This is a genomic window from Bradyrhizobium daqingense (assembly GCF_021044685.1).
Classification (GTDB): Bacteria; Pseudomonadota; Alphaproteobacteria; order Rhizobiales; family Xanthobacteraceae; genus Bradyrhizobium; species Bradyrhizobium daqingense.
This window is the reverse complement of the sequence record NZ_CP088014.1, coordinates 1,922,584-1,965,000: the sequence shown is the minus strand read 5'-3', so window position 1 is coordinate 1,965,000 and position 42,417 is coordinate 1,922,584. Positions and strand designations below refer to the sequence as shown.

39 protein-coding genes, 2 tRNA genes, 2 rRNA genes and 1 riboswitch (2 of these 44 cut by a window edge) are annotated in these 42,417 nt (G+C 64.8%); of the genes, 15 read left to right on the top strand and 28 right to left on the bottom strand.

Going from position 1 to position 42,417, the window contains the following annotated elements; translation table 11 throughout:
* The 5 genes from LPJ38_RS09325 to LPJ38_RS09305 form a co-directional block, all read right to left on the bottom strand.
* Positions 1-47, bottom strand: a 23S ribosomal RNA gene (locus tag LPJ38_RS09325); it reaches 2,799 nt to the left of the window's first position.
* A 398-nt stretch (positions 48-445) separates the two neighbouring features.
* Positions 446-521, bottom strand: a tRNA-Ala gene (locus LPJ38_RS09320).
* A 33-nt stretch (positions 522-554) separates the two neighbouring features.
* Positions 555-631 (bottom strand) — tRNA-Ile (locus LPJ38_RS09315).
* A 220-nt stretch (positions 632-851) separates the two neighbouring features.
* Positions 852-2,340: ribosomal RNA gene (locus LPJ38_RS09310) — 16S ribosomal RNA — on the bottom strand.
* The 16S and 23S rRNA genes sit together here with 2 tRNA genes alongside, the layout of an rRNA operon.
* A 49-nt stretch (positions 2,341-2,389) precedes the next feature.
* Positions 2,390-2,695: a hypothetical protein gene (locus LPJ38_RS09305; RefSeq protein WP_208750702.1), complete on the bottom strand. Its 306-nt coding sequence runs from the start codon at positions 2,693-2,695 to the stop codon at positions 2,390-2,392.
* Positions 2,696-3,423: 728 nt separating this feature from the next.
* Between LPJ38_RS09305 and LPJ38_RS09300 the strand changes: the two genes are divergently transcribed.
* The 3 genes from LPJ38_RS09300 (at position 3,424) to LPJ38_RS09290 (ending at position 7,616) form a co-directional block, all read left to right on the top strand.
* Positions 3,424-5,487: a M23 family metallopeptidase gene (locus LPJ38_RS09300; RefSeq protein WP_145643126.1), complete on the top strand. Its 2,064-nt coding sequence runs from the start codon at positions 3,424-3,426 to the stop codon at positions 5,485-5,487.
* Positions 5,488-5,643: 156 nt separating this feature from the next.
* Positions 5,644-7,263, top strand: a complete 1,620-nt coding sequence (locus LPJ38_RS09295) for an NHL repeat-containing protein (protein WP_145643123.1) — start codon at positions 5,644-5,646, stop codon at positions 7,261-7,263.
* Positions 7,264-7,349: 86 nt separating this feature from the next.
* Complete coding sequence (locus tag LPJ38_RS09290) at positions 7,350-7,616, top strand: hypothetical protein (protein WP_145643121.1); 267 nt, start codon at positions 7,350-7,352, stop codon at positions 7,614-7,616.
* A gap of 67 nt (positions 7,617-7,683) precedes the next feature.
* Here the strand turns inward: LPJ38_RS09290 and LPJ38_RS09285 are convergent, their stop codons facing one another.
* Both LPJ38_RS09285 and clpB read right to left on the bottom strand, forming a co-directional pair.
* The gene (locus LPJ38_RS09285) at positions 7,684-9,030 is read right to left on the bottom strand and encodes an IS5-like element ISBj5_B family transposase (protein ID WP_011084757.1); all 1,347 of its coding nucleotides are present in this window, start codon (positions 9,028-9,030) and stop codon (positions 7,684-7,686) included.
* A gap of 198 nt (positions 9,031-9,228) precedes the next feature.
* The gene (gene clpB, locus LPJ38_RS09280) at positions 9,229-11,868 is read right to left on the bottom strand and encodes an ATP-dependent chaperone ClpB (protein WP_145641677.1); all 2,640 of its coding nucleotides are present in this window, start codon (positions 11,866-11,868) and stop codon (positions 9,229-9,231) included.
* 243 nt (positions 11,869-12,111) lie between these two features.
* On the opposite strand from clpB, the gene LPJ38_RS09275 reads away from it, so the two are divergent.
* Positions 12,112-12,900, top strand: a complete 789-nt coding sequence (locus LPJ38_RS09275; RefSeq protein WP_145641679.1) for an MOSC domain-containing protein — start codon at positions 12,112-12,114, stop codon at positions 12,898-12,900.
* A gap of 235 nt (positions 12,901-13,135) precedes the next feature.
* Here the strand turns inward: LPJ38_RS09275 and LPJ38_RS09270 are convergent, their stop codons facing one another.
* A complete protein-coding gene (locus tag LPJ38_RS09270; RefSeq protein ID WP_145641682.1) occupies positions 13,136-13,813 on the bottom strand; it encodes an NlpC/P60 family protein in 678 nt (225 codons plus the stop codon).
* Between the two features lie 220 nt (positions 13,814-14,033).
* Here LPJ38_RS09270 and LPJ38_RS09265 point away from each other — a divergent pair, with 220 nt between their 5' ends.
* Positions 14,034-14,897 carry an alpha/beta fold hydrolase gene (locus tag LPJ38_RS09265; protein WP_145641684.1) on the top strand — a complete coding sequence of 288 codons (864 nt, stop codon included), beginning with the start codon at positions 14,034-14,036 and terminating at the stop codon, positions 14,895-14,897.
* Between the two features lie 112 nt (positions 14,898-15,009).
* Here LPJ38_RS09265 and metW read toward each other — a convergent pair whose 3' ends face one another.
* Together metW and metX are read right to left on the bottom strand one after the other, a co-directional pair.
* Positions 15,010-15,672 carry a methionine biosynthesis protein MetW gene (metW, locus tag LPJ38_RS09260; protein ID WP_167520750.1) on the bottom strand — a complete coding sequence of 221 codons (663 nt, stop codon included), beginning with the start codon at positions 15,670-15,672 and terminating at the stop codon, positions 15,010-15,012.
* Position 15,673: 1 nt separating this feature from the next.
* Positions 15,674-16,870, bottom strand: a complete 1,197-nt coding sequence (gene metX, locus LPJ38_RS09255; RefSeq protein WP_145641689.1) for a homoserine O-acetyltransferase MetX — start codon at positions 16,868-16,870, stop codon at positions 15,674-15,676.
* A gap of 90 nt (positions 16,871-16,960) precedes the next feature.
* Positions 16,961-17,040: riboswitch (SAM riboswitch) on the bottom strand.
* Positions 17,041-17,243: 203 nt separating this feature from the next.
* On the opposite strand from metX, the gene LPJ38_RS09250 reads away from it, so the two are divergent.
* From LPJ38_RS09250 to LPJ38_RS09240, 3 genes are read left to right on the top strand one after another with little or no spacing between them, the layout of a single operon-like run.
* On the top strand, positions 17,244-18,092 hold the full coding sequence (locus LPJ38_RS09250; RefSeq protein ID WP_145641691.1) for a chorismate mutase: 849 nt from the start codon (positions 17,244-17,246) through the stop codon (positions 18,090-18,092).
* 33 nt (positions 18,093-18,125) lie between these two features.
* On the top strand, positions 18,126-19,220 hold the full coding sequence (hisC, locus tag LPJ38_RS09245; RefSeq protein WP_145641693.1) for a histidinol-phosphate transaminase: 1,095 nt from the start codon (positions 18,126-18,128) through the stop codon (positions 19,218-19,220).
* Positions 19,217-20,152 carry a prephenate/arogenate dehydrogenase family protein gene (locus LPJ38_RS09240; protein WP_145641695.1) on the top strand — a complete coding sequence of 312 codons (936 nt, stop codon included), beginning with the start codon at positions 19,217-19,219 and terminating at the stop codon, positions 20,150-20,152. The genes hisC and LPJ38_RS09240 overlap by 4 nt, the downstream gene beginning before the upstream one ends.
* A 108-nt stretch (positions 20,153-20,260) precedes the next feature.
* On the opposite strand, the gene LPJ38_RS09235 is transcribed toward LPJ38_RS09240, so the two are convergent.
* Positions 20,261-21,448, bottom strand: coding sequence for a DUF2125 domain-containing protein (locus LPJ38_RS09235; RefSeq protein WP_145641697.1), 1,188 nt, complete (start codon positions 21,446-21,448; stop codon positions 20,261-20,263).
* 110 nt (positions 21,449-21,558) lie between these two features.
* Between LPJ38_RS09235 and LPJ38_RS09230 the strand changes: the two genes are divergently transcribed.
* Positions 21,559-22,170 (top strand): gamma-glutamylcyclotransferase, encoded by a 612-nt coding sequence (locus LPJ38_RS09230; protein WP_167520751.1) that lies wholly within the window; start codon positions 21,559-21,561, stop codon positions 22,168-22,170.
* Here the strand turns inward: LPJ38_RS09230 and LPJ38_RS09225 are convergent.
* The 4 genes from LPJ38_RS09225 to ftsE all read right to left on the bottom strand — a co-directional run bounded on the left by LPJ38_RS09225 (position 22,167) and on the right by ftsE (position 25,387).
* Complete coding sequence (locus tag LPJ38_RS09225) at positions 22,167-22,940, bottom strand: lysophospholipid acyltransferase family protein (protein WP_145641701.1); 774 nt, start codon at positions 22,938-22,940, stop codon at positions 22,167-22,169. The genes LPJ38_RS09230 and LPJ38_RS09225 overlap by 4 nt on opposite strands.
* Positions 22,941-22,987: 47 nt before the next feature.
* On the bottom strand, positions 22,988-23,692 hold the full coding sequence (locus tag LPJ38_RS09220; protein WP_145641703.1) for a YdcF family protein: 705 nt from the start codon (positions 23,690-23,692) through the stop codon (positions 22,988-22,990).
* Between the two features lie 74 nt (positions 23,693-23,766).
* Positions 23,767-24,735 (bottom strand): cell division protein FtsX, encoded by a 969-nt coding sequence (locus tag LPJ38_RS09215; protein ID WP_145641705.1) that lies wholly within the window; start codon positions 24,733-24,735, stop codon positions 23,767-23,769.
* Positions 24,728-25,387 carry a cell division ATP-binding protein FtsE gene (ftsE, locus tag LPJ38_RS09210; RefSeq protein WP_020508614.1) on the bottom strand — a complete coding sequence of 220 codons (660 nt, stop codon included), beginning with the start codon at positions 25,385-25,387 and terminating at the stop codon, positions 24,728-24,730. The genes LPJ38_RS09215 and ftsE overlap by 8 nt, the downstream gene beginning before the upstream one ends.
* A 210-nt stretch (positions 25,388-25,597) precedes the next feature.
* Between ftsE and LPJ38_RS09205 the strand changes: the two genes are divergently transcribed.
* Together LPJ38_RS09205 and LPJ38_RS09200 are read left to right on the top strand one after the other, a co-directional pair.
* Positions 25,598-26,476 carry an MJ0042-type zinc finger domain-containing protein gene (locus LPJ38_RS09205; RefSeq protein WP_167520752.1) on the top strand — a complete coding sequence of 293 codons (879 nt, stop codon included), beginning with the start codon at positions 25,598-25,600 and terminating at the stop codon, positions 26,474-26,476.
* A 47-nt stretch (positions 26,477-26,523) separates the two neighbouring features.
* Positions 26,524-26,898, top strand: coding sequence for a response regulator (locus LPJ38_RS09200; protein ID WP_145641709.1), 375 nt, complete (start codon positions 26,524-26,526; stop codon positions 26,896-26,898).
* Between the two features lie 207 nt (positions 26,899-27,105).
* On the opposite strand, the gene LPJ38_RS09195 is transcribed toward LPJ38_RS09200, so the two are convergent.
* The gene (locus LPJ38_RS09195; protein WP_145641711.1) at positions 27,106-28,248 is read right to left on the bottom strand and encodes a DUF4175 family protein; all 1,143 of its coding nucleotides are present in this window, start codon (positions 28,246-28,248) and stop codon (positions 27,106-27,108) included.
* Entirely contained in the window at positions 28,236-30,188 is a 1,953-nt protein-coding gene (locus tag LPJ38_RS09190) for a TIGR02302 family protein (RefSeq protein WP_145641713.1), read from the bottom strand. The genes LPJ38_RS09195 and LPJ38_RS09190 overlap by 13 nt, the downstream gene beginning before the upstream one ends.
* 169 nt (positions 30,189-30,357) lie before the next feature.
* On the opposite strand from LPJ38_RS09190, the gene LPJ38_RS09185 reads away from it, so the two are divergent.
* Positions 30,358-30,741, top strand: a complete 384-nt coding sequence (locus LPJ38_RS09185; RefSeq protein WP_028134137.1) for a carboxymuconolactone decarboxylase family protein — start codon at positions 30,358-30,360, stop codon at positions 30,739-30,741.
* A 230-nt stretch (positions 30,742-30,971) separates the two neighbouring features.
* Complete coding sequence (locus LPJ38_RS09180) at positions 30,972-31,877, top strand: NAD(P)-dependent oxidoreductase (RefSeq protein WP_145641715.1); 906 nt, start codon at positions 30,972-30,974, stop codon at positions 31,875-31,877.
* A gap of 177 nt (positions 31,878-32,054) precedes the next feature.
* On the opposite strand, the gene lysA is transcribed toward LPJ38_RS09180, so the two are convergent.
* From lysA to argH, 3 genes are all read right to left on the bottom strand, one after another.
* A complete protein-coding gene (gene lysA, locus LPJ38_RS09175; protein ID WP_145641717.1) occupies positions 32,055-33,320 on the bottom strand; it encodes a diaminopimelate decarboxylase in 1,266 nt (421 codons plus the stop codon).
* A gap of 23 nt (positions 33,321-33,343) precedes the next feature.
* Positions 33,344-33,628, bottom strand: coding sequence for an LPS translocon maturation chaperone LptM (gene lptM, locus LPJ38_RS09170; RefSeq protein ID WP_145641719.1), 285 nt, complete (start codon positions 33,626-33,628; stop codon positions 33,344-33,346).
* A 93-nt stretch (positions 33,629-33,721) separates the two neighbouring features.
* A complete protein-coding gene (gene argH, locus LPJ38_RS09165) occupies positions 33,722-35,119 on the bottom strand; it encodes an argininosuccinate lyase (RefSeq protein WP_145641721.1) in 1,398 nt (465 codons plus the stop codon).
* 99 nt (positions 35,120-35,218) lie between these two features.
* Between argH and tlpA the strand changes: the two genes are divergently transcribed.
* On the top strand, positions 35,219-35,884 hold the full coding sequence (gene tlpA / locus LPJ38_RS09160; RefSeq protein WP_145641851.1) for a thiol:disulfide interchange protein TlpA: 666 nt from the start codon (positions 35,219-35,221) through the stop codon (positions 35,882-35,884).
* A 6-nt stretch (positions 35,885-35,890) separates the two neighbouring features.
* Here the strand turns inward: tlpA and LPJ38_RS09155 are convergent, their stop codons facing one another.
* The 6 genes from LPJ38_RS09155 to LPJ38_RS09130 all read right to left on the bottom strand — a co-directional run bounded on the left by LPJ38_RS09155 (position 35,891) and on the right by LPJ38_RS09130 (position 39,967).
* On the bottom strand, positions 35,891-36,085 hold the full coding sequence (locus LPJ38_RS09155) for a hypothetical protein (protein WP_145641723.1): 195 nt from the start codon (positions 36,083-36,085) through the stop codon (positions 35,891-35,893).
* Positions 36,086-36,309: 224 nt separating this feature from the next.
* Complete coding sequence (locus tag LPJ38_RS09150; protein WP_145641853.1) at positions 36,310-37,191, bottom strand: 3-hydroxybutyryl-CoA dehydrogenase; 882 nt, start codon at positions 37,189-37,191, stop codon at positions 36,310-36,312.
* 191 nt (positions 37,192-37,382) lie between these two features.
* Positions 37,383-38,327 (bottom strand): electron transfer flavoprotein subunit alpha/FixB family protein, encoded by a 945-nt coding sequence (locus LPJ38_RS09145; RefSeq protein ID WP_145641725.1) that lies wholly within the window; start codon positions 38,325-38,327, stop codon positions 37,383-37,385.
* Positions 38,327-39,076, bottom strand: a complete 750-nt coding sequence (locus LPJ38_RS09140; protein ID WP_028146409.1) for an electron transfer flavoprotein subunit beta/FixA family protein — start codon at positions 39,074-39,076, stop codon at positions 38,327-38,329. Before LPJ38_RS09140 ends, LPJ38_RS09145 begins: the two co-directional genes overlap by 1 nt.
* A 122-nt stretch (positions 39,077-39,198) precedes the next feature.
* On the bottom strand, positions 39,199-39,771 hold the full coding sequence (locus LPJ38_RS09135) for a cob(I)yrinic acid a,c-diamide adenosyltransferase (RefSeq protein WP_145641727.1): 573 nt from the start codon (positions 39,769-39,771) through the stop codon (positions 39,199-39,201).
* A gap of 1 nt (position 39,772) precedes the next feature.
* A complete protein-coding gene (locus tag LPJ38_RS09130) occupies positions 39,773-39,967 on the bottom strand; it encodes a twin transmembrane helix small protein (protein ID WP_008543342.1) in 195 nt (64 codons plus the stop codon).
* Between the two features lie 233 nt (positions 39,968-40,200).
* Between LPJ38_RS09130 and LPJ38_RS09125 the strand changes: the two genes are divergently transcribed.
* Positions 40,201-41,094, top strand: coding sequence for a YihY/virulence factor BrkB family protein (locus LPJ38_RS09125; RefSeq protein WP_145641729.1), 894 nt, complete (start codon positions 40,201-40,203; stop codon positions 41,092-41,094).
* Here LPJ38_RS09125 and LPJ38_RS09120 read toward each other — a convergent pair.
* Both LPJ38_RS09120 and gluQRS read right to left on the bottom strand, forming a co-directional pair.
* On the bottom strand, positions 41,021-42,286 hold the full coding sequence (locus LPJ38_RS09120) for an ATP-binding protein (RefSeq protein WP_145641731.1): 1,266 nt from the start codon (positions 42,284-42,286) through the stop codon (positions 41,021-41,023). The genes LPJ38_RS09125 and LPJ38_RS09120 overlap by 74 nt on opposite strands.
* A gap of 89 nt (positions 42,287-42,375) precedes the next feature.
* Positions 42,376-42,417: the end of a tRNA glutamyl-Q(34) synthetase GluQRS gene (gene gluQRS / locus LPJ38_RS09115; RefSeq protein ID WP_167520755.1), read on the bottom strand. 828 nt of this gene lie beyond the right edge of the window; only the last 42 of its 870 coding nucleotides appear in the window; its start codon lies off the right edge, out of view; the stop codon is at positions 42,376-42,378.

Genomic DNA, 42,417 nt, shown 5'->3' with positions numbered 1-42,417 from the left:
CCTCTCAGCGCCAAGGCATCCACCGAACACCCTTAAGGCACTTGATTGCTCTCATTATCAATGTCCACACACTCGGCAGAATGTTGTCTGTACGATTGCCAAGAAACCGAAGTCTCTAAGGCGCGCACCCTCGATGAATGCTACGTACAGCCGGACATTGACTAGAAAGACCAGCTTGCTTCGTAAGATCGTTCCGATAGCGAGGCGGTCAAGCTTCGCTAAAAGGATCATTTTACAACTCGCAGCCAACCTCGCGGTCAGCGTCGAGCGCCGAAAATGATCCGGAGATAATGAAGGCTCGCGCAACGATATGCTGCACGACCCAACTCGGATCGATCTCCTCTTTACGATGTCAGAAAACACGCAGTTCACTGTCTATCCAGACTAGTGAATGCGAAGTGATGTTTCGCGGACGACGGTACAAGATCTCGGTGATCAAGCCATCTGGTGGAGCCAGACGGGATCGAACCGACGACCTCATGCTTGCAAAGCACGCGCTCTCCCAGCTGAGCTATGGCCCCGTAACCAGAAGACGAATGCTCGCTCGATGAAAGTGGTGGGCCTGGGAAGACTTGAACTTCCGACCTCACGCTTATCAAGCGCGCGCTCTAACCAACTGAGCTACAAGCCCCTAACGCTATCCTCATCAGGACTAGGGTCTTGCGTGCAAGCAACCGCGACAAGCGCAGATGCAATCGCACAGCGCAGCCCCGGCGCGTGTTCGTCCGCGAAGAAAGAGAAACGTAGACGGCGAAATCCCGCCAATGCAGCTCAACGATCTGGCGATCTGTTGGCCACTGATGTTTCTAAAACGGTTCGATAGAAGCGAGCTTCTGAAGAACCATCCTTAGAAAGGAGGTGATCCAGCCGCAGGTTCCCCTACGGCTACCTTGTTACGACTTCACCCCAGTCGCTGACCCTACCGTGGCCGGCTGCCTCCATTGCTGGTTAGCGCACCGTCTTCAGGTAAAGCCAACTCCCATGGTGTGACGGGCGGTGTGTACAAGGCCCGGGAACGTATTCACCGTGGCGTGCTGATCCACGATTACTAGCGATTCCAACTTCATGGGCTCGAGTTGCAGAGCCCAATCCGAACTGAGACGGCTTTTTGAGATTTGCGAAGGGTCGCCCCTTAGCATCCCATTGTCACCGCCATTGTAGCACGTGTGTAGCCCAGCCCGTAAGGGCCATGAGGACTTGACGTCATCCCCACCTTCCTCGCGGCTTATCACCGGCAGTCTCCTTAGAGTGCTCAACTAAATGGTAGCAACTAAGGACGGGGGTTGCGCTCGTTGCGGGACTTAACCCAACATCTCACGACACGAGCTGACGACAGCCATGCAGCACCTGTGTTCCAGGCTCCGAAGAGAGGGTCACATCTCTGCGACCGGTCCTGGACATGTCAAGGGCTGGTAAGGTTCTGCGCGTTGCGTCGAATTAAACCACATGCTCCACCGCTTGTGCGGGCCCCCGTCAATTCCTTTGAGTTTTAATCTTGCGACCGTACTCCCCAGGCGGAATGCTTAAAGCGTTAGCTGCGCCACTAGTGAGTAAACCCACTAACGGCTGGCATTCATCGTTTACGGCGTGGACTACCAGGGTATCTAATCCTGTTTGCTCCCCACGCTTTCGTGCCTCAGCGTCAGTATCGGGCCAGTGAGCCGCCTTCGCCACTGGTGTTCTTGCGAATATCTACGAATTTCACCTCTACACTCGCAGTTCCACTCACCTCTCCCGAACTCAAGATCTTCAGTATCAAAGGCAGTTCTGGAGTTGAGCTCCAGGATTTCACCCCTGACTTAAAGACCCGCCTACGCACCCTTTACGCCCAGTGATTCCGAGCAACGCTAGCCCCCTTCGTATTACCGCGGCTGCTGGCACGAAGTTAGCCGGGGCTTATTCTTGCGGTACCGTCATTATCTTCCCGCACAAAAGAGCTTTACAACCCTAGGGCCTTCATCACTCACGCGGCATGGCTGGATCAGGGTTGCCCCCATTGTCCAATATTCCCCACTGCTGCCTCCCGTAGGAGTTTGGGCCGTGTCTCAGTCCCAATGTGGCTGATCATCCTCTCAGACCAGCTACTGATCGTCGCCTTGGTGAGCCGTTACCTCACCAACTAGCTAATCAGACGCGGGCCGATCTTTCGGCGATAAATCTTTCCCCGTAAGGGCTTATCCGGTATTAGCACAAGTTTCCCTGTGTTGTTCCGAACCAAAAGGTACGTTCCCACGCGTTACTCACCCGTCTGCCGCTGACGTATTGCTACGCCCGCTCGACTTGCATGTGTTAAGCCTGCCGCCAGCGTTCGCTCTGAGCCAGGATCAAACTCTCAAGTTGGACTTGAACTTTGAACCGGCTGATCACAACGTTTGACGAGGTCCCACCATTATCGACCGAAGTCGATGTGCTGCCTGCGATTCACATCGCTGGCAACGATGGTGTTTCCTTTGAAACGTGTACCGCCGAAGTCTTTCGTCCGGTCTCGATCAGAAAAGCCGAAGCTTTTCAGAAGCGAGACCCGCAAGGACTCCGCCGTCCACGTTTCTCTTTCTTCATCTTCACTTGTCAAACAGCCCGAAGCCGTGGAGGCCTCAACCTTCCTGGGAGGAAGGGTTCCGACACCCTTACCGACGATGAATGACTCCAACCGATTTGTGTCGGCTGTTGTGTCACTCAACAAGGTGAGGAGCATCAGTGGCGCGTTCGCTCGCCTTGGTCAGTGACCCGGCGGCGCCGCGCTCAGTGGTTGGGGTTATAGGCCCCGCCTTCCGGGCTGTCAACGCCAATCGTCAACAAATCGTCGCACAGCGGATCGTCGAAAAAATTCCAGCGATTCCAGTCAATTAGAGGCCTCGTGGAGCGGCGAACCGGGGCAGCGCGGTAAAAAATCTGAAAAAAAGTTTGGGCCCCAGCGGGCTCCGGAGGGGCTTCCAGGAGCCGCCTTGGGCTCTCCCTTCCAAGCGCGCCCTGTCCCCTCCACGGACGAAAGACCCGCCCTTACCGGGCTAGCCCCCTCCGCGCCCTCAAACCCAGCTGTCCCCCGCCAGTTGGACGGGCCGCCAAGCCCGGGCCGTTCAGGAAACTTTTCGATATTAGACGCCGTACTTGAGCCACAATCCCGCGGCGTTCTGATAAGAGACAAGCTTGAATCGCGGGTGATGCCAGTGGGGGCTGCCGGCGACTTTGATGGGGTCAGAGGAAGGCGATCTTGCAGATGACGCGGCCTTCCTTCGACCTTCGAGAGACTTCGAGAGACCTTTTTTCCGTTTAGCTGTTCGTAATTCCGGCCGGCCCTCATCGGGGCCTTCTGACCGCGAGCGCCTATGCGGCTTGCCTTTTTCCTGCGATACGCCTCGAAGAGGGCGACCGGGGACGAGGCTTGAAACCGGGCTTTTGGGTCGTTGAATTGGGGGACTTGGGTTGAACCACAGGACGTCACGCGGCGCTTACGGGCGTGAGACCGGGATCATCGATCTCGGCCACGAGCCGCCGCTGTCCGTCGATGGTTCTGAGGCCGCCGTCATCGATCGGCGCCGCGTCTCGGTGCAATGGTTCAGCGGGACAATTCTGACCGGACTCTGCGGCGCGGCCCTGATCGGCGGCGCCGTTTTCGCGTCGCTCGACGGCGAGATGACCTTCGCCAAAGTGCCGGAGCGGGTCGAAGGCGCGTTGCGCGGTGCCTTCGGCGCCGGCGATCGCGCCGCCACCCTGCACAAGAGCGACCGCCTGCCGCCGCCGAGCGAATCTACGGCTTCGCGCAACATCATGCGCGTCTCCACGGTCGCCCGCGTCGGTAACCGTGACGTGATGCGGGTGCGCCCCTTCGTCCGCATCGCCGGCAACCTGTCGATGACGACGAGCGATCTGTCGGCGAAGATCCCGCCGTTCAACGCGCAGCGCCTGCTCACCGACGTCGGCTCCGATCCAAAGACCGCCTCCGACGATCCCAACAATCCCGAGGCCGTCGAGCCCGACGCCGAAGTCTCCTTCGTCACCAAGGACCTGTCGCCGGTGCTGCCGAAGGCGAAGATTTCCGCCGTGGTGGCGCTTGACGACATCCTGATGCGGGTGCGCGATGCCGCCAATTGGCGCGGCAATGGCGGGGTGCGCTACGCCTCGCTCTCCAATGCCACCGCCGATGTTTCCGGCGCGACCGGCCCCTCCGACATCAGAAGCGCCTACGCGCCCGAATCCTCGTCGTCCGATCCCTATGCCGGCTTCGAGACGCGCGTGGTGCCCGAAAACGTCACGCTGCTGCCCAAGACCAAGGAGCAGATCACCGGCGGCAATCCCAACGGCGAACGCGTCCACATGGTCAAGAAGGGCGACACCGTCGCCGGCGTGCTGCGCGATCTTGGCGCCACCGCCGAGGAGATCAAGGCGATCACCGCGACGCTCGGCCCCCGCGGCCGCGACGGCGGCCTGAAGGAAGGCGAGAAGCTCCGCATCCTGATGGCGCCTGCGAGTCCCGGCGCGCGCCTGCAGCCCTATCGCGTGGTCGTCGCCAACGACACCATGGTCGAGGCGATCGCGGCGCTGTCCGATCTCGGCAAATACGTCGCGGTCGACGTCTCCAGCATGAACACCGTCGCCGACGCGGCAGCCAACGCCAGCAGCGATGACGATGATGATGATGACGGCTCCGGCGTCCGGCTCTACCAGAGCATCTACGAGACCGCGATGCGCAACAAAGTGCCGATGCCGGTCATCGAGGACATGATCAAGATCTATTCCTACGACGTCGATTTCCAGCGCAAGGTGCAGCCGGGCGACTCGTTCGACGTGTTCTATGCCGGCGAAGACGAGGGCGTGACGGCGACCGAGAAGAACGAGGTGCTGTTCGCCTCGCTCACCGTCGGCGGCGAGACCAAGAAATACTACCGCTACCAGAGCCCTGACGACGGCGTCGTCGACTATTACGACGAGACCGGCAAGAGCGCGAAGAAGTTCCTGGTCAGGAAGCCCGTCAACAACGCCATCATGCGCTCCGGCTTCGGCGGCCGCCGCCACCCGATCCTCGGCTACGTGAAGATGCATACCGGCGTCGACTGGGCCACCTCCTACGGCACGCCGATCTTCGCCTCCGGCAACGGCATGATCGAGAAGGCCGGCCCCGAGGGCGGCTACGGCAAGTACATCCGCATCAAGCATTCCAACGGCTACGAGACCGCCTACGGCCACATGTCGGCCTTCGCCAAGGGCATGGAAGTCGGCAAGAAGGTGCGGCAGGGCCAGGTGATCGGCTTCGTCGGCTCATCGGGCCTGTCGACCGGCCCGCACGTCCACTACGAGATCCTGGTCAACGGCCGCTTCGTCGACCCGATGCGCGTGAAGCTGCCGCGCGGGCGCTCGCTGGAAGGTCCGATGCTGGCAAGCTTCGAGAAGGAGCGCGACCGGCTCGACGGCATGATGAGCGGCCGCGGCGGCGCCATCGCCCGCATGTCGGATGCAACCGGCGGACCGTTGCAGGTCAGCAACCGCTGATAGAGGCCGGGCCGTAGCGGCCGGGCATTTTCAAACAGGATTTCCAACGGGAGACGCTGCGAGGCGAGGCCGCTTTGCTGCGTTTCAACGTCAAGTTTCGTTTGCCAAAGCGGAATGACGGGCGAATACTTTCCAAAAAAAATGGGAGGTCTCGCTATGAAGAACAGGCTCGCCTGCGCAGCGGTCGTCGCTGCGCTTTTCTCCACCACGAGCGTCTCGGCCGAAACCTGGGAGGTCACCAAGCTGGTCCCGGGCTCGGCATTCCATGGCGTGCACGGGCTCGGCATCGACGAGGCCGGCCGTCTGTTTGCCGGCAGCGTCGCGGGGGCGGCGCTCTACGAAGTCGACATCGCGGGTGGTGCCGCCAAGGTTGCAATCCCCGCCCCGGTCGGAATGGCCGACGACATCGCGTTCGCGCCTGATGGCACCATGGCCTGGACCGGCTTCCTCGCCGGCGATCTCTATGCGCGCAAGGGCGATGGCCCGATCAAGAAGCTCGCCTCCGGGCTTCCCGGCATCAACTCGCTCGCCTTCCGCAAGGACGGCAGGCTCTACGCCACCACCGTCTTCCTCGGCGATGCGCTCTATGAAATCGACATCGAGGGCGTCAAGCCGCCGCGCCAGATCATGGAGAAGATGGGCGGCCTCAACGGCTTCGAATTCGGCCCCGACGACAAGCTCTACGGTCCGCTTTGGTTCAAGGGACAGGTCGCAAAGGTCGACGTCGACAAGGCCGAGCTCACCGTCGTCGCCGACGGCTTCAAGGTGCCGGCCGCGGTGAATTTCGACTCCAAGGGCAACCTGTTCGTGGTCGACACCGCGCTCGGCCAGCTCGTCAGGGTTGATCCCAAATCGGGCGCCAAGACCATGATCGCGCAATTGAAACCGTCGCTGGACAATCTTGCGATCGATGGCAAGGACCGCATCTACGTCTCCAACATGGCCGACAACGGCATCCAGGAGATCGATCCCGCGACCGGGCAGGCCAAGCAGATCATCATCGGCAAGCTCGCTCTGCCCGGCGGCATCGGCGTCACCTCGGAGAACGGCAAGGATACGATCCACATCGCCGACGTGTTCGCCTATCGCACCGTGGACGGCGCGACCGGCGAGGTCACCGAGAAGGCGCGCATGCATGCCGCAGGCGTCACTCTCGAATATCCAATGAGTGCGACGGCGCGGGGCAACGACGTGATCCTGTCGAGCTGGTTCACCGGCACGGTGCAGGTGATCGACGGCAAGACCGGCGCCACGCGCGACATGCTGCACGGCTTCAAGGCGCCGCATGACGCGATTCTGCTTCCCGACGGCAGCATCCTGGTCGCCGAGCTCGGCACCAAGTCGCTGGTCAAGGTCGGCGGTGAGCACGGCAAGGATCGCACCGCGCTGATCGGTGGCCTCGAAGGACCTGTGGGTCTCGTTCGCGGCAAGGCTGACGAGGTCTACGTCACCGAGGCGTTTGCAGGCACCGTGTCCCGGATCGACAGCAACGGCGAAAAGACCGTGGTCGCCAAGGAGCTGAAGATGCCTGAAGGCATTGCGCGCACGGGCGACGGCAAGCTGGTCGTGGCGGAAGTCGGCGCCAGGCGGCTGATCGAGATCGCGCCGGACACCGGCAAGGTCACCGAGATCGTGGCCAATCTTCCGATCGGCCTCGTGGGCGCACCGGGCGGCCTGCCGACGCATGTTCCGACTGGAGTGGCGGTCGGGGCGAGCGGCGTGATCTACTTCTCGTCGGACGTGGAGAACGCGATCTACAAGGCTGTGAAGAAGTAGCTCCTCCGGACGAGCCCGACCGCGGAACTGCACGCAGGGCTCACGGTTAGACGCTGACGGAAGCCGACCAGCAGGAGGATCGCCCCATGACGCGCCTCTCACGTGACGACGTCGTCAAGTCCGTGGACCGGGCGGACGACGTCACCATTGCCCAGATCATCGGAACCGGCGCAACCGTCGAGGAACTCGCCGAAGCCCAGGCCTGGCTCGCCAATGACGAGCCGATGATCAACGATCTGCGGCCGCTCGCGCAGGGACGCGTGCGCGAGCTGGTGGATATTCTGTCGGAGCTGGAGGCGGACGACGAGGAGGAAGGCCCGACCGATCCCGGCTCCGCGTCTGCCATCGCTTGACGAACCTACCGGCACGACAAAACGCCCCGGAGAGATTGCGCTCCCCGGGGCGGTTTATCGTCGTCCGTTAAGAAGCCGGATTGATCGAGGCTGGCCGGGCGAGCGTGCGCCATAGCTGGGCCAGGAACAGGCACAAGAGATATCTCAGCCAGGCGAGGATGCGGCGGAAGTTGTGTCCGACGGCTGAGAGGACGACGTTGGCGGCATCGCCGGCGCGGCCTTTGAGGTAGCAGCGCCCGAGGTGGCCTTCCGCCTTCAGGTGTCCGATGATGGGCTCGATGGCGGAGCGGCGGCGCAGCTCGCGCTTGATGACACCGAAAACGCCGCGCTTCTGGCCGGAGATGAAGACGCGACGGGGATTTTGTGCGTCGTGGCCGCGGTATCCCTTGTCGACATAGGCCCGCTCGATCGGACAGCCGGTGAGTGTCTCGGTGCGGTCAATGACGTCCCGCAAGGTGTGACCGTCGTAGGGGTTGTCGGGCAGTGCGCTGGCGTGCAGCACGAACAGGCCACCGGGAGCCCGGCGGTTGTTGGTGACGATGGAGGCCTTCACGCCGAACTCGTAAGGCGCGCTGGCCTTGCCCTTGCCGATGCACTCCACTTCCGGGGCATGGAAGGAATAGAGCTTCCAGCCGCGCTGGCGCTGCTGCTGCGAGCGGATCTGCGTGGCCCGGCCGAGCGGGAGGGCGAACGCCTGCTCCAGTGCTGGCTGGCCTTCGATCTTGCGGCGGATGTCGCGGATGATCCGGCCCAGCCGGCTACGCAGGATACGCAACTGCCGCTGATGCCGCCTGAACTGTTTGGCATGGGCGTAGCGGCCGGCCATCATCGCGGCGGCCTTGGCGATGCGAGCATAGGATTGCCGCAGCCTGACGCCGTGCCTGATCGCCAGGCGGTTGAGCCCCTTGATGGCCGCATGCAGCAGCTTGGCATCGGTCGGAAAGGTGATGGCCTTCGGCTGCACCGTGGTGTCGACCGTAACCCGCTTGAGGTCCTGGCTGCGTAATGCACCGGCCTCGTGCGCTACCCGCAAGCTCTCGGCCAGCAGCAACTCCAGCTTGTCGCCAAGCCGCTTGCGCCAATGGCTCAGGTCCGAGCGCTCGTGCGGGAACGTGTGCTGAAAGAACTCTTCCCCGGTGAAGAACTGGAAGTATGGGTCATGGACCCAGCGCTCGCACACCTCCTCATCGGACAGCCCGTAAATGTGCTTGAGCAACAGCAGACCGATCATGAAGCGCGTCTCGATCCCGGGCCTGCCGTTCTCGCTGTAGAGCGGCGCGATCTCGCCGTCGATCCAGTCCCAATCGACCTTGCCGGCGAGCAGAACCAGCTCGTGCTTCATATTGATGATCTGGTCGAGCCGAGCCCGGAACAGATCGTTCGATCCCGTCGTCTTGTGCTTCTTCGGCCGCATCGTTCCCTCCGATGCAGACAAGGAATCATGCTTCCCGCTTCGAGGGAATCCACGAAAACCAAATCGCAAGGTTCTGACGCCCAAAGCATCAAAACCTTGCAATCTGGAAATGCCCCTTAGCCCAAATCGAGATTCCCGATCAGTGGCTTAGTCCTTCTTCACGGACGACTTTATCGTCTCAGCGTCAAGCGCCCACGCTCAGTTCAGCTTTCGCTTCGCCACCGGCGCTTCGAACTGGGCGATCTCCGCGGTCTGCGGTGCCTTGCCGTTGAAGGTCAGCACGTTGCCTTCGGACGAGATCGCGACATTGTCGCCGTCCCTGACGTCGCCGCCGAGGATCATCTCGGCGAGCGGGTCCTGGACGTAGCGCTGGATCACGCGCTTCAGCGGCCTGGCGCCGTAGGCGGGGTCCCAGCCCTTGGCAGCGAGCCAGTCGCGGCCGGCAGCATCGAGCGTCAGCACGATCTTGCGATCGGTGAGCAGCTTCTGTAGCCGCGCGAACTGGATCTCGACGATCCGGCCCATCTCGCTCCGCTGCAGGCGGTGGAACAGGATGATCTCGTCGACGCGGTTGAGGAATTCGGGGCGGAAGTGCGCCCGCACCATGCCCATCACCTGCTCGCGCACGGCCGAGGTGTCATCGCCCTCCGGCTGGTTCACCAGGTACTCCGAACCGAGATTCGAGGTCATGATGATCAGCGTGTTGCGGAAATCGACGGTGCGGCCCTGGCCATCGGTCAGGCGGCCGTCGTCGAGCACCTGCAACAGGACGTTGAAGACGTCGGGATGCGCCTTCTCGATCTCGTCGAACAGCACCACCTGGTAAGGACGGCGCCGCACCGCTTCGGTGAGCGCACCGCCCTCGTCATAGCCGACATAGCCCGGAGGCGCGCCGATCAGCCGCGAGACCGAGTGCTTCTCCATGTATTCAGACATGTCGAGGCGGACCATCGCGGTCTCGTCGTTGAACAGATACTCCGCCAGGGCTTTCGTCAGCTCGGTCTTGCCGACGCCGGTCGGCCCTAAGAACATGAACGAGCCGGTCGGCCGGTTCGGGTCCTGCAAGCCCGCGCGCGAGCGGCGCACGGCGGTCGCAACTGCACGCACGGCCTCGGCCTGGCCGACGACGCGCTTGCCGAGCTGCTCCTCCATCTTCAGGAGCTTCTCCTTCTCGCCTTCCAGCATCTTGTCGACGGGCACGCCGGTCCAGCGCGACACCACCTGCGCGATATGGTTGGCGGTCACCGCCTCCTCCATCATCTCGCCGGAGTTCTCTTTGGCTTCGATATCCGCGATCTTCTTCTCGAGCTCGGGTATCCGGCCATAGGCGAGCTCGCCAGCCTTCTGGAATTCGCCGCGCCGCTGGGCGTTGGCGAGCTCGACGCGCAGACCGTCGAGCTCCGCCTTCAGCTTCTGGGCGTCGGAGAGCTTGTTCTTCTCCGCGCTCCAGCGCGCCGTCAGGGCAGCAGACTTCTCCTCGAGATCGGCAAGGTCCTTCTCCAGGGTCTGGAGCCGGGACTTGGAGCCGACATCGCTTTCCTTCTTGAGCGCCTCCTGCTCGATCTTGAGCCGGATGATCTCGCGGTCGAGCGAGTCCAGCTCCTCCGGCTTGGAATCAACCTGCATCTTCAGCCGCGCCGCGGCCTCGTCCATGAGGTCGATCGCCTTGTCGGGCAGAAAGCGGTCGGTGATGTAGCGGTTGGACAGGGTCGTCGCGGCCACCAGTGCGGAATCGGTGATCCGCACGCCATGGTGCTGCTCATACTTGTCCTTCAGCCCGCGCAGGATCGAGATGGTGTCCTCGACCGAGGGTTCGCTGACGAAGATCGGCTGGAAGCGCCGCGCCAGCGCGGCGTCCTTCTCGACGTGCTTTTGATACTCGTCGAGCGTGGTCGCGCCGATGCAGTGCAGCTCGCCGCGGGCAAGCGCCGGCTTGAGCAGGTTGGAAGCGTCCATCGCGCCGTCGCCCTTGCCGGCTCCGATCAGCGTGTGCATCTCGTCGATGAACAGGATGAAGGTGCCCTCGCTCCCGGTCACTTCCTGGAGCACGGCCTTCAGCCGCTCCTCGAACTCGCCGCGGTATTTTGCACCCGCGATCAGCGCGCCCAGGTCGAGCGACAGCAGCTTCTTGTCCTTGAGGCTCTCGGGCACGTCGCCGTTGACGATGCGCAGCGCAAGCCCTTCCGCGATCGCGGTCTTGCCGACGCCGGGCTCGCCGATCAGCACGGGATTGTTCTTGGTCCGGCGCGACAGCACCTGGATGGTGCGGCGGATCTCCTCGTCGCGGCCGATGACCGGATCGAGCTTGCCGTCGCGCGCCGCCTGAGTGAGGTCGCGGGCATATTTCTTCAGCGCGTCGTAGGCGTTCTCGGCCGTGGCGGAGTCCGCCGTGCGGCCCTTGCGCAGGGCCTCGATGGCCGCGTTGAGGTTCTGCGGGGTGACACCGCCCTTGTTGAGGATGGTGCCGGCCTCGCTGGTCTTCTCCAGCGTCAGGCCGAGCAGCAGCCGCTCGACGGTGACGAAGCTGTCGCCGGCCTTCTCGCCGGCCTTCTCAGCCGCGTCGAAGGTGCGGGCGAGCTCGGGTGCCAGATAGATCTGACCGGCGCCGCCGCCGGAGACCTTCGGCACCTTGCCGAGGGCGTCCTCGGTCGCCTTGAGAATTGCACGGGAGTTGCCGCCGGCACGGTCGATCAGACCGGCAGCGAGCCCTTCATTGTCGTCCAGCAGCACTTTCAGCAGGTGCAGGGTGGAGAATTGCTGGTGCCCCTCGCGCATCGCTAGCGACTGCGCGGACTGGATGAAGCCCCTGGAGCGTTCGGTGTATTTGTCGATATTCATCTTTTTCTGTCCCTCGGCCTGCCCTCAGGGCCCTCTAAGGCACCCCGAACGGCATCTTCATTGGGTTTCCGCCTGATGCGTTGACGTTCCTCAACGCAGCAAGCAGTCGTTTATCAGGCGGCCCTGGCGCCGGCCTGACCCAGATGTGGGAAGCGTGTCCTCGGATCGGTAGAGGCGAGTTCACAATTTCGTGCGCTGATCCGCCCGCTTGGCGCCGGGCGGTCGAATCCCCTAAGTAGCGGCATGACAGCCAGCCACACCGCCGAGATCACCGGCCTTTACCGCTACCCTATCAAGGGCCTGACGCCCGAGGCGCTGCCCCACGTGACCTTGCGGCGGGGAGAGACCCTGCCCGCCGACCGCCGCTATGCCATCGAGAACGGGCCGAGCGGCTTCGATCCCGAAGCGCCTAGCTGGAAGCCGAAAATCCAGTTTCTGATGCTGGCGCGCAATGAGCGGCTGGCGTCGCTCGACAGCCGGTTCGACGATGCGACCAACGTCTTGACCATCCGCAAGAACGGCCAGATCGTCGCCACCGGCGACCTGGAGACCGCGGACGGGCGCGCTGCCATCGAGGCTTATTTCAGCGAGAACTTTCAGCCGGAGCTGAAGGGCCCGCCAAAGGTGCTGTCGGGCCGCAACCACAGCTTTTCCGACGTCGCCCGCAAGGTCGTGTCCATCATCAATCTCGACAGCGTCCGCGCCATCGAGGCCATGCTGGGCGGCGCCGCTGTGCATCCCCTGCGCTTCCGGGCCAATCTCTACGTCAAAGGTTGGCCGGCTTGGTCGGAACTCGACCTCGTCGACCAGACGCTCGCGATCGGTGAGGCCCGGCTGAAAGTGATCAAGCGCATCGTCCGCTGCCCGGCCACCAATGTCGACCCCGCCACCGCCAAGCGCGATCTCGAAATCCCGCCGACGCTGTCGCGCCATCTCGGCCACATGGATTGCGGCATCTATGCCGAGGTGATCGAAGGTGGCGAGATCGGCATCGGCGATGCGGTGGCGGTGGAGCAGCCGAAACTGGTGTGACGGGGCGGGCTCCGCACACTCCGTCATTGCGAGGAGCACTTGCGACGAAGCAATCCAGAGATCTATCCGTTGAGACAGTCTGGATTGCTTCGTCGCTTCGCTCCTCGCAATGACGAGGCTGCCGTAGGGTGGGCAAAGCGAAGCGTGCCCACCAATTCGGTTCGCGAACGTTTACGCACCGCCGGTGGGCACGGCGCTTGCGCGCCTTTGCCCACCCTACGGCACCGTCCCTTCCTCAATTCGGCATCACATACGCATAGATCCGACCGCGCGACACCGGCGCTTCGCGGACGCGGTTGCCGTTGTTGCCCGAGATCATGATTGGATTGCCCTTGGCATCGATGCCGGTGATGATGCCGACATGACCGCCGCGGCTGCCGCGCGACATCACCGCGATGGCGCCGACCTGCGGACCGGAGATGCGGGTGCCGTAGCGCGCGAACGAGCTCGCCATGTCGGAGCCGGTGCCCTGATGGCCGGTGTGCTGCAGCACCATGTTCATGAAGCGCGCGCACCACAGGCGGCCGCGCCCGGTCGGATTGCCGCCGAGATAACGGCGCGCCTCGGACACGAGGCCCGATCCGCCGCCGAAGTTGCCGCTGCTGCCGGCGTTGTTGGCCATTCCATTGTTGGCCATTCCGCCATTGGCATTCGGATCATAGCTCGCGAAAGTGTCGCCGAATCCGCTCGCCTGCAGCTGCGCCGCGCTGCGTTCGAAGCGCGAGCTGCGGGCATGGTGGCGATAGTGACGGGTGTGATGATGTCTGGCGTGATGCACGTAACCGTGCCGCTCTGCGCTATGACGATGATGCGGCCGCGCCGAGGCCGGAGATACGAACACGGCGACCGCCGCGAAGAAGATCGCCATCGCGATAAGACAACGCGACAGGCGAGACGCAAACAACTCCAACATTCTTCATCCTTCGTTGACACCCCCACTTTCCCCAATCGGCCCGTGTGGTGGCCGACGTCCGTCAGGGCGTTAAGCCGTCCCATGTGGCGAGAAAAAGACGCCACGCGTCTGCGAATGGCTGCGATGATTTTGCGCCGGTGCTGGTTTGATGCTGCCGCATTGCGGACAACAGCGTTAACTGCAATCCTCGAAATGCGGCTTGAAGAGAGGGAAACAGTTAATGCCCCACGCCACGACCAGGGACGACGTCCGCATCTATTTCGAGGAGGCGGGCCAGGGATCGCCGATCATTTTTCTGCACGAGTTCGCGGCCGACCACACCAATTGGGAGCCGCAGATGCGCTACTTCTCGCGCGGCCACCGCTGCATCACTTATTCTGCGCGCGGCTACACGCCGTCGGACGTGCCCGACGGCGAGGTCTACACCTACACGCATTTCTACACCGATGCGCTCGCGGTGCTCGATCATCTCGGCATCGAACGGGCGCATCTGGTGGGACTGTCGATGGGCGCATACTCATCGCTTCAGATCGGGCTCAACGCGCCGCAGCGCGCGCTGTCGATGACGCTTGCCGGCGTCGGCTCGGGCTCTGAGCTCGATAATCTCGATGCCTGGCGCCAGCAGTGCCGCGCCAATGCCGAGCAGTTCGATACGCTGGGCTCCGCCGAAGTCGCCAAGGTCACACGCGAGGCGCCGAGCCGGATTCCCTTCCTGGTGAAGGACCCGCGCGGCCACGCCGATTTCTACGCTGCGCTGGCGCGCCACGACGCCAAGGGATCGGCGCGCACGATGCGCGGCTTCCAGGGCGGGCGTCCTTCGATCTACACGATGACGGATGCGATCAAAGGCGTTGCGACGCCGGCCCTGATCATCTGCGGTGACGAGGACGATCCGTGCGTCGGGCCGAGCCTGTTCCTGAAGAAGCATCTTCCGGCGGCCGGGCTCGCGATGTTTCCGAAGTCGGGCCACGTGCTCAACCTCGAAGAGCCCGCGCTGTTCAACGCGAGCGTCGAGCGGTTCGTGACGCTGGTGGAAGCAGGACGGTGGCCGGTGCGCGATCCGCGGTCGCTGGCGGCGCATTAGGCACCGGCGCAGCCTAGTACTCCGTCATTGCGAGCGCAGCGAAGCAATCCAGAGTCTCCGCAGAGATAGCCTGGATTGCTTCGTCGCAAGAGCTCCTCGCAATGACGGCTAGCTACTTCCCCCCGCCCCGGCTCAGCAGAAACACGCCCTGCTCGCCGAACATGTTCCAGACCCACCAGGGCAGATTGAGCGGCACCGGGCGGCCGTAGAGGTCGAGCGCCACCGCCCGCTCCATCTTGACGTTGATCTCGTCGCAAAGCTCGACGAAATCCTTGATGGTGCAGAAATGGATGTTGGCGGTGTCGTACCAGGTCGCCGGCAGATTCTCCGTGCGCGGCATGTGGCCGCCGATCAGGAGCTGGAGCCGCATCTTCCAGAAGCCGAAATTCGGGAACGACACGATGGCGCGGCGGCCGATGCGCAGGAGGTTCTCCAGCACCACACGCGGCTGCCGGGTCGCCTGCAGCGTCTGCGACAAGATCACATAGTCGAACGCATCGTCGGGATAATTGACGAGGTCGGTGTCGGCATCGCCCTGCACCACGGCGAGCCCCTTGGCGACGCAGCGGTTGACGCCCTCGCGCGACAGCTCGATGCCGCGGCCGTCGATGCCACGCATCTCCAGCAGCTGGAGCAGATCGCCCTCGCCGCAGCCGACATCGAGCACTTTCGAGCCCGGCTTGACCATGTCGGCCACCAGACGATGATCAGCGCGATAATCGCCGGACTGCCTGGTCGCAACGCCGCCGAGCGGCAACACTTCCTGCACGGACATCTTAGCTATCCTTCAGTCCGCGGGCCTTGCCAGCCGATTGCAGGAAGGCGCGGGAGATATCGAAGAACTCGGGCACGTCGAGCAGGAAGGCGTCGTGGCCGCGATCGGTCTCGATCTCGGCGAACGACACCCGCGCGCTCGACGCGTTCAGGGCATGCACCAGCGCGCGGGATTCCGAGGTCGGAAACAGCCAGTCGCTGGTGAAGGAGACCACGCAGAGGCGCGTCTTGATGCCGGCGAACGCCTTGGCGAGCACGCCGCCATGGTCGGCAGCGATGTCGAAATAGTCCATCGCGCGCGTCAGATAGAGATAGGAGTTGGCATCGAAACGCTCGACGAAGGAGGAGCCCTGGTAGCGCAGATAGGACTCGACCTGGAAATCGGCATCGAAGGAGAAGGTCGGCAGCTCGCGATCCTGCATGCGGCGCCCGAACTTGCGGTGCAGCGCGGCGTCGGAGAGATAGGTGATGTGCGCCGCCATGCGCGCCACCGCGAGGCCGCGATGCGGATGGATGCCGCGGTCGGCATAGCCGCCATTGTGCCAGTCGGGATCGGCCATCACGGCCTGGCGGCCGAGCTCGTGGAAGGCGATGTTCTGCGCCGAATGCCGCGTGGAGCAGGCAATCGCCAGCGCGGAGTAGACGCGGGCAGGGTAGGCCGCGGTCCATTGCAGCACCTGCATGCCGCCCATCGAGCCGCCGACGACGGCAAACAGCGTATCGATGCCAAGCCGGTCGATCAGCATCGCCTGCGCGCGTACCATGTCGGGAATGGTGATGACGGGGAAGTCCAGACCCCACACCTTGCCCGTGGCGGGATTGATCGAGGCCGGCCCGGTCGAACCCATGCAGCCGCCGATCACGTTGGAGCAGATGATGAAGTAGTGCTTGGGATCGATGGGTCGGCCGGGTCCGACCAGTGTCTCCCACCAGCCGGGTTTGCCGGTGACGGGATGGACGTTGGCGACATGCTGGTCACCGGTCAGCGCATGGCAGATCAGAATGGCATTGGAGCGGTCGGCGTTCAGCTCGCCATAGGTCTGATAGGCGATCTGGAACGGCGAGAGATCGACGCCGCAATCGAGCCGCAACGGCTGATCGGCGCCGAAATGCATCACCTCCGAGCTCGGATGATCCACTTCATGCGACCGATCATCGGTGCTGATCGCGGGACTCGGAATCGATTTGACGCTGCCCATCGGACCATCGACCTCATGTGCGATCGGACTTCAGACCGCAGTGACATCAGGCCATGAAAAACCCGGCCTGAACGATAGGTTCGGCCGGGATCGGAAGCGTCCCCGGCCTGTTTAGCGAGTTTTTTAACGTGGCTGCAAGCCGGCCGGCTCAAATGACCACGGAACAGGCAAAATTTACTGGCTCAGGCGGTTTTCGTCAAGTCGCGGCCGGGATCAACCGGATTTGCCTCCAGCCTGCGGGCCGAAAGGGCCTAATTTCCTTTGCATTTCTCTTTGCTTTCGCCGCGCTGACTGCCTAATCAGGACATCGACCGCAGCGGTGACGGCATCGGCCGATCCGCATTGGAATGCCTTCCAACAGCACCCGTCAGATATGTCCCAACGTCCGCCCGCGCCACCATCGCTTCAGGAATTGCGCAAGGAGATCGATGCGATCGATGAGGGCATGCATCGCCTCCTGATGCAGCGCGGCGACATCATCGACCGCCTGATCCAGGTGAAGCAGACCCAGGAGGTCGGCTCGGCGTTCCGCCCCGCGCGCGAGGCCTCGATGATGCGCGAGATCGTGCAGCGCCATCGCGGCATCCTGCCGCTCGACACGGTCGAAAGCATCTGGCGCGTCATCATCTCGACCTTCACCTATGTCCAGGCGCCGTTCTCGGTGCATGCCGACATCTCGGTGAGCGAGCCGGCAATGCGCGATTCCGCGCGTTTTCATTTCGGCTTCACGGTGCCTTACGTCGCGCATTTCAGCGCGCAGGCCGCGGTCGAGGCCGTGGCAAAGTCCAAGGGCGATCTGGCGCTGGTCTCGGCGACCTCGAGCCGCACGCCGTGGTGGCTGGAGTTGGAAACGGACGGCGCGCCGAAAATCATCGCGCGGATGCCTTTCGTCGAGCGCGCCGACCATCCGGCCGCGCTGCCGGTGTTCGCGATCTCGCGCGTCGCCGACAGCGCCCTGGTGACCGAGGTCGAGACCTTCAGCGTGCGCGTGTCGGGCTGGAACGCCGAGGTCGCGCGCGCGCTGTCGCCGCTTGCCGAGATCGTGGCCGTGCCCGATACCGCGTTCGACGGCGCGGCCCTCCTGGTCTCGGTCACCAGCGCGACCAGCATCGACAAAATCAGGGCTGCCCTGATCGAGGCGGGGGCCTCGGTCCGCTCTGTGGCCCTCGTCGGCAGCCACGCAACGCGCTATACGGTGCCCCCGAGCGGGCCGAAATCGTAAGTCGCGAGCAGCCCAGCCTATCCGGAGTTGAAGATGTCCCGCCCCGTGCCGAACCCCGGCATTCTCGATATTGCGCCCTACACGCCCGGCAAGAGCCCGGTCGCCGAGCCGGGCCGCAAGGTGTTCAAGCTCTCGGCCAACGAGACGCCGTTCGGGCCCTCGCCGAAGGCGATCGAGGCGTTCAAGCGCGTCGCCGATCACCTGGAGGACTATCCTGAAGGTACCTCGCGGGTGCTGCGCGAGGCGATCGGCCGCTCCTTCGGGCTCGATCCCAACCGCATCATCTGCGGCGCAGGCTCCGACGAGATCCTCAATCTGCTCGCCCACACCTATCTCGGCCAGGGGGACGAAGCGATCTCCACCACCCACGGCTTCCTGGTCTACCCGATCGCGACCATGGCGGTGGGTGCCAAGAATGTTATCGCGCAGGAGAAAAACCTCACCTGCGACGTCGATGCCATCCTCAAGGCGGTGACGCCGAAGACCAAGCTGGTCTGGCTCGCCAATCCCAACAATCCGACCGGGACCTATGTCCCGTTCGACGAGGTCAAGCGGCTGCGCGCCGGCCTGCCGTCGCATGTGCTGCTGGTGCTGGACGCCGCCTATTGCGACTATGTCTCGCGCAACGACTACGAAATGGGGATCGAGCTCGTCGCCACCACCGAGAATACCGTGGTGACGCACACCTTCTCCAAGATCCACGGGCTTGCCGCACTGCGCATCGGCTGGATGTTCGGGCCCGAGCACATCATCGACGCGGTCAACCGCATCCGCGGGCCCTTCAACGTATCGACGCCGGCGATGTACGCCGCGGTTGCCGCGATCGAGGACACCGCGCACCAGGCGATGTCGAAGCAGTTCACCGAAACCTGGCGCAACTGGCTGACCGAGGAGATCGGCAAGCTCGGGCTGAAGGTGACGCCGAGCGTCGCCAATTTCGTGCTGATCCATTTCCCGACGGAAGGCAAGACGTCGGATGCGGCCGACGCGTACCTGACCAAGCGGGGCCTCGTGCTGCGCGCGCTGAAGAATTACGGCCTGCCGCATGCGCTGCGCATGACCATCGGCACCGAGGAGGCGAACCGCCTCGTGGTCGAGGGCTTGCGCGACTTCATGGCCGGCAAATGAGCGCGCAGGCGCATTTCCAGCGCGTCGCGCTGATCGGCTTCGGCCTGATCGGCGGTTCGATCGCGCGCGCCGCGAAGCTCCAGGGGCTGGCCGGCACGATCGTCACCACCGCGCGTTCGGAGAAGACCCGCGCCCGTGTCGCCGAGCTCGGTATCGTCGACGAAGTCGTGGCGACCAACGCGGAGGCCGTGAAGGACGCCGATCTCGTCATCCTCTGCATTCCCGTCGGTGCCTGCGGGCCCGTGGCGCAGGAGATCGCTGCCCATCTCAAGCCGGGGGCGATCGTCTCCGACGTCGGTTCGGTCAAGGGCGCGGTGGTCAGGGACATGGCCCCGCACCTGCCGAAGTCGGTTCATTTCGTGCCGGCGCATCCAGTCGCGGGCACCGAGCATTCGGGGCCGGACTCAGGCTTCGCCGAGCTCTTCATCAACCGTTGGTGCATCCTCACCCCGCCCGATGGCACCGACGCAGCGCCCACGGAGCATTTGCGCGCCTTCTGGGCGGCGATGGGCGCCAAGGTCGAGGTGATGACGCCGGATCATCATGATCTCGTGCTCGCCATCACCAGTCACCTGCCGCATCTGATCGCCTATACCATCGTCGGCACCGCCGACGAGCTGGCCCAGGTGACGGAATCCGAGGTGATCAAATTCTCCGCCGGCGGCTTTCGCGACTTCACCCGCATCGCGGCCTCCGATCCGACCATGTGGCGCGACGTCTTCCTCGCCAACAAGGAAGCGGTGCTGGAGATGCTCGGGACCTTCACCGAGGATCTCGCCAAGCTCACGCGTGCGATCCGCCGCGGCGACGGCGAGGCGCTGTTCGACCACTTCACCCGCACCCGCGCCATCCGCCGCGGCATCGTCGAGATTGGCCAGGATTCGGCCGCGCCCGATTTCGGCCGCCCGCATGCGGCGCTGAAGAAGCCTTAGACCACCCGTCTGTCCTCCGTCATTGCGAGGAGCGAAGCGACGAAGCAATCCAGACCGTCTCCTCGGAGAAAGTCTGGATTGCTTCGCTTCGCTCGCAATGACGGCGGATCAATACAGCGGCGGAATCTGCCCGACCTTGACCGGGCCGAGCAGCACGGCGCCGTCGACGAATTTCAGCGGGAAGCTCCGCGCTTTCTTGCCTTCCAGCGTACTCTCGGTGCCGATCGAATTGATGCCGGCGGCAACGCCCGCATTCGCGTTCTGCTTGATGACCTTGCCGAGGCCGGGAACGGCGCGATCGAGTGCGCCGAATAGATTGTTGAGGTCCTGCGACTTCACGCCGGGCGCGAGGCGATCGAGGGTGGCCTGCGGCACGCCCTCCTCCAGCATCTTCTCGATGCCGAGCGCCGGGATCACCCGCTCGAGACCGGTCACCGTCATCTGCAATTCGCCGTCGAGCCGCCCATTGGCGGAGAGGCCAAGCGTGCCGGCCGCAACCGCGATCATCTCGCCCTGCTGAATCCGTGACTGCACGATCTCGATATTCCCGCCGGCGGCCTGGATCTCGCGGAAGCGTTGCGGCCAGGGCTTTGGCGTGAGGTCGGTGAGGCCCGAGATCTTCGCGCGCGTGTCCGCCTCGAACGGCTCGGCGAGCAGCGGATGCACACCCTGGATGCTGCCCTGCGCGACATGAAGCACGGTCTCGATCACCGGATGATCGGACTTCGATCCGTCCGCCAGACGGCCGTGCAGCTCGACCTGCTTGGCGCGCGCGAGCGGCACCTGCACGCTGCCGTCGAGACGGTTGAGGCTGGGATCGTCGAACACGAGGGAGGCACGGTCCGGCACCGCCGGCAGGCCGACCACGCTGCTGCGGCCCTTGCTCCAATTCACCACGAAAGTGTTTTGCGTGACGCCGTCAATCAGCGTCGCCGGCGCGGAGAACTCGGCGATGACGAGCTTGGGGTCATAGACCTGGGCGACGACCAGAATGTTGTCGAGCTTCGCCGTGAACGGCGTCTTGCTCGCGTTTTGCGAGACCAGGGCGACGCTGGCGCCCGAGCACTGCACCTCGAAGCGGAACGGGAAGCCGGCGATCGAGCGCTTGGCGCAGTCATAGATGCGGCCGGCCTTGGCCTCCTGCGCCCGCCAGGCGTCGGCGGCGATTTCGGCCTGCGAGGCAGCATAGAACCAGAAGCAGGTCCAGGCCACGGCGAGGACCAGGACGAAAATGGGGGCGATGAATAGGCCCCAACGGGAGCGGCGACGGCCTGTGGCAACGGTCATATTGGACATGCGGCGACCCTTTGACCCCAGATTCAGGCAAATGTAAGCGAGGCCGGCCTGCGACGAAAGGCGCAGAAAGCACTTCGCTTGGGGGCCTCATTCTGGTAGCCGTGCCCGAAATGTCGGAAATCACCCTCCCCTCCGTCACCACAGCCAAGGGCGACCTCTGGGTGTTCGGCTACGGCTCGCTGATGTGGCGGCCGGGTTTCGAATTCGAAGAGCGCGTTCCGGCGCGGCTGGTCGGCGAACACCGCGCGCTCTGCGTCTATTCCTTCGTGCACCGCGGCACGCCGGAGAAGCCCGGTCTGGTGCTCGGGCTCGACCGCGGCGGCGCCTGCCGCGGCATCGCCTTTCGCGTCGCTGAAAAGAACCGCGCCGATGTCGTCGCTTATCTGCGGGCGCGCGAGCAGGTCACTTCGGTCTATCGCGAGGTGATGCGTTCGGTGTGGCTCGAGGACGATGCGCGGCAGCGCGTCTCCGCACTCGCCTATGTCGTCGACCGCGGCCATGTGCAGTATGCCGGCCGGCTGTCGCTCACCGAGCAGCACCGCCATGTCCTCCAGGGCCACGGCCAGTCCGGCGCCAATCGCGATTACGTGACCGCGACGGTGAAGGCGATCGAGGCCGAAGGTTTTCGCGACACGCAGCTGCACCAGCTCGCAGCGATGCTGCATGGCGATGCGCATGTGCTGCACACACCGGCCCCGACCGACGATCGCGAAAGCCGCTAGCCGCCCTTCGGCGCATAGCTCGGCGCCGATCCGATCAACTGCTCCTGCTCTTTCCGCCCCGCTTCCACGAGACGACCGGTTGCATCCTCGATGGCCGTCTGCACGCGCGAGAGAAATTCATCCTTCGGCAGACCGGCTGGAAGCGGATCGAGGAATTCCACCACCAGGGTGCCGGGATAGCGCATGAAGGTGCGGCGCGGCCAGAACAGGCCGGAATTGAGCGCGACCGGAAGGCATTGCACGCCGCAGGACGAATAGATCTGGGCAAAGCCGGTCTTGTAATCGGGCGGCGCGCCCGGCGCGCGGCGCGTGCCTTCCGGAAAGATCACGAGCTGCTTCCCGCTGCGCACCGCCTCGCGCGCCCGCCGCGTCATGTCGAGCAGCGCCTTCACGCCGGCATTGCGGTCGATCGCGATCATCCCGGTCTTGACCAGGAATTGACCGAACACCGGAATCTGCATCAGCTGACGCTTGAGGATGAAGATCGGACGATCAAAGAAGCCCGGCAGCACGAACGTCTCCCAGAACGACTGGTGCTTGGCCACGATCAACAATGGTCCTTGCGGGATCTTCTCGACACCGCGAAACTCCACCTTGATGTCGCAGACGAGGCGCATCAGGACCAGCGTCGCCTTCGCCCACCATTGCGCGACCGTCAGCATGGCGCGCGGCGGCAATGCGAAGGTCGGCAGCGCCACGATCGCGAGGCACACCAGCACGGCGTAGAACAGCACGTTGAACATGAGCGAGCGCAGGAAAATCAGGAACATCGACGATCCGATTGATTTGCCGATTAATTTGCCGACCAGGTTGCCGATTAATTGGCCTGTGCAGTGTTGGGCCGCTTCGGCTGCACGCCTGCAGGCTGCTCCAATATCTCGGGCGAAAGGTCAATCCCGAAATTCTCCAGCCGGACCCTGAGCTCAGCCGCGACGTACTTGACATATTCCGACAACAGCAGCCGCAACGTCGACGGCGAAGTCCACCACGGCTCCTCACGCCACTTCTCGCCGACCACCGCGAACGGGATCAGCGTCGCCTGCGGCATCGCATGGGAGAATTCCACCAGCGCGCGCGGCATGTGATAGTTCGATGTGACCACGATGAGGGATTTGAACCGCCGCCCCTCGGCCCAGCGCCGCGCCTCCGCGGCATTGCCGCGGGTCGAGAGCGCGGTGCGGTCGAGGTCGACGCAACAAGTCATGAAGGACTGGTTCTCCGGCAGGGTCCGGGAGATGTCGCTCGCGGTCGAGGTCGGATGCACACCCGAGATCAGGAGCCTGCGGCCGTAACCGGCAGCGAGCAGCTCCATCGCGTCAGAAACCCGCGAGGAACCGCCGGTGAGCACCACGATGCCGTCCGCCTTACGGTCCGGCACCAACTCCGCGCCACGCAATTGCGACAGGAACGCGATGAAGCCCGCCGCCGCGCCGACGAAGGCAAGCGCGATCGTCGACACGATTGTCGCACGCAGCCAGCCGCGCGGCAGTTTCGGTGATCGATCGTCGGTCGGCGAGGTCATGCGATGTCGGTGATCCCTTCCCTTGCGGTGATTTTAAGAGGTTTTGAGGCGAAGTGGAGTCTGGTTTAACGGAGTTAATCGACGTCATTCAACGTCGCGAACAGCGTCTGGCGGGAGGCCACCGCGGTGATGGCGCCGATCAGCACCGCCTGCGCGGCGAGCACGATGTAGCCGGATGGCCGGAGCGAGAAGGTGCCGAGCAGCGCTGCGAACTGGTCGCCCACGGGGGTGCCGGAAAACCAGCCTGCAATCGACTCCGAGAAGCCGAACAGCAGCATGGCCGCGCCGCCGCCGATCACACCGCCCTCGAGGCCCAGGCGAAGGAAGTGGCGCAGGAAATGATTGGCGATGTAACGGTCCCCGGCGCCGACGAAATGCAGGACCTCGACGATCGGGCGGTTCGCCGCCATGGCGCCACGGGTCGCAAACGACACCGAGATGATGGTGGCGATGATGACCAGCGCGAGAATGCCGAGCCCGGCGAGGACGGTGGCGTTGGTCATCGAGCGCATGCGCTCGATCCAGGCGCGATGATCATCGACGCTCGCGCTCGGGGCAACCTGGGTGACGCGCGCGCGCAGGACGCCGAGATCGAGCAGCGTGCCCGGCTGCACGCGGGCGATGATCATGCGCGGCACCGGCAGATCGTCCATCGACAGGCCGGTGCCGAGCCAGGGCTCGAGCAGCTTGCCGCTCTCGTCCTTGGTGAACGGCTTGACCTCGACAATGCCGGCTTGCGTGCGCATGGCTTCCGTCACCGCTGCGGTGTCGCGCTCGAGATCGCGCCCCGCCTGCGGACGGATCTGGATGGTGATCTCGCTCGCGACGTCCGACTGCCATTCCGCGGCGGAGGCGCTGACCAGCAGCACCGTGCCCGTGGTCATCGACGCCAGGAACGTCATGATGGCGACGACGGCGACCAGCGCGCGGCCGTGAATCGAGGCGCGCGGCACGATCGGCGACATGTTGCGGGCCTTGGCCGGAAGCTGCGGGCGCTCCTGCCCGAGATCGACCAGCACGCCGCGCTCGTCGGTCCTATTCATAGACGTGCAGCCGTCCCTGATGCAGCACGAGGCGCCGCGCCTCGTACTGGTCCATCAGCCCGATGTCGTGGGTGGCAATGATGACGGCCGTGCCTGATTTGTTGAGCTCGATGAAGAGCCGCAGCAGGCGGCGGCCGAGCGTCGGATCGACGCTGCCGGTCGGCTCGTCCGCGAGCAGCAGCTGCGGGCGCGAGATCACGGCGCGCGCGATCGCCGCGCGCTGCTTCTCGCCGCCGGACAGGATCGGCGGCAACGCATCCATGCGGTCGCCGAGGCCGACCCAGCGCAAGAGATCGATGACCTCCTTGCGATAGCTCGACTCGCTGCGGCCCATGACGCGGAATGGCAGCGCGACGTTCTCGTAGGTCGTCATGTGGTCGAGCAGGCGGAAGTCCTGGAGCACGATACCGATACGCTTGCGCAGATCGGCGATCTCGTCCTTGCCGAGCCGCGAGATGTCGTGGCCGAACAGATTGACCAGGCCCCGCGTCGGCCGATGCGACAGGAACAACAGGCGCAGCAGCGAGGTCTTGCCGGCGCCGGAGGGGCCGGTGAGAAACTGAAAGGAGTGCGCCGGAATCTGGAAGCTGAGGTCGCGCAGGATCTCCGGCCCCAGACCGTATCGCAATCCGACATTTTCGAACCGAACCAAGCTCAGCTCCGTTCGAGAGGGGGCGCGGGCTGCACGGCTGCACCCCGCCATAGACGATTAACGGTTTTTGCGACCGTTATGGTTTCCGGTTCGTTAACGCTCGCCCGGTAGCATAAGGGCCGCCCCGGTTCTCCGCGACCGCGGCATCGTCAAGTCCGGTCCAGGTCCCGGTCCAGGTCCAAGTTCTCGTTCATGCATCAAGGCTCGTCCATGCATATCGTCTGCCCCCATTGTACGACATCCTACGCCATCAAGCTTGCGAGCCTGGGGGCGAACGGCCGGACGGTACGCTGCTCCCGCTGCAAGGAGACCTGGGTCGCCCATGCCGAGGACGCGATCGAGGAGGCCTCGATCCCGGCCATGGCCGCAGCCAGCCAGGCCGAGGACCAGTCCGACCTCGCCGAGCAGTGGAACTCCTACGCCAAGGATGACAGCACCGCCGACACCCCGGTCGTCGAAAGCCCCTCGATCGCCAGCGACTGGCCCGCCGAGGAGACCAAGCAGATCGAGGACGAGTGGTCGGCGGCGGCCCGGGCCGCCGAGGAGGAGGTCGCCGGCGCGCAGCACCAGTCCTGGTTCAGCGGCCTGTTCCGCCGCCGCGGCGCGCGGGTCAGCCGTCCAGTCGCCGCCGCTCCGCGGCGAAAATCCTATTTCGGCCTCCCGACGGCCTGCGCTGCCATGGGCGCGCTGGTGCTGGCGCTGGTGATCTGGCGCGGCGACATGGTGCGGTTGTTGCCGCAGACGGCGGCGTTCTACAAGATGGTCGGGCTCGAGGTGAATCTGAGAGGGCTGGCCTTCAAGGACGTCAAGCTGTCCAGCGAGACCGTAGACGGTAAGCAGGTGCTGGTGATCGAGGGCGTGATCGTCGGCGAGGGCAAGAAGGCACTCGACATCCCCCGCCTGCGCTTCGCCGTGCGCGACGCGCAAGGCGCCGAGATCTACGCCTGGAACACGGTGCTGGAGCAGACCGTGCTGCGGCCCGGCGAGCGCGCCTTCTTCCGCTCGCGCCTGGCCTCGCCGCCCCCGGAGGGCCGCAACATCGACATTCGCTTCTTCAACCGGCGCGACATTGCCGGCGGCAGCGTATAATCGGCCCCGCCGAGGTCCGCGCGGGAGTTGGTCGCAAGGTTCGTCCCATGCCGAAGATCCTGATTGCCGATGACGAGGATTCGATGCGCACGCTGGTGGCGCGCGCGATCGCCATGGACGGCCACGAGACCGTCACCGCGCAGGACGGCGCCGAGGCGCTGGAGATCCTGACCCGCGAGGCCGGCGCATTCGATCTGTTGCTCACCGACATCCAGATGCCCGTGATGGACGGCATAGCGCTGGCCCTCTCGGCTGCGCGCGATTTTCCCGATCTGACCATCCTGCTGATGACCGGCTTTGCCGATCAGCGCGAGCGCGCCTCGAACCTCAACGCGCTGGTGCATGACGTCGTGACCAAGCCGTTCTCGGTGGCCGACATCCGCACCGCCGTGGCGGATGCGCTGGCAGCGAAGAAGGGGTAGCGAGCGGCCGGTGGCGCCACGTCGTCATTGCGAGCGTAGCGAAGCAATCCAGAGTCCCTCCGCGGAAAGATTCTGGATTGCTTCGCTACGCTCGCAATGACGGGCGGTATGGCGCGGTTTGTAGCCCGCATGAGCGCAGCCACATGCGGGACGGGCGGCCCCGGATGTCGCTTCGCTCATCCGGGCTACGAGAGCTGAGACGACGTTCTAAAAATCCTTCAGCAGGCGCTCGATGTAGTCGAGCTCGATCTGCGGACGCGAGGAATCGCCGAGGCGGCGGCGGAGCTCTTCGAGGATGCGGCGGACGCGCTGGGCGTCGATCTCGCCGGGGATCTTGACGGTGTAGTCGTCGCTGAGATCGCGGCCGTGAAGCGGGCGGCCGAGCGGATCGGTCTGATTGCCGCCGCTCTGCTGCCGGCCGGCGCGATTGCCGGGACCGTCGCCCTGCCCCTCGCCATCGCCCTGCTGCATCGCCTCGGCCATCTTCTGCGCGCCCTTGCGCAAGGCATCGAGCGCCTTGCCTTGCGCATCCGTCGCGCCGTCGGCATTGCCCTCGCCGAGCTTCGAGCCGGCATCGCCCATGGCCCCGTCGGCGTCATCGAGACTGCCGTCGTCGTCGCCCTGGTCGCCGTCCTGATCGCCGGACTGACCCTGGTCGCCCTGCTGGCCCTTCTGCCCTTGCTGCTTCTGCCCCTTTTGTCCCTTCTGCGTGAGGCCGCGCTTGGCGAGCTGGTCCTGCAGCTTCTTCAGGCGGTCGCGCAACGCCTCCTGATCCTGCTGCAGGTCCGACATCGACTGGTCGCCCTGCTGCTTGCCGCGCGAACGGTCGCGCCGGGAGTCCTGGCCCTGCTTGAACGTCTTGTCGCGCAATTGCTGCTGCTTGCGGATCATGTCGCTCAGCTCGTTGAGCGCCTGCTCCATCTCGCTTTCGCCGGATTGCCCGCGCTGCGCCATCTGGAGGTTTTCCATGATCTGCGCCAGCTGCTCGAGCATGCGCTGGGCGGCCTCGCGATTGCCTTCGCGCGCCGCCTTCTCGATCTGCCGGAGCAGATCGTCCAAATCCCGTTGCGTGATGACGGAGCGATCGCGATTGGACGATTGGCTTCGCTCGGTCGCGCGCTTGTATTCTTCGAGCTTCTGGATGGCGTCGGATTGGTTGTTCAGGCTCTTGCCGGACTCCTTCTGCCGGAGGCTGTCGCCGGAGTCCTGCATCGCCTTTTCCGCGCTGTCGAGCAGCGCGTCGGGATCCTGGTCCTGCTGGGCAACCGCAGGCGACAAGCCTCCGAGCAGAAAGGCGAGACAGGCGATCGAGATCGCCCTCAAGACTGGCAGGCGCGCTAGTTTCCGCATTTCCGGTCCCGCGTAAACTGATTGGCCCCCTCATTGCCCGCCTTGGCGCGGCTGTTCGCCGACTGCCGATAGGCTTGAAGCTGCTGACGCAAGGCATCTTGCTGCTGCGCCAGCTCGGCGAGCTGCTCGGGCGTCGCATGCTGGGTCTTCTGTCGCAGCTCGACGGCCTTGTCGAGGATGAGCTGGACCTCCGCGGGAAACGGTTGCCGGGGGCCGAGCGGATTTTGCTCGGCGCGCCGGGCGAGGTCGCGCACCTTGCCGGCCATGGCCTCACGGAGCTTCTGCGTCAGCACCCTGATCTCGTCCTCGCCGGCGCCGCGGTCCAGCGCCGCCTTGAGCGCGTCCTGCGCCGCGCGCAGCGCCGCGTTGACGCTGCCGGCGACGCCGTCGTCCTCGACAGTGACTGCGAATGCCCACATGCTCGCCACCACCTCGCGCAGCGCGTCATCGGTACGGGCCGCCTCGAGCTGGGATGCGAGGCTGCGGAGGCCGAGATAGCAGCCCGCATCCGGCGTGAACAATTCGGGCGCGATCATCAGCGCGTCGAGCGCGGTGTAGACCTCGGAATTCCTGTTGGCATCGAGCGCAAGGATGCGGCGCTGCTCGATCAGCGCCCGCGCGAGCGAGTTGGTGAAGAGGCGCTCGGGCAGCCGCATGCTGAAGGGCTCGCTTTTCGCCTCGTTGCCGGCCTCGTCCTTGGCGGTCAGCGTCAGCGTGACGTCGGCGCCGGCATAGGGATCCTCGCTGAGGTCCTTCACCGTCTGGCCGACACCGTTACGGGTGCGCGCGTTCGGCAGCACGAGCGGGAATTTCGGCGGCTGGAACAGCGGCCGCGCCGGGCTCTTGCCCTCGTTGCTGTTGCCCTTCGCGTTATCCTTGGCATTGTCCTTGGCGTCGGCGGGACGCAGCGCAATCTGCGCCTCGGCGCCGGTGACGCCGTAATCGTCCTCGATCTTGTAGGAGAGCTGGAGCGCACCGCGCGCCTGGCGCTCGGGATCCTTGGCGAGCGCGATCGTCGGCGCACGGTCCGGCGTTGCCGCGAACGCCCATTGCGGCTGGCCGGAGGGCGCTCGGACATGCGCCATGCCGTCGGCTGCGATGGCAAAATGCTTCTCGTTGGTGCCCTTGGGCGCGGCTTCCGTGGGCGCGACCTCCTTGAGGCCGCCGGAGACGGCGACGTCGAGGTTGCCGCCGGAGGAGCGCACGATCAGGGTCGAGCCGGCGGGAACGGCGAGCGGGCCGCTGGCGGGCAGCGCCGCCGCCTCCTTGTTGGCGGCCGACAGGATGATCGGCGGCTTGCCGGTGTAGAGCGGCGGCGTAACCCAGGCATCGACGCGAATATTGGCCGGGGCCAGCACGCCGTTCCAATTGAAGGCGGCCCCCAGCCGCAGCGCGCGTTCGTCGCCGGCGGCGAAGAAGGTCGCAACCAGCATCACCATGACGAGGGCGCGCAGCGCCCAGGGATCATGCAGCGCGAGCCGCGGATGCGGCAGGCCGGCGCGGATGCGCTTGAGCGAGGTCAGCGTGCGCTCGCGCTGGGCCTGCCACAGCGCCCGGGCAACCGGGTCCTGCGAGGTCAGCGTGTCCGTAAGCGTGGTCGCCGGACGGTGACGGATGCCGGAGCCGCGATCGAGCCGGCTCAGGGCCTCCTCGCGGCTCGGCCAGCGAAAGCGAATCAAGGGGAACAGGGCGGCAAGCGCGATGCCGGCGAAAATGGCGAGACCGATGGCGCGAGCAATGAACGGCAAAGCCAGCCATAGACCAGCCCAGGACACCACCAGGAACAGGCCGACGACGGTCAGAAGCCGCGCCAGATTCGGCCAGGCACGCTCCCACGCGATGGCATAAAGGGCCCGGTCGAGGGCCTGCGCCAGCTTCAGCCGCGACAGAGCGTCGCCATCGCGGTTCGGATCTGACGGGTCGGGGGTGACGCCGTTCAATCAGCTCTCCAGGTTGCCCGGTAGAGTGAAGCCTACCACAACGGCAGGACTGAGGCATCCGTTCCTGCACGGGACAGGGCCCTTTTCCCGCATAACACGAGGACGTGACTGGCCCGGCACGACCCCGTAATTTCCGCGACGCCATCCCGACGACAACGAAGGAAACGTCATGGACAAGAAGATGCACGACAAGGGCCTGGAAGTCCGCAAAGCGGTGCTGGGCGAGGCCTATGTCAACAACGCCCTGAAGAACGTCGACGATTTCAACCGCCCGTTCCAGGAGATGCTCAACGAATATTGCTGGGGCACGGTCTGGGGCCGTGAGGAGCTGCCGCGCAAGACCCGCAGCATGCTCAACATCGCGATGATCGCAATCCTCAACCGCCAGCACGAGTTTCGCGCGCATCTCAAGGGCGCACTGACCAATGGCGTGACCCGCGAGGAGATCCGCGAGATTCTGATGCAGGTCGCGATCTACGGCGGCATGCCCGCCGCCGTCGACAGCTTCCGCATCGCGCGCGAGGTTTTCGCGGAGATCGATGGGAAGGCGTGAGGAGCGCCAGCCTCGCCGTCGTCCCGGGGCGCGCAAAGCGCGAGCCCGGGGACCCATAACCACAGGAAAACGTGGTTATGGAGACTCGGAGTGACCGCTTTCGCGCGACGACTCCTCCCTGGGGTTATGAATCCCGGGCTCATCGCTTCGCGATGCCCCGGGACGACGGGCGGAGAGTAATCGCCGCTTCTCGTCAACCAACAACGAATAGCAAGCAAAAAGGAAACACCATGGACATCGGATTCATCGGGCTCGGAAACATGGGCTTCCCGATGGCGCGGCGGCTGATCGAGGCGGGGCACAAGCTCGTCGTGTTCGACACGCGCAAGGACGTGGTCGAGAAGCTGGTGGCGCGCGGCGCCCGGGCGGCGACATCGCCGAAGGATGTCGCAGATCAGGTCGAGACGGTGATGGCGAGCCTGCCTTCGCTGCAGGCCTCGCTCGAGGTTGCCGCGGGCGCCAATGGCGTGGTCGAGGGCAAGCGCGCGAAACGCTTCGTCGATCTATCGACGGTCGGCTCGGCGATGGCCGCTAGGATTCACGGCCTGCTCGCCGAACGCAACATCGTGCAGATCGACTGCCCCGTCTCTGGCGGGGTCGGCGGCGCCGAGAAGGGCACGCTGGCCGTGATGGTGTCGGGGCCGAAGGCGGAGTTCGAGCTGCTCAAGCCCGCGCTCGACGTGATCGGAAAGGTGTTCTTCATCGGCGAGAAGCCGGGCGCAGCGCAGACCATGAAGCTCGCCAACAATTTTCTGTCGGCGACCGCGATCGTGGCGACGTCGGAAGCGGTGGTGATGGGCGTCAAGGCCGGGCTCGATCCCGCCGTGATGATCGATGTCATCAATGCCGGCTCCGGCATGAACACCGCGAGCCGCGACAAGTTTCCGCGCTCGGTGCTGCCGCGCACCTTCGACTTCGGCTTCGCCACCGGATTGATGGTGAAGGACGTGCGGCTGGCGCTGGAGGAGATGAAGCAGCTCGGCCTGTCGATGGAGGTTGCCGATGCCGTGGGACGCTTGTGGGAGACGGTGATCAGCGCGGAGGGCGCCGAATCCGATTTCACCGCGGCGATCAAGCCGATCGAGAAGAAGGCGGGGGTGGTGGTTGGCGGCAAGGGCGGATTGGCGGGGAAGTAGTTGTCCCGATCTCTGCTGTCGTCCCGGGGCGCGCGAAGCGCGAGCCCGGGACCCATAACCACAGGAAGAAGTTTTACGAAGGCTCGAGTTACAGCTTAGCCAAAAACCACTTCCTGTGGTTATGGATCCCCGCCTTCGCGGGGATGACACCGCGGCTGTTGAGCCGGCGTCGCCAGCTCACAACCACGGCGCCGGCGTGTCCATCGCGATCAGCTGCTCGACCTCGACGCGCGGGCGCACGACGGCGTATTGGTCGTCCTTCACCAGCACCTCGGGCACCAGCGGCCGCGTATTGTAGGTGCCGGCCTGCACCGCGCCATAGGCGCCTGCGGTCATGATGGCGAGCAGATCGCCCGGCTTCGGCGTCGGCAGCGTGCGGTCGAGCGCGAGGTAGTCGCCGGTCTCGCAGACCGGGCCGACGACGTCGGCGATGATGGTGGCCGCACCCTTCGCCGCTTGCGTCACCGGCAGGATGTCGTGATGCGCCTCGTAGAGCGTCGGGCGGATCAGATCGTTCATGGCGGCGTCGATGATGACGAAATTCTTGCCGTCGCCGTGCTTCACGTAGATGACCTTCGCGACCAGGATGCCGGCATTGCCGACGATCATGCGGCCGGGCTCGAACATCAGCGTGCAGCCGAGATTGTGGCTGACGCGCTTGACCATGGCGGCATAGGCGTTGGGCGCCGGCGGTGCCTCGCGGTCCATGTAATAGGGAATGCCGAGACCGCCGCCGAAATCGACGTGACTGATGTTGTGACCGTCGGCGCGCAGCGTCTGCACGAATTCTGAGAGGATGCGGAACGCGGTCTCCATCTTGGAGAGGTCGGTGATCTGGCTGCCGATATGCAGGTCGGTGCCTGTCACCTCGATGCCCGGGAGCTTCGCCGCGCGGGCGTAGATCTCGCGGGCATGGGCGATCGGGATGCCGAACTTGTTCTCGGACTTGCCGGTGGAGATTTTTGCATGCGTGCCGGCATCGACGTCCGGATTGACGCGCACGGAGATGCGCGCGGTCTTGCCCATCTCGGTCGCAAGCCGCGACAACAGCTCGAGCTCGGGCTCGGATTCGACGTTGAGACAGAGGATGTCGGCGGCGAGCGCGGCGCGCAGCTCGGCCTCGGTCTTGCCCACGCCGGAGAACAGGATCTTGCTGGCGGGAATGCCGGCGGCCAGCGCCCGCTTCAGCTCACCGCCCGAGACGACGTCGGCGCCGGCGCCGAGCTTGGCCAGCGTGCGCAGCACCGACTGGTTGGAGTTCGCCTTCATGGCGTAGCAGACCAGCACCTTCTCGCCGGCGAAGGCATCCGCGAAGACGCGATAATGCCGCTCCAATGTCGCCGTCGAATAGCAATAGAACGGCGTGCCGACGGTCGCGGCCAGCTCGGACAGATTCACCGCCTCGGCGTGCAGCACGCCGTTGCGATAGTCGAAATGGTTCATGGCGCAGGCTCGGTTGTCCCGGCTTATTTCCGGGCGGGAGGTTCGTCCAGGAGCGGATCGAGAATAAACGGCTTCTTGCGGCCCTTCGCCGCCGCAGGCGCAGGATCCGCACTATAGGTGGGGCTGAGCGTGCCCGGCGCCCTCGGGGCTTCGGTCTCGGCATCGACCGGCGCGGCGCCGGTGGTCGCGGACGCGGTCGGCGGCAGATCCAGCGGGCCTTTGCGGCCGCAGCCGGCGAGCGCCAGCGCCGTCAGGCTAAGGACAATGATGGCCCACCCCGAGCCGGCCGGGCGAAACTTTGACGTCACGACGAAATCCCCACTACGCGGCGCGCACCATACAGAGATTGGCGCGCTCTGGCGAGAGCCGGATGGCCATGAAAGATAAGCGAAATTTTGCCCTCAGCCCGATTTTCGCTCTTTTTCCAGCCGCTTCGCCCAGCTCTTCGCCTGCGCCGCCACGTTCTTCGGCGCGGTACCGCCGAAGCTGGTCCGGCTCTTCACCGACGATTCGACCGAGAGCACGCCGAGCACCTCCTTGGTGATCCTGGGCTCGATCGCCTGCATCTCCGTCAGCGGCAGCTCGTGCAGCGCCACGCCGCCCTCGGCCGCCTTGGCAACGATGCGGCCGGTGACGTGGTGGGCCTCGCGGAACGGCATCTTCAGCGTCCGCACCAGCCAGTCAGCAAGATCAGTCGCGGTGGCATAGCCCTCGCCGGCCGCCGCCTTCATCCTGGCTTCATCGGGCATGAGGTCGCGGACCATGCCGGTCATGGCGCGGATCGCTAGCGACAGCGCTGCAAAGCCCTCCATGGCACCCTGCTTGTCCTCCTGCATGTCCTTTTGATAGGCGAGCGGCAGGCCCTTCATGACGATCAGAAGCCCGTTGAGCGAGCCGATGACGCGGCCGGTTTTGGCACGCACCAGCTCGGCGGCATCCGGATTGCGCTTCTGCGGCATGATCGAGGATCCCGTGGTGAACTTGTCGCTGAGCCTGACAAGGCCGACCAGCGGCGAGGTCCAGATCACGATCTCCTCGGCAAAGCGCGACATGTGCACCGCGCAGATCGCGGCGGCCGACAGCGTCTCCAGCACGAAGTCGCGGTCGGACACCGCATCGAGCGAGTTCGCCATCGGGCGGTCGAACAGCAGCGCCTTCGCCGTGGCATGGCGGTCGATCGGGAACGAGGTGCCGGCGAGCGCGGCCGCGCCCAGCGGGGATTCGTTCAGCCGCTTGCGTGCGTCCTGGAACCGGCCGCGGTCGCGCGCGGCCATCTCGACATAAGCCAGCAAATGATGGCCAAAGGTGACGGGCTGCGCGGTCTGCAGATGCGTGAAACCGGGCATGACGGTGCCCGCGTGCTCCAGCGCGCGCTCCACCAGCGCCTGCTGGAACGCAGCGAGCGCCGCATCGGTCTCGTCGATGACGTCGCGCACGAACAGGCGGAAATCGGTCGCGACCTGGTCATTGCGCGAACGCGCGGTGTGCAGGCGGCCGGCGGCCGGGCCGATCAGCTCGGACAGGCGGCTCTCGACGTTCATATGGATGTCTTCGAGCGCGCGCTTGAAAGTGAAACCGCCCTTGCCGATCTCTGACAAGATCGTGTCTAGACCCTTGCCGATATTTTTCGCATCAGAGGCCGTGATGATGCCCTGGCTGGCCAGCATCGCGGCGTGGGCCTTGGACGCGGCAATGTCCTGGGCGAAGAGGTGACGATCGACGTCGATGGAGACGTTGATCTCTTCCATGATCTCATCGGGACGTTCCGAGAACCGGCCGCCCCACATCTTGTTGCTCATGATCCCCTGCTCACGCCCTGACTTGCCGCGTTTGCTGACTGCTGCCAGCCGTATTAAGAGGCCCCTGATAGCCATATCTGCGACCGGATGACAAACGATATGCTCGACAAGACGCCCTCGGCAAAGCGCCGGATCCCTCTCGTCATCGCCGCCGTGGCGGTCGTGGGCCTGGCCGGCTTTGCCGCGCTGTATGGGCTGGGCCTGAGCCGCGCGCCTTCAGGCGATCCGACCTGCAAGCCGGCAGTCGCGACGGCGCAAAAGATCGCCCCGCTTGCCCATGGCGAGGTGGCGGCGCTGACCATGGCGAGCGCCCCGCTCAAGCTGCCCGACCTCACCTTCGAGGATGCCGAGGGCAAGCCGAAGAAGCTGTCCGATTTCCGCGGCAAGACGCTGCTGGTGAACCTCTGGGCCACCTGGTGCGTGCCCTGCCGCAAGGAGATGCCCGCGCTGGACGAGCTCCAGGGCAAGCTGTCGGGCCCGAATTTCGAGGTTGTGGCGATCAATATCGACACCCGCGATCCCGAGAAGCCCAAGACCTTCCTGAAAGAGGCCAATCTGGTCAGGCTCAGCTATTTTAGCGATCAGAAAGCCAAGGTTTTCCAGGATCTTAAGGCGATAGGCCGGGCGCTGGGGATGCCGACTTCGGTGCTGGTCGACCCGCAAGGCTGCGAGATCGCGACGATTGCAGGGCCGGCGGAATGGGCGAGCGAGGACGCGCTCAAGCTGATCCGGGCCGCGACCGGCAAGGCCGCCGCGTCGCTCTAGGAATGTTCAGGCGGTGAGGTTGAGATTGCCGCCGACGCCAGGGCCGACATTGGCAAGCGAGGGATGGCCGGCGCCGAGCAGCGTCAGGACGGTGGATTTCTCCATATCCGCGTTCTGCTTGGTCAGCGTCGCCGCAATATTCGACTGCAGCGCGCCTTGCTGAGCGGCCAGCATGGTGCTGACCATCGCCATCATGTCCATTACGCGAACCCTCTTACCGGCCGTAACCTAGGCGTGAGAGGTTAACGCGACATGAATTGTCACAGGTGCCGTAGGGTGGGGTTGCCCGTGTCCCGGACGCGGCGCGGCATGCAATGACGCGACGCAGAGGCGGGACCCATGCTTCAGCGTGCACGCGGCCTCTGGGCCCCGGCTCTGCAGCGCATCGCTGACGCGCTGCGCAGCGTCCGGGGCACGAGAGAGTATCACCGCGTCGGAACCGGCTTGGCGCCGCGGTAGTCGTAGAAGCCGCGCTGCGTCTTGCGGCCGAGCCAGCCGGCCTCGACGTATTTCACCAGCAGCGGGCACGGGCGGTACTTGGAGTCGGCGAGGCCCTCGTGCAGCACCTGCATGATGGAGAGACAGGTGTCGAGGCCAATGAAATCGGCGAGCTCCAGCGGTCCCATCGGATGGTGCGCGCCGAGCTTCATCGCGGCGTCGATCGCCTCGACATTGCCGACGCCTTCGTACAGCGTGTAGATCGCCTCGTTGATCATCGGCAGCAGGATGCGGTTGACGATGAAGGCCGGGAAATCCTCGGAGACCGCGACCTGCTTGCCGAGCTTGCCGACGAATTCCTTGGCGGTCTCGAAGGTGGAATCGTCGGTGGCGATGCCGCGGATCAGCTCCACCAGTTCCATCAGCGGCACCGGATTCATGAAGTGAATGCCGATGAAGCGCTCCGGCCTGTCGGTGGCGGCGGCGAGCCGCGTGATCGAGATCGACGACGTATCGGAGGCGACGATCGCCTCCGGCTTCAGCACGGCGCAGAGCTCGTGGAAGATCTTGCGCTTGACCTCCTCCTTCTCGACCGCGGTCTCAATCACGAGATCGCAATCGGCGAGGTCGTCCAGCTTCTCGGCCAGCGAGATACGCGCCATGGCCTTGGCCTTGTCGTCCTCGGAGACGGCCTTCTTGGAGACCTGCCGCGCCAGATTGCCGTTGATGGTGGCCATGCCCGACTTGAGGCGGTCGGCCGAGACGTCGTTGAGCACCACGTCGAAGCCAGCCAGCGCCGCAACATGCGCGATGCCATTGCCCATCTGACCCGCGCCGATCACGCCGACCTTCTTGATCACTGCCGCCATCTTGTCATCCACCGGAACGGCGCGCATGTCGCGCCTGCCTATCCCCCGAGCCGGGAGGTCCGATTTAATCAGAACCTTGGCTCGAAACCTAGATTGGATCGCTTCGAAGGCGTGCCCCACGCCAAAGAAAACGCCTCAGAAAAGCAACACCGGCCGGAGTTTATAGCTCCGGCCGGTGTTTTTGGCTCATTTTACTTGCCGAGTTTGCCGAGTTCGGCCGTCAGCTCTGGAACCGCCTGGTAGAGGTCGGCGACCAGGCCGTAATCGGCGACCTGGAAGATCGGCGCGTCCTCGTCCTTGTTGATCGCGACGATCACCTTGGAGTCCTTCATGCCGGCCAGATGCTGAATCGCGCCGGAAATGCCGACGGCGACGTAAAGCTCGGGGGCCACGACCTTGCCGGTCTGGCCGACCTGCCAGTCGTTCGGCGCATAGCCGGCGTCCACCGCGGCGCGCGAGGCACCGACACCGGCGCCGAGCTTGTCGGCGAGCGGCTCGATGTACTTGGCGAAGTTTTCCCGGCTCTGCATGGCGCGGCCACCAGAGACGATGATCTTGGCCGAGGTCAGTTCGGGACGGTCGCTCTTGGCGACTTCCTCACCGACGAAGGTCGACAGGCCCGGGTCGGCCGCCGCCGCGACGTTCTCGACTGCGGCGCTGCCGCCTTCGCCTGCTGCGGCGAAGGTCGAGGTCCGCACCGTGATGACCTTCTTGGCGTCCTTGGACTTCACCGTCTGGATGGCGTTGCCGGCATAGATCGGACGCTCGAAGGTATCGGGGGCGACCACCTTGATGATCTCCGAGACCTGCATGACGTCGAGCAGGGCGGCGATGCGCGGCATCACATTTTTGAAGCGCGAGGTCGCGGGCGCGACGATCGCGTCATAGCCGGTGGCCAGCGACACCACCAGCGCGGCCAGCGGCTCGGCGAGATCGTGGGCGTAGAGGTCGCCGTCGGCGAGCAGCACCTTCTTCACGCCGGCAAGCTTGGCGGCGGCATCCGCCGCGGCCTTGGCGTTCTGGCCGGCCACCAGCACCTCGACATCCGCGCCGAGTGCGGCAGCCGCGGTCAGAGCCTTGTTGGTCGCATCCTTGAGCGACGCATTGTCGTGTTCGGCAATCAGCAGCGTCGTCATCAGAGCACCCCGGCTTCGTTCTTGAGTTTGGACACCAGCTCGGCGACATCCTTGACCTTGACGCCCGCCTTGCGGCCTGCCGGCTCCGTCGTCTTGAGAACCTCGAGGCGCGCAGTGACGTCGACGCCGTAATCGGCGACGGCCTTCTCCGCGATCGGCTTCTTCTTGGCCTTCATGATGTTGGGCAGCGAAGCGTAGCGCGGCTCGTTGAGACGCAGGTCGGTGGTGACGATCGCCGGTCCCTTCAGCTTCACGGTCTGCAGACCGCCGTCGACTTCGCGGGTGACCTTGAAGTCGGATCCTTCGACCTCGAGCTTGGAGGCGAAGGTCGCTTGCGACCAGCCGAGCAGCGCGGCCAGCATCTGGCCGGTCTGGTTGCTGTCGTCGTCGATCGCCTGCTTGCCGAGGATGATCAGGCCCGGCTGCTCTTCTTCAGCGACCTTCTTCAGGATCTTGGCGACCGCGAGCGGCTCGACATTGCCCTCGGCCTTCACCAGGATGCCGCGGTCGGCGCCCATCGCGAGGCCAGTGCGGATCGTCTCGGACGCCTGCGCGGGTCCAATCGAGACCACCACGACCTCGGTCGCCTTGCCGCCTTCCTTCAAGCGCAGCGCTTCCTCGACCGCGATTTCGTCGAACGGATTCATGGACATTTTGACGTTGGCGAGTTCAACGCCCGATCCATCGCCCTTGACGCGGACCTTGACGTTGTAATCGACCACCCGCTTTACCGGCACCAAGACCTTCATCGATCCTCTTTCACAATTTGGGAGGGGGGTATCAACTGGCGCGGAACCTAAAGGCCTGATCAGGCCCGGTCAACGCGCGAAGGGCCAAATTTTAGACCTTAGAAATGCAGCACCTAAATGGGTCAGCGGTTCTGGCCGGGAACCCAAAGCACGTCGCCGGCGCCATTGCCGTTGGCGGCGCGACTCGCCACGAACAGGAAGTCCGAGAGGCGGTTCATATAGTGGATCCCAGCTGTACCCACCTGCTCGTCGGGCCGGGCCGCCAGTTCCACGATCACGCGTTCCGCCCGGCGGCATATTGTGCGCGCGACGTGGAGATGAGCCGCAGCCGGCGTGCCCCCCGGCAGCACGAAAGAGGTCAGCGGCGCGAGCTTGTCGTTGAGCGCGTCGATGTCGCGCTCGAGCCGTTCGACCTGGCTCGCCACCACCCGCAGCCGCTCCGCTTTGCCTTCACGCTCGGGCACCGCGAGGTCGGCACCGAGATCGAACAGATCGTTCTGGATGCGGCCGAGCATCGCGTCGAGTTCGGGCGTGTCGCCGGTATGGAGCCTGACGACGCCGATGGCGGCGTTGGTCTCGTCGACGGTGCCGTAGGCTTCGATGCGCAGATCGTATTTCGAACGCCGCTCGCCGGTTCCGAGCGCCGTCGTACCGTCGTCACCGGTCTTCGTATAGATGCGGTTCAACGTGACCATGTTAGCGTCCCATCGCCCAGACTGCAGCCATGGCGATGACGATCGCCACGAACTGAAGCAGCACGCGCCAGCGCATCAGCTTCTGCGAGGTGTTGGGCGAGCCCCCGCGCATCATGTTGATGAGACCGAGCAGCAGCACCAACGCCACGGCGCCGACCGCAATCGGCAGGATGAAAGTACTCAGGATAGATGCCATTGGTGGGTGATAACACCGTGCGCGCCGGTCCGCCATGGTGCTGCGACAGCCTCCGGCGTCATCCCGGGGCGATGCGCGGCGCGCATCCCGGAATGACGGCGCGGCGCCTCGCGAACTGGCTTTTGGGACAGGAATATCAGATGGTAGCGCGATGATTTTCGGTTTGCGCCCATTGCTTGTGCTCCTGACCTCTCCCTACGTGCAGGGGGAGAGAGCAGCGGTGTAGGTGCCACGTGAAAGCCATCCGCTACATTTACTGCGTCCTGGAGGATGCCTTCTACACATTCCTGGCCGATGACGGCTGGGCGATCGCCAGCCACATCGCGCTGTCGACGCTGATGGCGCTGTTCCCGTTCCTGATTGTGCTGACCTCGCTCGCCGGGTTCTTCGGCTCCAAGGAACTCGCCGACCAGGCCGCCAGCCTGATGCTGCAGGTCTGGCCCAAGCAGGTCGCCGACTCCATCTCGGGCGAGGTTCACGACGTGCTGACCACGACCCGCACTGGCCTGCTGACCATCGGCGCGGCGCTGTCGGTCTATTTCGCCTCCAACGGCGTCGAGGCGCTCCGCGTCGCGCTCAACCGCGCCTATGCGGTGGTGGAGATGCGGCGCTGGTACTGGCTGCGGCTGGAATCGATCCTTTACACGCTGATTGCTGCTTTCACCGCGCTCGCCATGGCGTTCCTGATCGTGCTCGGCCCGCTCCTGATCGAAGCGGCGCGACGCCATATCCCGCTGTTCGTCGAGTCGAACGAAAGCATCCTCACCTGGCTGCGCTACGGCATCACCATCAGCGCGCTGGTGGTGGCGCTGATCATCCTGCACGTCTGGCTGCCGGCGGGACGGCGCGGCTTCCTCCAGATCCTGCCCGGCATCGTCTTCACCATCGTGGCGTCGCTGATCTCGGGCGTCGTGTTCGGCCAGTATCTGGCACGCTTCGCCAACAATTACGTCACGATGTATGCGGGGCTCGCCTCGGTGATCATCGCACTGGTGTTCCTGTATTTCATCGCCGCGATCTTCGTTTACGGCGGTGAGCTCAACGCCGCGATCATCAAGTCACGGCTTCCTCGCGGCGTGTCGCTTCAAGCAGCGCAGTCGCTAGCGCCCGCGGAGACACAGGCTTGACCAGGAAGGCGTCGGCGCCGGCCTCGCGCGCGGCCGCCTCGTCTTCGCCGCGGCCCGAGACGCCGATGATGGGGATCCGGGCCAGCGGCGTCGGTATCGTACGTATCCGCCTGATGGCTTCGACCCCGTCGATGCCCGGCAGCACCATGTCCATCAGCACTGCGTCGAACGCGCCCAGGGCGAGACGGTCAACGGCATCCTCGCCGCGCCCGATGAACTCGGCATGATGGCCGAGTTCGGTCAGAATGGTGTTGAGCACCACGCGGCCGAACGGATTGTCCTCGACGCTGAGCACGCGGAGGGCAGCCGCCGTCTCAGGCTCGCTCCCCTCCTTCGTCTTGCCCGACTGGCCCGATCCCGACGCATCCAGCGACACCGTCAGCGTGAACGTCGCGCCGCCGCCGCGGCGCGGCGCAACGGTGATGTCACCGCCCATGGCGCGCGCCAACTGCTTCACCGAGGATAGCCCGAGACCGGCGCCGCCGAAGCGAGACGCAATGGTGACATTGGCCTGGGTGAAGGGGCGGAACAGCCGCTTGATCTCGGCCATGGTGAGACCGATGCCGCTGTCGGACACCGCGAAGGCGATGCCGACCCTGCCTTTGCCCCTTGCCTTGGCTTTGCGCTCGCCCTTGGCGGCACGCCAGGGCACGACCGCAAGCGCCACGCCGCCCTGATCGGTGAATTTCACGGCGTTGTCGATCAGGTTCTCGAGCGCAGCGCGCAGACGGACGGGATCGCCGACCACCAATCCCGGCAGCTTCTCTGAGATGTCCACCTCGGCCTGGAGACCCTTGGCCGCCGCACGGCCGGCCAGCGAATCGCCGGCGCTGCGGGCGAGCGCCCGCAGGTCGAACAGATCCTGCCGGAGCGCGCTTCCCCCTTTCCCCGCCCCCTTCCCCGTCCTGGCAGCGTCCACGAACAGCGTGGCAAGGCTCGCCAGATGTTCGGCACCAGCCTTGATGGTATCGGCCCAGCGGCGCTCCCGCTCGCCGAGATCGGAGGTCGCGAGCAGGTCGCTGATCGCCAGAATCCCGGTCAGGGGGGTGCGGACCTCGTGGGCAAAGGCGGCGAGCGCGGCCTGGACCACGTCCGGCGTGGGCGCCTTCGTGCTGCGCTTGCGCAACCGGCCGGCCGCCCCCGAACGCTTCCGAGGCGGTCGCCTGGACGTCCGCGTGGTTTTCGCCGCCATAGATCCCCTTCGAACCCGGACTGTCGGCCAAGCATGGCACGACGGAACACCCGGAGTCACGGCGACGTTGGGCTAACCCCCAGAGAAACTTAACCTAATCCCACCAGCTGGCGGATCCCGGCCGGCGTGAC

Coding starts and splice junctions, on each gene's coding strand:
- LPJ38_RS09305 (WP_208750702.1), bottom strand. CDS start 2,695: ATGCTCCTCACCTTGTTGAGTGACACAACAGCCGACACAAATCGGTTG.
- LPJ38_RS09295 (WP_145643123.1), top strand. CDS start 5,644: ATGAAGAACAGGCTCGCCTGCGCAGCGGTCGTCGCTGCGCTTTTCTCC.
- LPJ38_RS09290 (WP_145643121.1), top strand. CDS start 7,350: ATGACGCGCCTCTCACGTGACGACGTCGTCAAGTCCGTGGACCGGGCG.
- LPJ38_RS09285 (WP_011084757.1), bottom strand. CDS start 9,030: ATGCGGCCGAAGAAGCACAAGACGACGGGATCGAACGATCTGTTCCGG.
- clpB (WP_145641677.1), bottom strand. CDS start 11,868: ATGAATATCGACAAATACACCGAACGCTCCAGGGGCTTCATCCAGTCC.
- LPJ38_RS09275 (WP_145641679.1), top strand. CDS start 12,112: ATGACAGCCAGCCACACCGCCGAGATCACCGGCCTTTACCGCTACCCT.
- LPJ38_RS09270 (WP_145641682.1), bottom strand. CDS start 13,813: ATGTTGGAGTTGTTTGCGTCTCGCCTGTCGCGTTGTCTTATCGCGATG.
- LPJ38_RS09265 (WP_145641684.1), top strand. CDS start 14,034: ATGCCCCACGCCACGACCAGGGACGACGTCCGCATCTATTTCGAGGAG.
- metW (WP_167520750.1), bottom strand. CDS start 15,672: ATGTCCGTGCAGGAAGTGTTGCCGCTCGGCGGCGTTGCGACCAGGCAG.
- metX (WP_145641689.1), bottom strand. CDS start 16,870: ATGGGCAGCGTCAAATCGATTCCGAGTCCCGCGATCAGCACCGATGAT.
- LPJ38_RS09250 (WP_145641691.1), top strand. CDS start 17,244: ATGTCCCAACGTCCGCCCGCGCCACCATCGCTTCAGGAATTGCGCAAG.
- hisC (WP_145641693.1), top strand. CDS start 18,126: ATGTCCCGCCCCGTGCCGAACCCCGGCATTCTCGATATTGCGCCCTAC.
- LPJ38_RS09240 (WP_145641695.1), top strand. CDS start 19,217: ATGAGCGCGCAGGCGCATTTCCAGCGCGTCGCGCTGATCGGCTTCGGC.
- LPJ38_RS09235 (WP_145641697.1), bottom strand. CDS start 21,448: ATGTCCAATATGACCGTTGCCACAGGCCGTCGCCGCTCCCGTTGGGGC.
- LPJ38_RS09230 (WP_167520751.1), top strand. CDS start 21,559: ATGTCGGAAATCACCCTCCCCTCCGTCACCACAGCCAAGGGCGACCTC.
- LPJ38_RS09225 (WP_145641701.1), bottom strand. CDS start 22,940: ATGTTCCTGATTTTCCTGCGCTCGCTCATGTTCAACGTGCTGTTCTAC.
- LPJ38_RS09220 (WP_145641703.1), bottom strand. CDS start 23,692: ATGACCTCGCCGACCGACGATCGATCACCGAAACTGCCGCGCGGCTGG.
- LPJ38_RS09215 (WP_145641705.1), bottom strand. CDS start 24,735: ATGAATAGGACCGACGAGCGCGGCGTGCTGGTCGATCTCGGGCAGGAG.
- LPJ38_RS09205 (WP_167520752.1), top strand. CDS start 25,598: ATGCATATCGTCTGCCCCCATTGTACGACATCCTACGCCATCAAGCTT.
- LPJ38_RS09200 (WP_145641709.1), top strand. CDS start 26,524: ATGCCGAAGATCCTGATTGCCGATGACGAGGATTCGATGCGCACGCTG.
- LPJ38_RS09195 (WP_145641711.1), bottom strand. CDS start 28,248: ATGCGGAAACTAGCGCGCCTGCCAGTCTTGAGGGCGATCTCGATCGCC.
- LPJ38_RS09185 (WP_028134137.1), top strand. CDS start 30,358: ATGGACAAGAAGATGCACGACAAGGGCCTGGAAGTCCGCAAAGCGGTG.
- LPJ38_RS09180 (WP_145641715.1), top strand. CDS start 30,972: ATGGACATCGGATTCATCGGGCTCGGAAACATGGGCTTCCCGATGGCG.
- lysA (WP_145641717.1), bottom strand. CDS start 33,320: ATGAACCATTTCGACTATCGCAACGGCGTGCTGCACGCCGAGGCGGTG.
- argH (WP_145641721.1), bottom strand. CDS start 35,119: ATGAGCAACAAGATGTGGGGCGGCCGGTTCTCGGAACGTCCCGATGAG.
- tlpA (WP_145641851.1), top strand. CDS start 35,219: ATGCTCGACAAGACGCCCTCGGCAAAGCGCCGGATCCCTCTCGTCATC.
- LPJ38_RS09155 (WP_145641723.1), bottom strand. CDS start 36,085: ATGGACATGATGGCGATGGTCAGCACCATGCTGGCCGCTCAGCAAGGC.
- LPJ38_RS09150 (WP_145641853.1), bottom strand. CDS start 37,191: ATGGCGGCAGTGATCAAGAAGGTCGGCGTGATCGGCGCGGGTCAGATG.
- LPJ38_RS09145 (WP_145641725.1), bottom strand. CDS start 38,327: ATGACGACGCTGCTGATTGCCGAACACGACAATGCGTCGCTCAAGGAT.
- LPJ38_RS09140 (WP_028146409.1), bottom strand. CDS start 39,076: ATGAAGGTCTTGGTGCCGGTAAAGCGGGTGGTCGATTACAACGTCAAG.
- LPJ38_RS09135 (WP_145641727.1), bottom strand. CDS start 39,771: ATGGTCACGTTGAACCGCATCTATACGAAGACCGGTGACGACGGTACG.
- LPJ38_RS09130 (WP_008543342.1), bottom strand. CDS start 39,967: ATGGCATCTATCCTGAGTACTTTCATCCTGCCGATTGCGGTCGGCGCC.
- LPJ38_RS09120 (WP_145641731.1), bottom strand. CDS start 42,286: ATGGCGGCGAAAACCACGCGGACGTCCAGGCGACCGCCTCGGAAGCGT.